Annotated in this window: 52 protein-coding genes, 1 tRNA gene, 1 other RNA gene, 1 pseudogene, 1 riboswitch and 1 other annotated feature (1 of these 57 running past the window's edge); of the genes and pseudogenes, 41 read left to right on the top strand and 14 right to left on the bottom strand. The window is 37.1% G+C overall.

Annotated elements, in window-relative coordinates; genetic code table 11:
- Nucleotides 1-368 carry the 5' portion of an NUDIX hydrolase gene (locus HMPREF3270_RS02705; protein WP_002480347.1) on the bottom strand. It extends 37 nt beyond the left edge of the window, so the window shows 368 of its 405 coding nt (coding positions 1-368); the start codon lies at nucleotides 366-368; its stop codon lies off the left edge, out of view.
- Between the two features lie 163 nt (nucleotides 369-531).
- Between HMPREF3270_RS02705 and HMPREF3270_RS02700 the strand changes: the two genes are divergently transcribed.
- The 10 genes and pseudogenes from HMPREF3270_RS02700 to HMPREF3270_RS02655 all read left to right on the top strand — a co-directional run bounded on the left by HMPREF3270_RS02700 (nucleotide 532) and on the right by HMPREF3270_RS02655 (nucleotide 12,563).
- Nucleotides 532-1,128 carry a complement inhibitor SCIN family protein gene (locus tag HMPREF3270_RS02700; RefSeq protein ID WP_057510328.1) on the top strand — a complete coding sequence of 199 codons (597 nt, stop codon included), beginning with the start codon at nucleotides 532-534 and terminating at the stop codon, nucleotides 1,126-1,128.
- Nucleotides 1,129-1,260: 132 nt separating this feature from the next.
- The gene (locus HMPREF3270_RS02695; RefSeq protein WP_070848110.1) at nucleotides 1,261-3,159 is read left to right on the top strand and encodes a glycosyltransferase family 2 protein; all 1,899 of its coding nucleotides are present in this window, start codon (nucleotides 1,261-1,263) and stop codon (nucleotides 3,157-3,159) included.
- Nucleotides 3,160-3,439: 280 nt separating this feature from the next.
- Nucleotides 3,440-4,165, top strand: a complete 726-nt coding sequence (locus tag HMPREF3270_RS02690) for a phosphoadenylyl-sulfate reductase (protein WP_002480350.1) — start codon at nucleotides 3,440-3,442, stop codon at nucleotides 4,163-4,165.
- Nucleotides 4,166-4,325: 160 nt separating this feature from the next.
- Entirely contained in the window at nucleotides 4,326-6,161 is a 1,836-nt protein-coding gene (locus tag HMPREF3270_RS02685) for an assimilatory sulfite reductase (NADPH) flavoprotein subunit (protein ID WP_070848108.1), read from the top strand.
- Nucleotides 6,162-6,179: 18 nt separating this feature from the next.
- Complete coding sequence (locus tag HMPREF3270_RS02680; protein WP_002480352.1) at nucleotides 6,180-7,886, top strand: NADPH-dependent assimilatory sulfite reductase hemoprotein subunit; 1,707 nt, start codon at nucleotides 6,180-6,182, stop codon at nucleotides 7,884-7,886.
- Nucleotides 7,887-7,988: 102 nt separating this feature from the next.
- Nucleotides 7,989-8,750, top strand: coding sequence for a uroporphyrinogen-III C-methyltransferase (cobA, locus tag HMPREF3270_RS02675; RefSeq protein ID WP_002480353.1), 762 nt, complete (start codon nucleotides 7,989-7,991; stop codon nucleotides 8,748-8,750).
- 158 nt (nucleotides 8,751-8,908) lie between these two features.
- Complete coding sequence (locus tag HMPREF3270_RS02670; protein WP_060804226.1) at nucleotides 8,909-9,823, top strand: sulfite exporter TauE/SafE family protein; 915 nt, start codon at nucleotides 8,909-8,911, stop codon at nucleotides 9,821-9,823.
- Between the two features lie 15 nt (nucleotides 9,824-9,838).
- Entirely contained in the window at nucleotides 9,839-11,038 is a 1,200-nt protein-coding gene (gene sat, locus HMPREF3270_RS02665) for a sulfate adenylyltransferase (RefSeq protein ID WP_070848106.1), read from the top strand.
- 2 nt (nucleotides 11,039-11,040) lie between these two features.
- Nucleotides 11,041-11,640: an adenylyl-sulfate kinase gene (cysC, locus tag HMPREF3270_RS02660; protein WP_070848103.1), complete on the top strand. Its 600-nt coding sequence runs from the start codon at nucleotides 11,041-11,043 to the stop codon at nucleotides 11,638-11,640.
- A 140-nt stretch (nucleotides 11,641-11,780) separates the two neighbouring features.
- A pseudogene (locus HMPREF3270_RS02655) lies at nucleotides 11,781-12,563 on the top strand ((S)-acetoin forming diacetyl reductase).
- A 52-nt stretch (nucleotides 12,564-12,615) separates the two neighbouring features.
- On the opposite strand, the gene HMPREF3270_RS02650 reads toward HMPREF3270_RS02655, so the two are convergent.
- The gene (locus HMPREF3270_RS02650; protein WP_070848101.1) at nucleotides 12,616-13,086 is read right to left on the bottom strand and encodes a thioesterase family protein; all 471 of its coding nucleotides are present in this window, start codon (nucleotides 13,084-13,086) and stop codon (nucleotides 12,616-12,618) included.
- Between the two features lie 390 nt (nucleotides 13,087-13,476).
- Between HMPREF3270_RS02650 and HMPREF3270_RS02645 the strand changes: the two genes are divergently transcribed.
- From HMPREF3270_RS02645 to HMPREF3270_RS02600, 10 genes are all read left to right on the top strand, one after another.
- Entirely contained in the window at nucleotides 13,477-14,109 is a 633-nt protein-coding gene (locus tag HMPREF3270_RS02645) for a DUF5067 domain-containing protein (RefSeq protein ID WP_023014910.1), read from the top strand.
- 122 nt (nucleotides 14,110-14,231) lie between these two features.
- A riboswitch (SAM riboswitch) is annotated at nucleotides 14,232-14,331 on the top strand.
- A 75-nt stretch (nucleotides 14,332-14,406) separates the two neighbouring features.
- On the top strand, nucleotides 14,407-14,589 hold the full coding sequence (locus HMPREF3270_RS02640) for a hypothetical protein (RefSeq protein ID WP_023014911.1): 183 nt from the start codon (nucleotides 14,407-14,409) through the stop codon (nucleotides 14,587-14,589).
- 16 nt (nucleotides 14,590-14,605) lie between these two features.
- A complete protein-coding gene (locus HMPREF3270_RS02635) occupies nucleotides 14,606-15,076 on the top strand; it encodes a 2-thiouracil desulfurase family protein (protein WP_061054948.1) in 471 nt (156 codons plus the stop codon).
- A gap of 70 nt (nucleotides 15,077-15,146) precedes the next feature.
- Nucleotides 15,147-15,381: a binding site (T-box leader), on the top strand.
- Nucleotides 15,382-15,453: 72 nt separating this feature from the next.
- Nucleotides 15,454-16,578 carry a 5-methyltetrahydropteroyltriglutamate--homocysteine S-methyltransferase gene (locus HMPREF3270_RS02630; protein ID WP_002480362.1) on the top strand — a complete coding sequence of 375 codons (1,125 nt, stop codon included), beginning with the start codon at nucleotides 15,454-15,456 and terminating at the stop codon, nucleotides 16,576-16,578.
- Nucleotides 16,579-16,794: 216 nt separating this feature from the next.
- Nucleotides 16,795-17,118 (top strand): PadR family transcriptional regulator, encoded by a 324-nt coding sequence (locus tag HMPREF3270_RS02625; RefSeq protein ID WP_002480363.1) that lies wholly within the window; start codon nucleotides 16,795-16,797, stop codon nucleotides 17,116-17,118.
- A complete protein-coding gene (locus tag HMPREF3270_RS02620) occupies nucleotides 17,111-17,671 on the top strand; it encodes an HAAS signaling domain-containing protein (protein WP_023014914.1) in 561 nt (186 codons plus the stop codon). The genes HMPREF3270_RS02625 and HMPREF3270_RS02620 overlap by 8 nt, the downstream gene beginning before the upstream one ends.
- On the top strand, nucleotides 17,668-18,471 hold the full coding sequence (locus HMPREF3270_RS02615; protein WP_060804222.1) for a DUF4097 family beta strand repeat-containing protein: 804 nt from the start codon (nucleotides 17,668-17,670) through the stop codon (nucleotides 18,469-18,471). The genes HMPREF3270_RS02620 and HMPREF3270_RS02615 overlap by 4 nt, the downstream gene beginning before the upstream one ends.
- A 166-nt stretch (nucleotides 18,472-18,637) precedes the next feature.
- Nucleotides 18,638-19,186, top strand: a complete 549-nt coding sequence (locus tag HMPREF3270_RS02610) for a hypothetical protein (protein WP_002480366.1) — start codon at nucleotides 18,638-18,640, stop codon at nucleotides 19,184-19,186.
- Nucleotides 19,187-19,369: 183 nt separating this feature from the next.
- Nucleotides 19,370-20,359 (top strand): ring-cleaving dioxygenase, encoded by a 990-nt coding sequence (locus HMPREF3270_RS02605; RefSeq protein ID WP_023014916.1) that lies wholly within the window; start codon nucleotides 19,370-19,372, stop codon nucleotides 20,357-20,359.
- Nucleotides 20,360-20,398: 39 nt separating this feature from the next.
- Nucleotides 20,399-20,998, top strand: a complete 600-nt coding sequence (locus tag HMPREF3270_RS02600) for an alpha/beta hydrolase (protein ID WP_031262377.1) — start codon at nucleotides 20,399-20,401, stop codon at nucleotides 20,996-20,998.
- Nucleotides 20,999-21,188: 190 nt separating this feature from the next.
- On the opposite strand, the gene HMPREF3270_RS02595 is transcribed toward HMPREF3270_RS02600, so the two are convergent.
- On the bottom strand, nucleotides 21,189-21,806 hold the full coding sequence (locus HMPREF3270_RS02595) for a LysE/ArgO family amino acid transporter (protein ID WP_070848098.1): 618 nt from the start codon (nucleotides 21,804-21,806) through the stop codon (nucleotides 21,189-21,191).
- A gap of 412 nt (nucleotides 21,807-22,218) precedes the next feature.
- Between HMPREF3270_RS02595 and HMPREF3270_RS02590 the strand changes: the two genes are divergently transcribed.
- The 4 genes from HMPREF3270_RS02590 (at nucleotide 22,219) to HMPREF3270_RS02575 (ending at nucleotide 26,083) form a co-directional block, all read left to right on the top strand.
- Nucleotides 22,219-22,719: an isoprenylcysteine carboxyl methyltransferase family protein gene (locus HMPREF3270_RS02590; RefSeq protein ID WP_070848096.1), complete on the top strand. Its 501-nt coding sequence runs from the start codon at nucleotides 22,219-22,221 to the stop codon at nucleotides 22,717-22,719.
- Between the two features lie 158 nt (nucleotides 22,720-22,877).
- Nucleotides 22,878-23,603 carry an alpha/beta hydrolase gene (locus tag HMPREF3270_RS02585; protein WP_082709473.1) on the top strand — a complete coding sequence of 242 codons (726 nt, stop codon included), beginning with the start codon at nucleotides 22,878-22,880 and terminating at the stop codon, nucleotides 23,601-23,603.
- Between the two features lie 281 nt (nucleotides 23,604-23,884).
- Entirely contained in the window at nucleotides 23,885-24,448 is a 564-nt protein-coding gene (locus HMPREF3270_RS02580) for a TetR/AcrR family transcriptional regulator (protein ID WP_057510339.1), read from the top strand.
- 303 nt (nucleotides 24,449-24,751) lie between these two features.
- The gene (locus HMPREF3270_RS02575; protein WP_002480373.1) at nucleotides 24,752-26,083 is read left to right on the top strand and encodes a sodium-dependent transporter; all 1,332 of its coding nucleotides are present in this window, start codon (nucleotides 24,752-24,754) and stop codon (nucleotides 26,081-26,083) included.
- A gap of 109 nt (nucleotides 26,084-26,192) precedes the next feature.
- Here the strand turns inward: HMPREF3270_RS02575 and HMPREF3270_RS02570 are convergent, their stop codons facing one another.
- The gene (locus HMPREF3270_RS02570; RefSeq protein WP_176746709.1) at nucleotides 26,193-26,981 is read right to left on the bottom strand and encodes a CPBP family intramembrane glutamic endopeptidase; all 789 of its coding nucleotides are present in this window, start codon (nucleotides 26,979-26,981) and stop codon (nucleotides 26,193-26,195) included.
- A 374-nt stretch (nucleotides 26,982-27,355) separates the two neighbouring features.
- Between HMPREF3270_RS02570 and HMPREF3270_RS02565 the strand changes: the two genes are divergently transcribed.
- Entirely contained in the window at nucleotides 27,356-28,255 is a 900-nt protein-coding gene (locus tag HMPREF3270_RS02565) for a PLP-dependent cysteine synthase family protein (protein WP_070848091.1), read from the top strand.
- Between the two features lie 22 nt (nucleotides 28,256-28,277).
- Complete coding sequence (locus tag HMPREF3270_RS02560) at nucleotides 28,278-29,426, top strand: trans-sulfuration enzyme family protein (RefSeq protein ID WP_070867159.1); 1,149 nt, start codon at nucleotides 28,278-28,280, stop codon at nucleotides 29,424-29,426.
- Between the two features lie 72 nt (nucleotides 29,427-29,498).
- On the opposite strand, the gene merB is transcribed toward HMPREF3270_RS02560, so the two are convergent.
- On the bottom strand, nucleotides 29,499-30,098 hold the full coding sequence (gene merB / locus HMPREF3270_RS02555; RefSeq protein ID WP_070848087.1) for an organomercurial lyase: 600 nt from the start codon (nucleotides 30,096-30,098) through the stop codon (nucleotides 29,499-29,501).
- 106 nt (nucleotides 30,099-30,204) lie between these two features.
- Here merB and HMPREF3270_RS02550 point away from each other — a divergent pair, with 106 nt between their 5' ends.
- Nucleotides 30,205-30,984, top strand: coding sequence for an arylamine N-acetyltransferase family protein (locus tag HMPREF3270_RS02550; RefSeq protein WP_002480378.1), 780 nt, complete (start codon nucleotides 30,205-30,207; stop codon nucleotides 30,982-30,984).
- A gap of 90 nt (nucleotides 30,985-31,074) precedes the next feature.
- Here the strand turns inward: HMPREF3270_RS02550 and HMPREF3270_RS02545 are convergent, their stop codons facing one another.
- On the bottom strand, nucleotides 31,075-33,552 hold the full coding sequence (locus HMPREF3270_RS02545) for a 5'-nucleotidase C-terminal domain-containing protein (RefSeq protein WP_070848084.1): 2,478 nt from the start codon (nucleotides 33,550-33,552) through the stop codon (nucleotides 31,075-31,077).
- A gap of 518 nt (nucleotides 33,553-34,070) precedes the next feature.
- Between HMPREF3270_RS02545 and HMPREF3270_RS02540 the strand changes: the two genes are divergently transcribed.
- Nucleotides 34,071-35,078, top strand: a complete 1,008-nt coding sequence (locus HMPREF3270_RS02540) for a LysM peptidoglycan-binding domain-containing protein (RefSeq protein WP_002480380.1) — start codon at nucleotides 34,071-34,073, stop codon at nucleotides 35,076-35,078.
- An 89-nt stretch (nucleotides 35,079-35,167) separates the two neighbouring features.
- Here HMPREF3270_RS02540 and HMPREF3270_RS02535 read toward each other — a convergent pair whose 3' ends face one another.
- From HMPREF3270_RS02535 to gltC, 6 genes are all read right to left on the bottom strand, one after another.
- Nucleotides 35,168-35,464 carry a HesB/YadR/YfhF family protein gene (locus tag HMPREF3270_RS02535; protein WP_002480381.1) on the bottom strand — a complete coding sequence of 99 codons (297 nt, stop codon included), beginning with the start codon at nucleotides 35,462-35,464 and terminating at the stop codon, nucleotides 35,168-35,170.
- A gap of 358 nt (nucleotides 35,465-35,822) precedes the next feature.
- A complete protein-coding gene (locus HMPREF3270_RS02530; protein WP_070848082.1) occupies nucleotides 35,823-36,095 on the bottom strand; it encodes a hypothetical protein in 273 nt (90 codons plus the stop codon).
- An 80-nt stretch (nucleotides 36,096-36,175) separates the two neighbouring features.
- Entirely contained in the window at nucleotides 36,176-36,958 is a 783-nt protein-coding gene (locus HMPREF3270_RS02525; RefSeq protein WP_070848078.1) for a YibE/F family protein, read from the bottom strand.
- Nucleotides 36,955-38,067 (bottom strand): YibE/F family protein, encoded by a 1,113-nt coding sequence (locus tag HMPREF3270_RS02520; RefSeq protein ID WP_002480384.1) that lies wholly within the window; start codon nucleotides 38,065-38,067, stop codon nucleotides 36,955-36,957. The genes HMPREF3270_RS02525 and HMPREF3270_RS02520 overlap by 4 nt, the downstream gene beginning before the upstream one ends.
- Before the next feature lie 95 nt (nucleotides 38,068-38,162).
- A complete protein-coding gene (locus HMPREF3270_RS02515) occupies nucleotides 38,163-38,558 on the bottom strand; it encodes a hypothetical protein (RefSeq protein ID WP_070848076.1) in 396 nt (131 codons plus the stop codon).
- Nucleotides 38,559-38,756: 198 nt separating this feature from the next.
- A complete protein-coding gene (gene gltC, locus HMPREF3270_RS02510; protein ID WP_070848075.1) occupies nucleotides 38,757-39,641 on the bottom strand; it encodes a glutamate biosynthesis transcriptional regulator GltC in 885 nt (294 codons plus the stop codon).
- A gap of 147 nt (nucleotides 39,642-39,788) precedes the next feature.
- Here gltC and gltB point away from each other — a divergent pair, with 147 nt between their 5' ends.
- The 8 genes from gltB to ffs all read left to right on the top strand — a co-directional run bounded on the left by gltB (nucleotide 39,789) and on the right by ffs (nucleotide 51,003).
- On the top strand, nucleotides 39,789-44,279 hold the full coding sequence (gltB, locus tag HMPREF3270_RS02505) for a glutamate synthase large subunit (protein ID WP_070867158.1): 4,491 nt from the start codon (nucleotides 39,789-39,791) through the stop codon (nucleotides 44,277-44,279).
- A 24-nt stretch (nucleotides 44,280-44,303) separates the two neighbouring features.
- Nucleotides 44,304-45,776: a glutamate synthase subunit beta gene (locus HMPREF3270_RS02500; RefSeq protein ID WP_070848072.1), complete on the top strand. Its 1,473-nt coding sequence runs from the start codon at nucleotides 44,304-44,306 to the stop codon at nucleotides 45,774-45,776.
- A 135-nt stretch (nucleotides 45,777-45,911) separates the two neighbouring features.
- A tRNA-Ser gene (locus HMPREF3270_RS02495) sits at nucleotides 45,912-46,004 on the top strand.
- Nucleotides 46,005-46,182: 178 nt separating this feature from the next.
- Complete coding sequence (locus HMPREF3270_RS02490; protein WP_070848070.1) at nucleotides 46,183-46,572, top strand: VOC family protein; 390 nt, start codon at nucleotides 46,183-46,185, stop codon at nucleotides 46,570-46,572.
- Between the two features lie 138 nt (nucleotides 46,573-46,710).
- Entirely contained in the window at nucleotides 46,711-48,138 is a 1,428-nt protein-coding gene (gene treP, locus HMPREF3270_RS02485; RefSeq protein WP_002480390.1) for a PTS system trehalose-specific EIIBC component, read from the top strand.
- A 97-nt stretch (nucleotides 48,139-48,235) separates the two neighbouring features.
- Nucleotides 48,236-49,882, top strand: a complete 1,647-nt coding sequence (gene treC / locus HMPREF3270_RS02480; RefSeq protein WP_070848068.1) for an alpha,alpha-phosphotrehalase — start codon at nucleotides 48,236-48,238, stop codon at nucleotides 49,880-49,882.
- A gap of 42 nt (nucleotides 49,883-49,924) precedes the next feature.
- Nucleotides 49,925-50,647: a trehalose operon repressor gene (treR, locus tag HMPREF3270_RS02475; protein ID WP_371106795.1), complete on the top strand. Its 723-nt coding sequence runs from the start codon at nucleotides 49,925-49,927 to the stop codon at nucleotides 50,645-50,647.
- Between the two features lie 88 nt (nucleotides 50,648-50,735).
- Nucleotides 50,736-51,003, top strand: an RNA gene (gene ffs, locus HMPREF3270_RS02470) — signal recognition particle sRNA large type.
- A gap of 95 nt (nucleotides 51,004-51,098) precedes the next feature.
- Here ffs and HMPREF3270_RS02465 read toward each other — a convergent pair.
- The gene (locus HMPREF3270_RS02465) at nucleotides 51,099-52,007 is read right to left on the bottom strand and encodes a LysR family transcriptional regulator (RefSeq protein ID WP_002480393.1); all 909 of its coding nucleotides are present in this window, start codon (nucleotides 52,005-52,007) and stop codon (nucleotides 51,099-51,101) included.
- Between the two features lie 126 nt (nucleotides 52,008-52,133).
- Between HMPREF3270_RS02465 and HMPREF3270_RS02460 the strand changes: the two genes are divergently transcribed.
- Nucleotides 52,134-53,315, top strand: coding sequence for an MFS transporter (locus tag HMPREF3270_RS02460; RefSeq protein ID WP_002480394.1), 1,182 nt, complete (start codon nucleotides 52,134-52,136; stop codon nucleotides 53,313-53,315).
- Between the two features lie 48 nt (nucleotides 53,316-53,363).
- Here HMPREF3270_RS02460 and HMPREF3270_RS02455 read toward each other — a convergent pair whose 3' ends face one another.
- A complete protein-coding gene (locus HMPREF3270_RS02455) occupies nucleotides 53,364-53,549 on the bottom strand; it encodes a hypothetical protein (protein WP_002480395.1) in 186 nt (61 codons plus the stop codon).
- A 225-nt stretch (nucleotides 53,550-53,774) separates the two neighbouring features.
- Between HMPREF3270_RS02455 and HMPREF3270_RS02450 the strand changes: the two genes are divergently transcribed.
- The 4 genes from HMPREF3270_RS02450 (at nucleotide 53,775) to recR (ending at nucleotide 57,231) form a co-directional block, all read left to right on the top strand.
- Nucleotides 53,775-54,302 (top strand): GNAT family N-acetyltransferase, encoded by a 528-nt coding sequence (locus HMPREF3270_RS02450; RefSeq protein WP_002480396.1) that lies wholly within the window; start codon nucleotides 53,775-53,777, stop codon nucleotides 54,300-54,302.
- A gap of 68 nt (nucleotides 54,303-54,370) precedes the next feature.
- The gene (dnaX, locus tag HMPREF3270_RS02445) at nucleotides 54,371-56,101 is read left to right on the top strand and encodes a DNA polymerase III subunit gamma/tau (protein WP_070867157.1); all 1,731 of its coding nucleotides are present in this window, start codon (nucleotides 54,371-54,373) and stop codon (nucleotides 56,099-56,101) included.
- A gap of 209 nt (nucleotides 56,102-56,310) precedes the next feature.
- Nucleotides 56,311-56,628 (top strand): YbaB/EbfC family nucleoid-associated protein, encoded by a 318-nt coding sequence (locus HMPREF3270_RS02440; protein ID WP_002480398.1) that lies wholly within the window; start codon nucleotides 56,311-56,313, stop codon nucleotides 56,626-56,628.
- A gap of 6 nt (nucleotides 56,629-56,634) precedes the next feature.
- On the top strand, nucleotides 56,635-57,231 hold the full coding sequence (recR, locus tag HMPREF3270_RS02435; RefSeq protein WP_002480399.1) for a recombination mediator RecR: 597 nt from the start codon (nucleotides 56,635-56,637) through the stop codon (nucleotides 57,229-57,231).
- Nucleotides 57,232-57,671 lie beyond the last annotated feature (440 nt).

The raw sequence follows: 57,671 nt of genomic DNA, 5'->3' as shown, positions 1-57,671 counted from the left end.
AAACATAAACGAATGCGTTCTGTGAAATTCCCCCAAGTGACCTTTTGCATGACTTCTTCATAAGTAAAGAATCCAACTTCCAAACTTTCATCGCTAGTCGTAAGTGTGCCGTCAATGTAGATTCCTTTAAATAAATGATTGATGATACTGTGTTCAGTATTTTGAAAGACACCACAGTATGTCGTGAGTTTGATGGTGACGCCGGCTTCTTCTTTCACTTCACGAATGACACCCTCTCGAATGGTTTCACCATTTTCAATTTGCCCGCCAGGAATTTCCCAGCCACGCAAAGGACTTTTGATTAAAAGTATTTTATTCTCATCATTTGTGACCACACATGAAGCGGAAACAATATGTTTTGGGGTCATCTTAATCCTCCTAGAGTTGTGTTATTGAATGATACTCGTTAAAAGTGAACAGCTAGTGTCTAAAAATATGTAAAAAATAATTTATAGTTAATAATTAGTTAATTCAATTGTAGTGTATGTCTGTTTTATAATAAAAGCATGTAAATTAAAGGAGACAACAACGATGAATTTTAAACAATTTTTACTGACAGGCCTCGCAAGTGTATTACTTGGATCAGCAGGTGCACATGTATTTTCATATCAAGCAGAAGCTGCCCAATTCGGCGCACACGAATTTCGTGATTACAGCGTACAACCTAAAGAAAACTTGAAAAACTTATTGAACGCGAGTCACTATTATAAAGACATGGCGAAAGAATCAGGTGCAACATTCTACCAGAATAAATTAAACCAAGCGATTTATTTTGCTAAGAAACAACAAAAGTCTAATAATGATTCACAAGTTGTGACAGCAATTAATCAACTTTCAGCTATCTATAATGAGGTATTTCAATTGCATTTGCAAACTGAAAAAGGCAGTGCCGACATCTTAAGTAAAAAAGCAGAACTACAAAACCTAATTGTAAAGGCAAACCATTTATTAACTGAAAGTCATCTTTCAATGAATCAAGATGAAGCGCAGCTAAAACAAACTGTTGCGCAAGCACAAGCTGTATTAAACCAAACAGCACCAGACTTTGAATTAGTGAATGCGATTAACGCAGTTCAACAACACATTCAAAATGCAGAGTCATATCAGGCATTTGTAGCACATCATTAATAAAGATATAAGCGATAGAACACAGTAATCTCTATAGGGTTGCTGTGTTTTTTATGTTCAGTTTTTTGACTGAGGGGTATATAGGTAAACATAACTACACATATGAGAGACAACATCCAAGGGGGGAATGTTATGTCTAAGGCATTATCGATTATTGTTCCTGTATATAATAAATCTCAGTTTTTACAACAATGTGTATCATCTATTGATGAGTTAAAGTTGAATCATGATGAGATAGAAGCCATCTTTGTTGATGATGTTTCAACAGATGACTCATTGGAACAATTAAAACAATTTGAACAAACGCGTGATTACATGCGTGTTATAGAGTTAGAAGTAAACAGCGGCAGTCCAGCTAAGCCGAGAAATGTGGGGATGGAAGCGGCTGAAGGCACTTATATTACGTTCTTAGATGCAGATGACTGGTTAGATACAGAAGGTTTTCCGAAGTTGCTTGACCAAGCTTTAACTACAGAGAGTGATATAGTGTTCGGTCAAAGTTTAAAACATAAGGACCAGTCTGTGAGCCAAATTGCGCGCTTTAGTGCTTATACAAAAGAAGAAGGACTTGTGCCTTACGAAATTGATAAAATCTTTCGTGCCGTCGGTCCACCTGGAAAAATAATAAAACAATCAGTGATTCAAGATCATCATCTTTATTTTGAAACGATGAAATACGGAGAAGATAAGTTATTCTTTACTGAAGTAATTGCGCACGCTAAAACAGCCGCTATGAATGATATCGTGGTCTATCATGTGAATCGATATGGTGCGAATCAATCATTGGTCAGTGAAACAGATATTTTTGAAAAAACAGCTTTTAATTTAGAAGTGTTAAAGCAGTTATTAGATTTAGACATCCCGGAGACTGCACGCAAACATGCGATCAGTCGAATAGTAGAAATGGATTATTTATCACGCTTATTCATGAATCGTCGCTTCTTAAAAAGCGCAGAGAAAAATAAATTCTATGAAGCTTTTGATCAGTTAGTTTCAACTTTAGACCAACATGACTTAGATATTAAAGATTACTTGACTGAACCGAAATATGAAAAAGTATGTGAATGCTTATTAAATAGCGATAAAGAAAAAGTAGAAGCGTTGATTACTTTATTAAGCGAAGGTATACGAGCACCACATTATATTGCAGACGGATTAGTATATTATCATTTGCCGGAAGACTTGCACACCGTTGAACCCTTATACGAACCCTTCTATGCGGTCTATAGCGGCACACATCTTAAAGATAATCAGTTCTATGAGGTTATTACGCTATATAAAGAGGATTCAACAGAAGTCGACGCAGTGCATTTGGTGAAGCTTTCTGATGAATCCGTTACGCAGGAAGTAACGTTTGAGCAGCAAGACAATCAGCTCTGGATACCTTCAGATGCATTAAACGTAGATTTCGATTTTAATCTGCAAGTTATTTATGATCACTACAAACCATTTTTAGTACACATGATGTTGCCAAGCATTACGGAAAATCATGCTTTAAAACGTCAAGGTCAGAAAGTAGAATTCGTTTCAACACAACAAGAACAAGCATCATCAGCTGAACCTAATGAGGTGGATACTACTAAATATTATGCAGAAAACCCAGGGAAAGTATGGGCGATTAAGAAGTTTAAAGTGTATGGTGATACTGAATTTACACAAGAACAAGCTCAATCTATGGAAGTCGGTGAGGTGTTTAATGTATCAGAGATACAGTATTCTAAAAAAGGGACACCGCGATTAGTATTAGAGGATGGGAACGTGATTACTGCGAATAAAAAGTTTGTCGAACAGTTAGACAGTGATCTGTCTGAACATTATATTGTAGACTGGCCAATCACGATTCAAGTCATTAAAAAGTGTAAAGCTTATGAAGATCGTAACTTTAAAACTGAAGCGGAATTCCAACCGAAGTTAAATGACACGATAGAAATAGATAAAATTGTGTGTTCTTCTAAAGGGACACCGCGCTTAAAAACAAAAGCGGGTTATTTTATCACCGCAAATCGAGATTTTGTGCAGGTTGTAAAGTAAGAAGAAGGGATGAAAATCTCTTCTTCTTTTTTGTTTGGATAACGTGGTAATGCGTTAAAGCATCATTAAATATTTTAAAGAAATCGGTTATGAATAGTATAAAATAACGTATATTGCTAGAAGGTTATTAAGTTTGTGAAATTATTATAAATATTGTTGACAGGGGATAGAGAAAACGGTAAGATTCAATACATAATTATTTTCTGACAATTCGAATATCATTGTATCAATTTGAATTGTAGGGTGCTATATCTATATACTATGAGGGGAGAGTATTTTATTGACTTCTAAAATTACTTATACAGACTTCACCTCAGACCCTTTTGAATCATTAGATGTTTCAGATGAAACAAAAGGTGCGTATCATGTTCTGAAATGGGCATATGATACTTACGGAGATGAAATTGTATATGCTTGCAGTTTCGGAGCAGAGGGCATCGTTCTGATTAACTTAATTTCGCAAGTGAAACCAGACGCACGTATCGTCTTTTTAGACACGGGTCTCCATTTCGATGAAACGTACGATTTAATCGACCGTGTTAAAGCAAAATATCCTAAATTGAACATTGTTATGAAGAAGCCAGATTTAACACTTGATCAACAAGCTCAAGAATATGGCGGTAATCTTTGGCGTAGAGATCCAAACCAATGTTGTTATATCCGTAAAGTTAAACCGCTTGAAGAAGTATTAACTGGCCAAACAGCTTGGGTATCAGGATTGAGACGTGAACAATCTCCAACAAGACGCAACACAAACTTTGTGAATAAAGACGACCGTTTTGAATCTATTAAAGTTTGTCCGTTAATCCATTGGACTTGGGATGATGTATGGGATTATATTAAATCGAATGATTTACCTTATAATGCTTTACATGATCAGAACTATCCAAGCATCGGATGCGCACCATGTACTTCACCTGTTTTTGAAGGCGGCGACTCTAGAGAAGGCAGATGGCAAAACAACATGAAAACTGAATGTGGTTTGCACATCGGACGTAAATCTTAATTTGAAAGTTACAATTAATTTTTTTGTATATAATTCCTAGTGGATATGTTGGAATTTTGAAAGCACAATGACTATACTTGAATTAAGTGTAGATATTTTTTTAGTTTCAATTCCTACTAAAAAACTAAGGATAAAATCTATCATATGGGGGGGAAGACACTTGAATTTATCAGCAACAAATAGTCCGTTCAACGATGAACAGGCACAACTCATTAATCAAGCGTTATCAACATTATCTAATGACCAGAAGCTCTGGCTTAGCGGTTATTTAACGGCACATCTCCAAGATGGCACAGCAACACAAGCACCTGCTTCTAGCGCAGCACCAACGCAGGCGTTAGCAGCACCAACGCAACAACAAGCTGTAGAACCACGCAAAGTCACTGTATTATTTGGTTCTGAATCTGGTAACGCACAGTGGGTGGCAGAATTACTCGAAAGTAAATTAAAAGAAAACGATTTTGATGCCACATTAACTGAAATGGACCAATATAAAACGAAAGATTTAAAAAATGTTGAAGACCTACTTATCGTAACGTCAACACACGGTGAAGGCGATCCACCGGATAACGCATTATCTTTCTATGAATTCTTATACGGACGTAAAGCACCTAAATTAGAAGGCGCACGCTTCTCAGTACTTGCTTTAGGTGACCAATCTTATGAGTTCTTCTGTCAAACGGGTAAAGACTTTGATGCACGTTTAGAAGAATTAGGTGCTGACCGTATTTTACCGCGTGTCGATTGTGATATTGACTTTGAAGAACTCGCAAATGAATGGATTGAAAACATTATTAATGAGTTAGGCGATCAAGAAGTAAAGCAAGTGGTTCAAGAGGCACAAGATGCGCCTGTTGAAGATGCTTCTGGACCCATTTACTCAAGAACATTTCCTTACGAAGCAGAAGTCTTAGAAAATATTAATTTAACTGGTCGTGGTTCTGATAAAGAAGTTCGCCACCTTGAATTATCATTAGAAGGTTATGGCGATGACTACGCACCAGGCGATTCCATTAATATCTTACCGGAAAATGACCCAGAACTTGTGGATGAAATTATCGATATGCAAGATTGGGTGGCAGAAAAAGATATTACTGTGAATACACAAGGTGACAAAATGTCGCTAGAAGAAGCATTGACGTCATACTTTGAAATCACAAAATTAACGAAACCATTAATCGAAAGTGCAGCACAGCTCTTTGATAATGAAGACTTATTAGATAGAGCCTCTGATAGTGAATGGGTGAAAGATTATATCTACGGTCGTGACTTAATAGACTTATTGAATGATTTCCCTACAGAGTCACTACAACCGAACCAATTACATCAAGTCTTAAGAAAAATTCCTGCACGCAGTTACTCTATTTCAAGCAGTCATAAAGCAAATGAAGATGAAGTACACATTACAGTATGTGCAGTACGTTATGAAGCACATAATCGTAAACGCTCAGGTGTCTGCAGTGTACAACTCGCAGAACGTGTAGAGCCGGGCGATAAATTAAAAGTATACTTGAAGAAAAATCCTAACTTTAAATTCCCATTCGATGAGAACACACCAGTCATCATGATTGGACCAGGTACAGGTATCGCTCCATTCCGCAGTGTCTTACAAGAACGAGAAGAATTGGATTTAACAGGCAACACATGGTTGTTCTTTGGTAACCCACACTTTACAACAGACTTCTTATACCAAACCGAAATTCAAGATTGGTTGAAGAGCGGTGTGTTAGAAAAAGTAGATTTAGCCTTTTCACGTGATCAAGAAGAAAAACGTTATGTTCAGCATTTAATCGATGAAAACAGTGCAGAATTTTATGAATGGTTAAGAAATGGCGCAGCAATTTATGTCTGCGGCGATGAAAAACACATGGCGAAAGATGTACATCAAGCCATCATTCATGTATTGGAAAAAGAAGGCGGCTTATCTGAAGAAGAATCAGAAGAGTACCTATCAGAATTGAAAAAAGAAAAACGCTATCAACGTGACGTGTATTAATTTTTGAGGAGGCAAATTATGGCTGAGAATAACAATGATTTATATAAAGGCTTAGATGATTTAGAACGTAATAAAGGCGAAAGCAATTATTTGCGCGGTACCATTGCACAGGGTTTAAAAGACCCTGTGACTGGTGCAATCGCTGATGATGATACCAAGTTATTAAAATTCCACGGCAGCTATATGCAAGATGACCGTGACTTACGTCAAGAACGACGCAAACAAAAATTAGAACCTCTCTACGCATTTATGATTCGTGTACGTATCCCTGGAGGCCGTGTTTCCACGGATCAATGGTTGAAGCTAGATCAATTGGCAGATGATTATGCAGGTGAACAAATTCGTTTAACCACACGTCAAACTGTACAGTATCATGGGATTTTAAAACGCAACTTAAAAAAATCAATGCAAGCGATTAACGCAGCTGTACTTGATTCAATCGCAGCGTGCGGTGACGTCAATCGTAATGTCATGTGCAACCCTAATCCCTACCAATCTGATGTGTATAGTGAAATAAATGATTATGCGGATAAAATCAGCGGACATTTATTACCGAAGACGACAGCGTACCATGAAATTTGGTTAGACGGTGAAAAAATCATCGATTCTAAACAAGAAGATCATGAACCTATGTACGGTAAAACATACTTGCCGCGTAAATTTAAAATCGGTATTGCGTTACCACCTTCTAACGATATTGATGTCTATTCACAAGACATCGGCTTAATCGGTATCGTTGAAAATGATGAATTAACCGGCTTTACAGTAACTGTCGGCGGCGGTATGGGCAGTAAGCATGATGATTTAAGAACACATCCTCAAGTCGGTAAAGTATTAGGTTATATTCCTAAAGAAACAGCACCGGAAGTTTGTGAGAAAATCTTAACGATTCAACGTGATTTCGGTGACCGTGCAGACCGTCAACAAGCGCGTTTCAAATATACAGTGGAACGTAAAGGCGTGGATTGGATTCGTGAAGAATTAAATCGTCGTTTAGGCTGGGAAATCGAAGATGCGAAACCATTTGAATTTGACAGTAACGGTGACCGTTTAGGTTGGGTTGAAGGTTCAGGTAAGTATCACTATACATTATTCATTCAAAATGGTCGTATTAAAGATACAGAAGACTTTAAGTTGAAAACAGCGATTAAGAAATTAGCGCAAACACATAAAGGTGAAATTCGCATGACACCGAACCAAAACCTGATTTTTGCGAATGTTGAGAAAGAAGATAAAGCCGCTATTGATGCGATTATCGAAGAGTATGGTTTAACAGACGGCAAAAATTACAGTGGTTTACGTCGTAACTCTATGGCTTGTGTGGCCTTTCCGACTTGCGGGCTTGCGATGGCAGAGTCAGAACGTTATTTACCTTCTTTAGTGACTAAAATTGAAGACATTTTAGATGAATTTGGTTTACGAGAAGAAGAAATCACGATTCGTATGACAGGTTGCCCGAACGGCTGTGCACGTCCTGCATTAGCTGAAATTGCTTTTATTGGTAAAGCACCTGGTAAATATAATTTCTATTTAGGCGGTAGCTTTATCGGTGAACGTTTGAATAAATTATATAAAGAAAATATCGGAGAAGCGGAAATTTTAGAAAGCTTACGTCCAATTTTAGAACAATACAGTAAAGAGCGTGAAACAGGGGAACACTTCGGTGACTTTGTAGTACGTAAAGGTATTGTAGAAAAAGTTACAGATGGTCGTGACTTCAGATAAGCAGTAAGCATTACCTCAGAAAGTGACGTATCTACGCACTTGGATACGTCCTTTCTCCAGTAATGCCCAACATCTATTTAAATAAAACAAAGAGGTGATCGAATGGGAAAAGTATATATCGTAGGCGCAGGTCCCGGAGATCCGGATTTAATCACAGTAAAAGGTGTCAAAGCTATAGAACAAGCCAATGTGATTCTATATGATCGCCTCGTTAATAAGGCCTTATTGCAATACGCAAAGCCGAATACAAGATTGATTTATTGTGGGAAAGACCCGAGTGGTTTATCAATTCCTCAAGTAGAAATCAATGCATTAATGGTGAGTTTCGCACGTAAAGGTCTTACTGTAACAAGATTAAAAGGCGGAGATCCTTTCTTGTTCGGTAGAGGTGGAGAAGAAGCGGAAGTTCTGGCAGAACATCACATCGCTTTTGAAATTGTACCTGGTATTACCTCAGGTATCGCCGCACCTGCTTATGCAGGTATCCCAGTTACACATCGAGACTATAGTTCTTCTGTCGCATTTGTGACAGGTGTTAATAAAGAAAAAACGTTAAAAGAAGATTATTGGAAACATTTAGCATTAGGTCCTGAAACACTGTGTATTTACATGGGTGTCAGCAGGTTGCCTGAAATCTGTCGTTTGTTAGTGCAACATGGCAGACCGAAAGATACACCTGCCGCATTGGTTTATCAAGGAACAAGCGGAGTTCAACAAACTGCAGTCGGTACTTTAGAAACCATTGTTGATGTCGCAAAAGATTTTAAAAATCCATCGATGATTGTAATCGGTGAAGTCGTACAATTACGTGAGAAAATCAGCTGGTTTGAATCTGTTTCAGCCCAAGCAGCAGCGCATCAATAAATGTGTCATACCGGCAAGGAAGACATATTAAGTTCATTTTTTTAACTTTAATTCCTTGTAAACTGATAAGAATAGTATCGTCTATGTACTACACAACATAAATAATATGAAAATTCTAACAATCAAAACTTGATTATTGAAAGAAAGGAGCAAAGACAATGAAAAAACTATTAATTATTGCCTTCGTAGGGTTTTTTGCACAATTGGTTGATGGTTCCCTCGGCATGGGCTTCGGCGTAACATCATCATCGATTTTGTTATCGCTTGGTTTAGCACCAGCCATTGTATCAGCGACAATCCATTTTTCTGAAATTGCGACAACAGCAGCATCAGGTGTTTCGCACATGTCATTCTCTAACGCAGATAAGCGTTTAATACTGAAATTAGCGGTGCCGGGATCGATGGCAGCTTTCATTGGTGCAGCGGCAGTCAGCCATCTGCATGCAGGTTTAGTTAAGCCTGTCGTTGCTTTGTTCCTGATTACCATCGGTATTTATATTTTAGTTCAATTTGCGTTTAAACGCGGACAAACTAAAAAGCTGACAAGAGGGTCAGAGTTGAGTAATAAATTTATGTTTCCGCTTGGTGCGACTGCTGGATTTTTAACAGCTATCGGTGGAGGCGGCTGGGGACCAGTCAATACTTCTGCATTACTTGCACGTCGTGATATCAATGTTCGTCATGTTATCGGCAGTGTATCTATCAGTGAGTTTTTCGTAACGATTGCAGCGTCTATCAGTTTCTTGATTTTCTTACCCCTTCATTTAATTAATTGGGGATTGGTTCTGGCATTAAGTGTCGGAGGCGTTGCGGCTGCACCATTTGCGGCATGGCTCGTTAAGATCATCCCAGTGAATGTCCTAGGCATTTTTGTGGGTGGTTTGATTATCTTTACCAACAGCAATACTTTGTTGAACGCATTTGGTGCACCGGGTGAAGCGATTGCTTTCGTAAGAATCGCAGTGGTTATCGGTTGGTTTGCATTATTGTTTGTCATTTTGCGCAAAGAAGGTAAATTATCGAACTTTTTTCACAAAAAAGAAGCAAATAAAGTAGGAAGAGTAAAACAATAAGAGGAGATGAGTTAAATGGCTACAACAACACAAATTTTAGAACATACGAACACACCGCATGGTGGTAAGTTAATTAATCGTCAACTTGAAGGAGCAGAACGTGAAGCATTAATTGAAGCAGCAGCTGCTTTTAAAACATTAACGTTAAACGCATGGAGTTTATCTGACTTAGAATTAATCGCAATTGGCGGGTTCAGTCCATTAACAGGATTTATGGGAGAAGCGGACTATCAAAACGTCGTTGAAAACTTACATCTTGCAGATGGAACGTTATGGAGTATTCCAATTACTTTACCAGTTAATGAAGCAGAAGCGGACCAATATGAAATTGGAGAACAGATTGCGCTTTATGGAGAAGATCAACAGTTATACGGTGTCTTAACTTTAGAAGAAAAATATACGTATGATAAAGAAAAAGAAGCACAAAATGTTTATGGAACGACAGAAGAAGCTCATCCAGGCGTCAAAAAAGTATATGACAAAGGTAATGTGTATCTAGCAGGTCCGATTCAATTAGTAAATCGTCCAGACCATAGTGAGTTTGAAGAATTTGAATTAGATCCGATTGAAGTACGTCAAATGTTTCATGATTTGGGCTGGAAAACAGTCGTAGGTTTCCAAACACGTAACCCAGTACATCGTGCACATGAGTATATCCAAAAAAGTGCGTTAGAAACAGTTGATGGTCTCTTATTGAATCCATTAGTAGGCGAAACAAAGTCTGATGATATCCCAGCGGATGTTCGTATGGAAAGTTACCAAGTGATTTTAAAACACTATTATCCAGAAGATCGTGCACGCTTAGCGATTTATCCAGCTGCGATGCGCTATGCAGGACCGCGTGAAGCGATTTTACATGCGATTGTGCGCCAAAACTATGGTTGTACACATTTCATTGTAGGACGTGACCATGCAGGTGTAGGTGACTATTATGGTACATATGAAGCGCAAGAGTTGATTACGAAATATCAAGAAGAGTTGGGCATTCATATTTTAAAATTTGAACATGCTTTCTATTGCACGAAGTGCGGTAATATGGCGACAGCGAAAACGTGCCCGCATGGTGCAGAACATCATGTGCATTTAAGCGGGACAAAAGTCCGTGAAAAATTACGTAATGGAGAATCTTTACCGAAAGAATTCTCACGTCCTGAAGTCGCTGAAGTGTTAATTCGCGGTTTACGCAGACATAGAGAACAAAATGAGGAGGCGTAACGATGACAAAATCTCAAAATATTACATGGCATGATTCAGAAGTAACGAAAACAGAACGTCAAGCTCAAAATGGCCATAAGAGTGTAGTCCTATGGTTCACTGGTTTATCCGGTTCAGGTAAGTCTACCATCAGTGTTGCTTTAGAAAAAGCATTATTCGAACGTCGTATTCATGCGTATCGTTTAGATGGAGATAATATCCGTCATGGTTTAAATAATAACCTCGGTTTCAGTCCGGAAGACCGTAAAGAAAATATCCGTCGTATCGGTGAAGTCAGTAAATTATTAGCAGATGCAGGACTGATTACATTAACGGCGTTCATCTCACCTTATCGTGAAGATCGTGATCGTGTCCGTGAAATTTTAGAAGATGGCGAATTTATCGAGGTATATGCGAAAGCCAGTGTTGAAACGTGTGAGCAGCGTGACCCGAAACAGTTGTATAAAAAAGCACGTGCAGGAGAAATTAAGAACTTTACTGGTATTGATGCGCCATATGAAGCGCCAGAACATGCGGAAATTGTCGTGGATACAGAGACAACTTCTGTGGAAGAAGTGGTTCAGCAGATTCTAAACTATTTAGAAGACAAACAAATTATTTAATATCCCGAGCACACACAAACCTTAAATTGTGTGTGCTTTTTTGGTGGATAATATCACGGTTAAGTTTTGCGATTATTCTGAAATTGAATTAAAATAGAAGTGTACAATAATATATGGAACAACAAGGAGAGTCGAACAACATGGCAGAAGTAAAAGGCAAAGTAGCAATGGTGACAGGCGGCGGACAAGGTATCGGAGAAGCAATTTGTCGCAGACTCGCAAAAGACGGTTTTAAAGTAGGTGTGGCAGATTTTAATGAAACAACTGCAGAAGCGGTTGCACAAAGCTTACGTGATGAAGGTTATGAAGCGCTTGCGGTTAAAGTAGATGTATCAGATCGTGATTAAGTCTTCCAAGCAGTCAATACAGTGAAAGATCACTTCGGAGATTTCAATGTGATTGTTAATAACGCTGGATTAGGACCACAAACACCACTTGATACAATTACGTATGATCAATATCGCAAAGTTTTCGATGTAAACGTCGGCGCAATTTTCTGGGGCATTCAAGCAGCGGTTGAAGCTTTTGAATCATTTGGTCACGGTGGTAAAATTATTAACGCTTCTTCTCAAGCAGGACAAGTCGGAAACCCAGGACTTGCATTATATGGCGCAACTAAATTCGCAATCCGCGGAATTACACAAACTGCAGCGCGTGACTTAGCTGATAAAGGTATTACTGTGAATGCGTATTGCCCAGGTATCGTTAAAACACCGATGATGGAAGATATCGCACAAAAAACAGCTGATGAAGCAGGTAAACCATATGAATGGGGTATGGAACAATTCTCTAAAAATATCGCATTAAAACGTTTATCAGAACCTTCAGATGTTGCAGCATGTGTATCTTATCTTGCAGGACCAGATAGTGATTATATGACTGGCCAAGCTTTAATTATTGATGGCGGTATGGTCTTCAATTAATACAAGACATAAGGAAAGGCAAGTGCACCTAAACAGGACACTTGCCTTCTTTTTATTTTCTAGGAATACCAATCGCATGACCGAGTTGTTTCGGTGTTTCAAATTCCCCTTGTTCCTCATAATATGTTTTGATGTTATCAAAAACAAAATCTGGAAAAGCACTGCTGCGACGTTGTTGGTTATCAATAGCCATCATGATAACCTCATACGTTGCAGTCGGGACTTGATCTTGATTAAACAACTTTAAAAAGAAATGTACACGTTTGTGGTCATAGTCATAAACATAAACTTCTACCGTAAACGTTTCATCTAGCAACATTTCTTTTAAGTAAGTGATATGTGCTTCTAAATTAAAAATTGTTGTGTCATGTTTTTGTCGGTAATCAATCGAGAACCCCATTTTCGCAAAGAAACCGACGACCGCATCACTGAAAATTGAAAAATACTGTGCATCATGTAAATGTTGATTATGATCAATCCAAGAAGGATGCACCTTATCCTCATAAGTATAAATGTACCCCATATTTAATTTTCCCCCTTTAATGCATATAACTGCAGTGTATCATATAAATGAAATCGATAGCTTGGACGTACTTTCTTTAGACTATGATGACATTCGTATGAAGTGACTAAAGCAGGAGAAACGTTCCTGAAATTGAAACAGGGTTAGAATTATTTTATTCGCACATTCTAAAAATGAATTCAAATTATCAATTTAAGTAAGAGATACAATACCAACTATTTTGCTGAAGTGTATTATCAATGAAATTTATCATCGAAAAAGTATAGTAAATGTTAAAGAATGTATAAAGAATAGAACTAAAATATTCTTCTGTATAAAGTTAACTATTTTATGAAATTTGTGTATAATGATTTGTAATAATGCAACACATTAAACAAATGGGGGGATATCATGAAGAGGCTATTATGTTTATTAAGTGCATCAGTATTAATTTTAGCGGCTTGTGGTGACAAAAAAGAGGAGTCGGAGAAAGAGGAGACATCTAGTTTAGATGCGAAACAAGCAAAAACAAAAGAAAAACCTAAAATTAAAGATAACGCAGTTGAAATCAAAGGGGTAAAGGTGAAAATTGTGGGTACAGAAATTGTGCCTAAGGGGACAACCGAATATCAAGATGATGATGTTTTAGTTGTAAAATATGAAGTGACGAATAACAGTAAAGATGACAATGAAGTTAAACCAACTAGGTCTTATTTGAAAGTGTTTGAAGCGTATCAAGATAGTAAAGATTCAGAAAAGCGCTTAGATTACGGTCATGTAAGAGGAGAAACTTATGATAGTGAAAGAGATAAAGGTGAAGATAATATTAAAAAAGGAAGTACAATTTCATCTATTGAAACGTACAAGTTAAATGATTTAGAGTCACCTGTGTTATTAAAAGCGAAAGATCAAGAGAACTACGAGGATCCAAACATCGGTTCAATCAAAATTAATATTAAAGACAAGAAATCATCTGATAATAAATCATCTGATAAGAAGTCATCTGAAGACGATATTAAAAGTGAGGATATGACTGACTTATAAGAAATCAAAACACTGGAATAAACGATATTTCAGTGTTTTATTATGTTGGTTTAAATCAATAAAGTTTATCAAATAAGTTGAAAAAATAAGTTAATACGGTATGATAGTAATAAATAAAATAGTTCTTATTAAGAGTGAGTGGAGGGACTTGGCCCTGTGAAGCTCCAGCAACAACCGCAAGGTGACGTGCTAAATCCAACAAGGTAACTTGAAAGATAAGAAGACGTACGTGAAGCGCTTCTTCTTGCAAGGAGGGCTATTTTATTTATCCAAAATGAGAAAAAGGTGGTAAATAAAATGACAACATTCGCTAAACAACAAATCAAAGAGAAAATGCAAGAGCTGGAACAATGGGAGAATTATGAACCAATGAATATGGCTAGCAGTATGGGAAGAAAAGCCCAAATTCATGATATTGAGGCAACAATCAGACAAATGGTTCCATTGGAAGTGATTAAAGATTGGCTAGAAGAAAAGTAAGAAAGAAGAGAAGTTCATGATCGCAATCAGTGCGTGTTTAATTGGAGAGAATGTACGTTACGACGGCAGTCATAAATTGAATGATACATTACGCCAACTTGTTCAAGAGGATAAAGCGATAGCGCTATGTCCTGAAGTATTAGGCGGTTTGACTACACCGAGACCAGCAGCTGAAATTGTTGGCGGGGATGGCTTTGATGTGTGGTCAGGTCGTGCTAAAGTCATTGCGACGACAGGTGAAGATGTTACGGAGGCATTTAAAGAAGGTGCATTAAAGACATTGGAATTGCTACAAGCACATCAATGTACGGCAATGATTCTAAAGTCGAAAAGTCCTTCTTGTGGAACCTGTGAGATTTATGATGGGACATTCAGTGGAGACTTGAAATCCGGCGAGGGTGTCTGTGCAGCGTTATTAATACGGCACGGAATTACAATTATGAATGAATTAAACTGGAGAGAAAAATTAGATTTCACGTCGATTTAATTTTTAGTGTGAATTTTCTTATTGACAGAATATTCTTTTAACTATAGACTAGGATTAATTCAAATAATATTAATTGATTATGATGAGTAAAGTACATATTGAAGAATTAACAGAGAGCTTTTGGTTGGTGTGAAAAAGTAATTCGACAATATCGAAAATGGACTCTGAATCTGTCAGCTGAATCATTAAGTTGGCACGTGTTAGCAAACGTTACCACTGCTCGAGTATGATAGTACTGTTGAGGAGAAGTATGGACTTCTTGAAACTGGGTGGTACCGCGCAGAATCGAATTCTACGCCCCTGTAAAGCTTTAGATAGGCTTTATGGGGGCTTTTTTATTATTTGAAATAAGAACATAAACATAGGGGGAAGTTAAGATGAGTGAATTATTACGTTATGATATTGTAGGAAGTTTCTTAAGACCAGAGGCATTAAAAGAAGCGCGTGCAGCGTTCGAAAAAGGAGAAATCGATCAAGCTGCCTTAAGAGAAGTAGAAGACCGTGAGATTAAAACATTGATTGAGAAGCAAGTAGAGAATGGTTTGAAATCTATTACAGATGGAGAATTTCGTAGAAGCTGGTGGCATTTAGATTTCTTCTGGGGATTGAATGGTGTAGAAACAGTTAAAGATGAAGGCGGATTTGAGTTCGATGCGGTTCAATCTCGTATTGAAACAGCACGTTTATCAGGCCCGATTTCAGGAGACAATCATCCGTTTGTGGCAGACTTCAAATTCTTATTAGCTCATACACCAGAAGGTATCGAGGCACGTCAAACTGTACCAGCACCTGCCAGACTCTTCTCAGAGCTGACACGAAAAGAAAATATTGAAGCAACACGCAAATATTACGAAACAGATGACGCATTAATTGATGCTATTGCGGATGCATATCAAACAGTGATTGAAGATTTATATGAAGCGGGTCTCAAAACGATTCAATTTGACGATACAACATGGGGGCGTTTAGTCGGAGACCAAACTGAAATTAACGGTAAAAACGGTGACCAACAAGAAAAAGAACGCTTAAAACAATTATTCAAAGACGTGAATAACCGCGCAATTGAACGTTTACCTAAAGACTTGCGTGTTCAAACTCATATTTGTCGTGGTAATTACCGTTCAACATGGTTCGCATCAGGCGCATATGACAGTGTCGCAACACCATTGTTCGACCAAGAAAATGTAGATGCTTATCTTTTAGAATACGATAGTGATCGTTCAGGTGGATTTGAACCGCTTCAATACGTATCAGATGATAAACAAGTCGTATTAGGTCTCATTACTTCTAAAGATGGTGAATTAGAAGATATAGATGAAGTCATAAAACGTATTAAAGAAGCGTCACAATATATCCCGTTAGACCGTTTAGCTTTAAGTACACAATGCGGCTTCGCATCAACAGAAGAAGGTAATAACTTAACTGAAGCACAACAATGGGCTAAAATTCGTTTAGTCAAAAGTATTGCGGAAGAAGTATGGCCTGAAAAAGTAAAAGGTTAAATCATCAATACATTAATGAATGATAGAAGATGAATTTCACTAGAGAAGGTGGAATTCATCTTTTTTTATTCATTTCTTTAAGTTAACTTCACAAAAGTCACCAAGCTGACAAAGATTTTTAATCACTACCTTGTATTATTTAATAGTAAGGGGTATATTATAAGTGAACTACTATTAAACATTAAACAGTACTGAATAATGTGTTGGAGGTTTGCTATGAATATACAATTTAAGAAAGGCGCACTTGAATTTTTAGTCTTGCTTATTATTCAAGGTGAAGATCAGTATGGCTATTCACTTGTACAAAAGATAACACCGCGTATCACAATCGCAGAAGGTACCGTCTATCCTTTAATGCGCCGTTTAGTTAAGGAAGGTTATTTAACAACTTATTTTAAACCGTCGACAGAAGGACCAGCACGCAAGTATTACCGAATTACCGAAGAGGGTCATGAACGTTTAGAAGCACTACTTGAAGAATGGAAGGCCTTTACAGAAGCTGTAGATTTATTTATTGAGGAGAGTGAGAGAGATGAGTAAACAAGAATATTTACAGTTATTAAATCGTTATTTAACGCGCGTTTCACCGGAAGAACGCCAAGATATTTTAAACGAGTATGAAACACACTTCATCAGTGGTAAAGAAGCAGGAAAAACTGAAGAAGAAATTTCCCGGGAATTAGGTAATCCGAAAGACATCGGGCGTGAAATGAGTGCGAATGCGGCGGTAGATAAAGCAGAATCTTCTCGCAATGCCGGCAATGTCACGAATGCTGTGTTAGCGGTTATGGGATTAAGTATTTTAAACTTCTTCGTTATTACCATTGTAATTGCGACATGGTTCGGTGTGCTTTTATCTTTAGGTGTGGCGACGCTTACTTTTCTAGCTGCACCTATATTCTTACTGGTCAAAGGCATGATAGATGGATTTGGAGAAATTATTCCTCTAGATATCTATGTTTCATTTACATGCTTTGGAATCGGATTGATGTTATTTACAGTAACGTACCTTGCTTATAAATGGAGCTTCGTTCTCTTTATGAAATATTTACGTTGGAATATTAAAGTTGTGAAAGGAAGTGCGCAATCATGAAAAAAGCATTGTTGATTATCTTTAGTATAGGCTTAGTGATTACAGTCGGTTTCGGAATTGCGGGCTATGTAGAAGGAAAAAAACAACTTAAAAAAGCTGATAATCCAATTCATTACACAAAAGACTATAAGCATGAAGATGCGAAAATAAAAAACTTGAAAATCAATACGGATACTTCAAACGTCATCATTAAAAAAGGTGACCACTTCCATGTTAAGGGGGAAGGTGGTATTAAAGGAAAAACAAAAATTAACAGTACTATCAAAGGTGATACATTAGCAGTTGAATCAAAACTTCCAAACCCTACGATCAATTTTACATTTGGAAATATTACAAACAGTACTATCACAATTACAGTACCTGAACGTCAATTGTCAGATGTGACAATTTACAATGATACAGGAGACATGACAATTGAAGGTTTAAAAGCGAATCATTTAGAAGCGCAATTGGATACAGGAGAGTTAGTGTTAAAAGCAGCTAATCTTAATAAAGTAGATTTAACAAGTGATACAGGTGATATTGAAATCACGCAAACACTTTTCAAAAATATGAGAATTGGAAATGATACTGGCGATACTGAAGTCAAAGGTATCAAAGGCGATGTGAATCTCCAAGTACAATCAGACACAGGTGATATTGAGGTAGATTATGCAGAACCACCTAAAAATACTAAGGTTATTCATAAAGAAGATGTAGATATGGATATTCATCAACCTGCTTTAAAAGCAAAACGTTATGGCAATGCTTCGCACACAATTGAATTAGAATCAGATACAGGTACAGTAGAAATTAATTAAAGTTATCACTATGAGCACCTAAGCAGAGAAGTTCTGTCTAGGTGCTTCTTTATATTGATAAAATTAATATTTTTAAATTTATTTTCGTATATAAGTTTAATTACTTTTTTCTCGTTTGTGTATACGTTAGAATGTCTTTTGCGAAAATGAAAGAAAGGAGAAATATATGATTAATCTGTTATCAGCCATTGGATCTATCGGGACATTTATTATGGCTTTGTTCTATTTAGTGTCTGTATCGATTCAACTCTATCAACTGCGTATTTCATTTACGCCAGCCATTGGTTTTAATCAAATTTTACTGCAGACAAGTAAAAATGATCGATTGAAGTTATTTAATATCAGCGCAGCAAACCAAGATAGCAATCGCTTTTTAAAGCTGTATAACTTAGGCGGCGGTGCCGCAAAAGAAGTGATAGTCACAATCACACACATGGGTAAAGAAGAAGTACTTCAAAGGAAATATGTCAGTATTTTACCAAGTAAAGAGTATTATCTTGTGCCTATTAATGAAGGTGTCTTTCATGAATTAGAAGAAACGATTCAACAGAATGGCTATGAAGCAGCTTTAAAAGTAGATATAAACTTCAAACACAACTTAAGCCGTAAAACACAGCATATAGAGTTATTCGGTAAAATCGATAGTTTCAATCAATTAGATGAAAATCCAATCTATGAATTGCAGTTTGTTCAAAAATCTGCGATTAACCAATAGTGAATGGGCTCCAAAATATCAAGTTTGGGGTCTTTTTTTATGTATGAGCATAAATACTTGCATTATTCCTAAAGTAGTATTATTATATGAAGTATAATAATTATATCAGAAGAACAACGTCCTCATTATAAGATAGAAAAGAGTAGAAAAGGGAAGTTATTCAAAGATAAGGAGATGAAATAAATGAACAACAACAACTTAAAAGGTATGCACCATGTCACTGCGATTACAAGTGATGCGATTAAAATATATGATTTCTTTACAGACGTATTAGGTCTAAGATTAGTGAAAAAAACAGTAAACCAAGATGATATCCAAACGTATCATTTATTCTTTGCGGATGATGAAGGGAATGCAGGAACAGATGTCACATTCTTCGATTTCCCTGGAATTCCTAAAGGTACACATGGAACAGATGAAATTGCACGTATTACATTACGTGTACCATCAGATGCGGCGATTGAATTTTGGAATGACCGTTTAAGTGAGTTTGACGTGAAACATGAAGCGCCAACAGAACTATTTGGTAAAAAAATCTTACGTTTTGAAGATTTTGATGGCCAACTTTACACATTAATTTCTGATGAATCAGATTCAGCAGACAGTGTAGAACCAGGTGTTGCTTGGAAAAATGCGCCAGTACCAGAAGAATATGCGATTGTCGGTTTAGGACCTATCGAATTAAACGTGAGCCGTTTCGATCCATTCAAACAAATTTTCGAAGAAGTATACGGCTATAAAGAAGTTGAATCCGAAGGCGACTATCATTTATTCGAAACAGGAAAAGGCGGTAACGGCGGACAAGTTATCGTACGTAAACTTGGCGGCAACCCAGGTATGCAAGGTTATGGTACAATCCATCACACTGCGTTCCGTGTGGCTGATAAAGATGAATTAGATGTCTGGATTGACCGTTTGAATAAATATCAAATCGGCAACTCTGGATTTGTAGAACGTTACTTCTTCAAATCACTTTATTCTAAATTCTATCCAGGTATCTTAATTGAAATTGCGACAGATGGTCCAGGTTTCATGGGAGATGAACCATACGAAACAGTAGGTGAAATCTTATCATTACCACCATTCTTGGAACCAAAAAGAGAACAAATCGAAGCACAAGTACGTCATATTGAAACAACGCGCCACAACCAACCAGGCCGTACAAATCAATAATTTATCACTAAGGAGGCAGGTATCATGGCTTTAGATACAATGAAGCACATTTTTAGAAAAGGTCAAAGTTCAGATCAACCTACATTCATCTTATTACACGGAACAGGTGGAGACGAATCTGATTTATTCCCGCTCGCATTACGTTTGAACCCAAACTATAACATGTTAGGTGTGAAAGGAAATGTGGATGAAAATGGTATGACACGTTTCTTCAAACGTCATGGTGAAGGTCAATATGATTGGAAAGACTTAGAAGAACGCGGCACAGAATTATATGAGTTCTTACAAGCAGCCGCAAAAGAATATGACTTTGATTTAGAAAATGCAATCTTAGTTGGTTTCTCAAACGGTACGAACATTGCGATTAACTTACTATTACGTGAGGAAACTAAATTTGCGAAAGCATTATTATTCGCAGGGCTTTATCCAACACACATTGACCATGTGAAAGATTTAAGTGGCACAGACATCTATCTTTCAATGGGTACGCATGACCCTATCGTACCTGTATCTGAAAGTGAACGTTTAATTGATTTATTCCAACGTTCAGGTGCGAATGTTACAACACATTGGACACAATCACACGGCATTACTGAAGAGTCACTTAATGAAGCAGTGAAAGTTGTGAACGAACAATAAACTTAAATAATAGCTTAATAGACACGTGATTGAAGGACCTCCAGACCATTTCAGTCAAACCCCGTAATTAAGCACTCAGGCTTTTTGACTAAAATTCAAAAAGTGCTGAGTGCTTTTTAATATGTGAAAGTATAATAAAAAGCTTCTGCAGACACAGAAGCTAAATTAATACGGATAGATCTTTTTAAATTCAGAGTATTAAAGAGAGAATATTCTTTAATATAATCAACGCGACCAAAAAAACGATAACGCTGGATACTTTGTTAAGAATTAAAATGAATTTGCCAGACTTATCGACAGTGCCGACTATACGTCCTAAAACTGCCAAGAAGATAAACCAAATCCAAGAAATAGAAATGGTGGCGATAGAAAAGGCCAATTTGTCATCCCCTTCATAGATTGAGGCACTTGTCCCAATGACACCGACTGTATCCATAATAGCGTGTGGGTTAAGTAAGGAAACAGAGAGCGCAAATAGAATTTGTTTCTTAGGACTCATCGGTTCAATTTCATCAATATTAGAAGGCTTTTCTTTCCAAAGTGACCAAGCCATATAGATTAAGAATACAAAACCAATGATATAGATCACTAATTGTAACGTCGGCATAGACATTAAAATCAAAGACACACCGAGTATTGCGACTACAATTAAAAATGTGTCACAAAATCCTGCAGTGAGGATGACAGGTAAAGCACGCTTCAATTTTTTCTGATTCGCACCTTGGTTAAACACAAAGACATTTTGTGCGCCTAAAGGCAAAATCAGACCTAACGCTAACAAAACACCATGAAGTATCGCTTGTAACATAAATGACTACCCACTTTCTCTATACAATGTCTCTTTGATTTTGTGATTGGGCTAAGCGTGTACATAAAGAGGGATTGTATGTATGTTAGTTAATTTGTAGTATATACAAAAACTAAACGGTGAACAACGCATAACAAAAAGACAAATAAGATAGTATATAATTCAGTCTCTCATTCGTTTGTAATCTATTTTGTTAACTCGAATTAAGAATTTATTAAACTTTGGTTTATGGTGTATGCAGATACAAAACGCTACACTGAAAATAGGAAATTAAGTAATTATTTTCTATGGATTTTCATTAGTTGACCGCTATATGAAACCAATTATCCTTATTCGTTGGATATCCGGATTTTGGCTATCGTTCAAAATTCGGATTTTTTAATTCTTTGAGAAAAGGCAGGTTACGCTTTTTATGGTTTTAATGATTCTAGGTTTATTCTTTATTATTCGCTTATACTCTTTATCCATCTCTATTCGTCATGAGCGTGAATTGATTGCGCAAGGTGCAGTGCAATATGGCGCAAAGAACTCAAAATATCTTGCGTTATTACATATTTTAATTTATGTGGCCAGCTTTGTTTATGCGACAATCGCTCAACCCGCATTTAATGTAGTATCACAAATTGGCCTCTTATTACTGATCGTCAGTTATGTGATGTTGTTTTGGGTCATTCGTACACTAGGTCCAATTTGGACGTTGAAAATCTACATACTTAAAGAACATCATATTGTAAAATCAGGACTCTTTAAATTCGTTAAACATCCGAATTATTTCTTAAATATTATTCCTGAATTAATCGGTGTGATTTTATTAACACAAGCTTATCCAGTAAGTGTACTGCTTATTCCGTATGCAGTTTCACTATATGTACGCATTCAACAAGAAGAAAGCGCGATGGCACATCTTAAATAAATAACATAACGGTGTAAGACTAAGAACAAATTTTAAACGTTCTTAGTCTTTTTTGTTAAGAGTTTTACAATATTTAATGGCGTTTAATTGAAGGTGGAAATAAGGAGGAAAGAGAACCTATAATAGAATTAATACGAATGTGTTGGAGGTGAGTAAGTATGTTGAAGGTGAAAGCACCGAAACATCTCTTTTTGGAAGGGGGAGATGAAGCGGTGTTGTTGTTGCATTCTTTTACTGGGACTGTACAAGATGTCAAAGAAGTAGCAGAAGCATTACATAAAGAGGATTATACCTGTTATGCGCCTTGTTATAGGGGGCATGGTCTGCCTGTTTCTGAGTTCGTACAATATGATATTAGAGATTGGTGGGAAGATGCAGAAGCGGCTTATGGTTTTCTACATGCAAAAGGATACCGTAAAATCACTGTTCTTGGCGTGTCGTTAGGTGGTATTTTTGCATTAAAAATAGCTGAACAATTTGACGTAGATCGTGTGATTGGGATGTCAGTGCCTTATCATAAATCTGCAGAAGGTGTGTTAAGCAGATTGAACCATTATGGTACACGACTACAATACTATATTGGTTGTACTGAAGAGGAACAAGCAGAAGAAATGGCATATGTGCCTGCTTATCAAGAGGGTGCCGCCCATTTTGAAGCGTTTGTGAATCAAACCATGAATGAGCTTGGCAGAATCAAAGCACCGACACTGTTATTATACGGTGGAAAAGATGATGTTTCGTATAAGGAAAGTGTAGATAGCATCGCTAAAAAGTTGGTTCATGCATCGGATATTGAAACTGGATGTTTTGAGGATTCAGGTCATTTAATGACAAGAAGCACAGAGAAACAAAAAATCATAGAAAAAATCATTAATTTTATGTAAGATTAAAATGAATTTTTGTGAAACCGTTTTACTTAACAACGAAAGTAGCGTAAAATCATACAAGATAATGTTTTTTTCAGAGTGTTCGTATATGATAAGATGGCCATAAGAGTACTTTTACTATTAAATTTTCTACGAACACTCGAACCGTGTGTTGACTGTGATAGTTAAATATAGAGTATTCGATTGTAAATCAACAAGCAAAAACTAATTACCCTGAAAAATAGATATTTCCACCCAAGAAGAAGAGAAAGAGAAAGATGAATTGGAGGGATTTCGTTATGAAAAACGAAATAGTCAACAACGCGATTGAGCTATTTGCGAAAAAAGGATACTATGGTTGTACTTTAGAAGAAATAGCCAACAGTGTATCTATAAAAAAAGCGAGCTTATACTATTATTTCCCAAGCAAAGCTAATATTTATGAAGCATGTTCAAATAGAATTATCCAATATTTTAATAGAATCTTAGACTTACAAGAAAATATATCGCAACGTACTTTAGAAAACTTGCGTCAATTTATCATAGATATGGTTTTTAAACCTAACATCAGTTATTTACGTATGTATATACAATTTAACCAAGCACCAGATGAGTTTAAAGAACAACTGTATCAAGGTATTGCTACACTGCATAGTAAATTGAATCGTATTTTAGAACTTTATTACGAGGTAAATGACATTTCAATGCCTATCAGAGAGTTTAAAGATTTAATGTTAGGTATTATGGAAAGCGGCTTTATTAGAACAACTTTCGTTAATTACTTTGATGAATTAAGTTATCGCAGATATACTATGGAAAAAGATGTTGAAGCAACATTAAACGCTTTACTGGAATTAGAATAAGTGCATATTGATCGTAACTTTAAAGCAAGATGAGATTATCCAAAAGGGTAATCTTTTTTTATGCCATTTTGAGTTGAAAATGAATGCATAAGCAATGTTAAGCAGCTTTAAGAGATACGGGGTAGAAAAAATCGAAAATATATGAGAAAGCCTATGATGACAAGGTTACAACAAGATATTCTGTTTAATTGCTAGTTGAGGGATTGCTATATTTGTGTTATAGTATACTTACTTACATGAACGCTTTAACGCTTTAAAGTAAATTAGTTTTTAGCCTGAAAATAACAGAAAAGGATGAGCAGCGTGTCGAAACAATCACAGTGGAAAACCTCAACCGGTTTTATTTTAGCAAGCGCAGGTTCGGCCATCGGATTAGGGGCCATGTGGAAATTCCCATATATGGCTGGTATCTATGGCGGCGGTGCGTTTCTACTTATGTTTTTAATATTTACAATTTTTATAGGCTTGCCGTTACTCATTATGGAATTTACAATCGGTAAGCTTGGAAGAACTTATACAACCGCTATTTTCGGTAAATTATCAAATAAGAAATGGACAAATGTTATCGGCTGGAGCGGTAACCTCGCTGTCTTTGTCTTATTTGGTTTCTATAGCGTTGTTGGTGGTTGGATTATGATTTATATCGCACAAGTTGCGATGCAGATAATAGGACTAAGAGACGGGACACTTGGCAGTATTCAATTTGAACAAGTCATCTCAAGTCCGCTTTATACCATGTTAGGACAAGGTTCTTTTATCTTAGTGACGATGGTAATTGTTATGTTAGGTGTTGAGCATGGGCTTGAGAAAGCATCTAAAGTTATGATGCCTTTGCTGTTCATCTTTTTAATATTAATTGTGGTACGTTCACTCTCATTGGAAGGTGCTTCTGAAGGTGTACGTTTCTTATTAGAACCACGTATGGAAGAGTTATCTATGGAAGGTATTCTCTTTGCGCTTGGCCAATCATTCTTCGCCCTCTCATTAGGAACGACAGGGATGATTACGTACGCAAGTTATGCCCCTAAAGAAATGACGATTAAAACTTCTGCGTTATCCATTGTAATTATGAATATTATTGTGGCATTACTTGCAGGTTTAGCGATCTTCCCTGCGATCAATGCGTTTGGTTATAAACCAGAAGAAGGTCCTGGCTTACTCTTTAAAGTACTGCCGCATGTATTTGAGAAAATGAGCTTTGGTCCAGGATTTTATTTCATCTTCTTGATTTTATTCTTATTCGCAGCGTTAACATCATCCATTTCATTACTGGAATTGAATGTGTCTAACTTTACTAAGAATGACAACCGTAAACGTGGTAAAGTAGCGTTAATCGGCAGTATATTAGTCTTTATTATCAGTATCCCAGCAACTTTATCATTTAGTACATTAAGTCATGTACACTTTTTAGCGGGTACGATTTTCGACAATATGGACTTTTTAGTTTCTAATATTTTAATGCCTTTAGGCGCACTTGCGACGACTTTATTTGTCGGTCAATTATTGAAAAAAGAAGACCTGAAATCAGTATTTGGTAATGATCGTTTGAAAATCTTTATGCCTTGGTATTACTTAGTTAAATATGTCTTGCCTGTGGTAATACTCTTAGTTTTCGTCATCCAATTCTTTAATTAAAATAAAATGAATCACAAAAGAAAATTCCCGTTGCATCATGCATGCAGCGGGAATTTTTTACTATTTAGCCTCAATATCTAACTTAATTTGAGAATGTATCCAGTAAGTTTTATGGAGTCTCCACCTTATTGAATTTACGCTTTAGCTTTATATATTGGTGATGCTCCCACTTATGACGCAACTGTTTAAAGTCATCAGATTTAAGATAGACAAGTAACCCTATAAGTGCAGTTAAAATTAACAAGATATTAATAACAACATTAATCTGTTCATAGCCATATTCATAGAGGTGAACGCTAGAATTATTAAGTATGTGCAGTAAGATAGTGATTTTGATATCTCTAGTTAATGCAAAAACGATACTGTAAATGAATCCTGGAACTAAATAAGGGAAAACATGCTGGTAATCGCCTGAGACTACCACATGAAGAAAGCCGAAAATGATTGTAGAAAGTGTTACATAAATTGCCATTCTCAAAAACATGGATTTGCGGTTAGTTTCGTTAAACAGAAAAGAAGTGGCGGTTAAAATAATGATAAAAAGCATACCTCTAAATATTACTTCTTCTATGATAGGTGCATTAAAACTAGTACCAAGAAATGAAGAAGGAAAATCAACAGCTTGCTCTTTTAAAATCTTTTGATTCTCTGACTCGCCTGTGTAAACAAGTCTACTTAGAATACTTGTGGAAAAATAGGAAACAGTAATCAAGGAAAATTTGATAGACCAATCTAATTTTGTTGATTGAACGTATTTGGGGTTGAATAAAGAAGGTATATGACATATTTTCAAATAATACTGATAAACGAATAAAACGAGTATCGGAATAATAATATAAAGTACACATAGTGTTATCGGATTTTCAAAGTGGTCAGTCGCAAATAATAAGCTATACATAAAAGCACTCATGAGTAGTATTGATATGATAATCCATTTAATTGCTAGAAAAATAGTTTGTATGAAGTTTTTAAAAGTATTGTGCGTGTGAAGCACGTTGCATCCTCTCCTAGTTTTTAATTTTCACTAATGTATCACATCTTTATATAAATTACATTAGATTCATTAAAAGTTCACTTTATTAATTTTATTTTGATTATTTGTGAATAGACACAATGAAGTTACATCAATATTTTTAAGTTACACTTTAAGAGAAAATTGCATTTACAACTGCATTGCGCTATAATTCATACCAGTACGATAGGAATAATGGGAATGAATGATGGGAAACAGGAGTCGGGCCTGTCATCATGCATTTCACGGGGAGGACATCTATGATTGGATTTGATTTAATCGGCAATACACCTTTGGTTAAATTAGAGTCGTTCAGTGATGATAAAGTATCAATTTATGCAAAACTAGAACAATTCAACCCTGGCGGCAGTGTAAAAGACCGCTTAGGCAAATACTTAATTGAACAAGCAATGGAACGTGGACAAATTAAGCGCGGTGACACAATAGTGGAAGCCTCAGCAGGCAATACGGGTATTGGCTTAGCAATTGCGGCAAACCACTATGGTTTACAATGTGTGATTTATGCGCCGATCGGTTTTGCGGCAGAAAAGATTTCAATTATGGAAGCATTAGGCGCAAAAGTGATTCGTACACCGCAAAATGGCGGTATGTTAGGTGCGCAACAAGCGGCACGTGATTATGCGGCTGAACATGGTGCGTATTATACGAATCAGTTTGAGTCAGAAGATAATCCAGGTGCGTATCGAGATACGATGGCACAAGAAATCTTAAAAGAATTGCCGGAAGTAGATTACTTTGTGGCAGGTGTCGGTTCAGGCGGAACATTTACAGGAACTGCCGAAGTATTAGCACAACACGGTGTTAAAAATGTCATTGTTGAACCTGTCGGGTCAGTGTTAAACGGTGGTAAAAAACGCCTGCATGACACAGAAGGTATCGGTTCTGAAAAATGGCCGGGCTTCTTAGATAAAGGTTTAGCAACGGACATTTTAACTATTACAGATGAAGATGCCTTTCATAATGTAAAACAACTTGCGCTACAAGAAGGACTGTTAGTAGGCAGTTCCTCAGGTGCTGCATTACAAGGTGCATTAGAAATTAAAGCACGTATAGACAAAGGAACGATTGTCACAGTCTTCCCAGACGGCAGTGATCGTTATATGTCTAAATCGATTTTTAATTATTCGGGAAAAAAATAAGGCGTAAAGGAGTTAAAGATTTATGAATAAGAAAACACAAATGGTACATGGCGGCCATACAACAGATGATTATACAGGTGCGGTAACGACACCGATTTATCAAACAAGCACTTATTTACAAGATGATATCGGGGATTTGCGTGAGGGTTATGAATATTCACGTAGTGGTAATCCAACACGTGCTGCCCTAGAAAGTGCGATTGCAGATATAGAATATGGACGTTTTGGTTTCGCATTCGGCTCAGGTGTAGCCGCGATGTCTGCAGTTATCATGTTATTAGATAAAGGTGATCACATCGTTGTGAATTCTGATGTCTACGGCGGTACATTCCGAGTGTTGACAAAAGTGTTCAATCGCTTCGGTATTGATGCGGACTTTGTAGATACAACAGAAGTTGAAAAAATTGAAGCGGCGATTAAACCAGAAACAAAAATGTTAATGGTTGAAACACCATCTAACCCATTATTACGTGTGACGGATATTAAAGCTTCAGCAGAAATTGCGAAAAAGCATGATTTAATTTCTGTAGTGGATAATACATTCATGTCTCCTTATTTCCAAAATCCATTAAAATTAGGTACAGACATTGTCTTACATTCTGCTTCTAAATATATCGGTGGCCACAGTGATGTTATCGGTGGTTTACTCGCAACAAGCGATGAAGATTTAGCTGATCGTCTTAGCTTCATTCAAAACTCAACAGGCGGTGTGCTTGGACCACAAGACAGTTATTTATTAATTCGTGGTATTAAAACATTAGGTTTACGTATGGAACAAGTCAGCCGTAGTGCAGTGGCAGTTGCGAAAATGCTTGCGGAACATCCTAATGTTCAAAAAGTATATCATCCAAGCTTAGAAAGTCATCCAAATCACGATGTACATGAAAGCCAAGCATCAGGTCATACAGGTGTTGTGTCATTTGTAGTTTCTGATATTGATGCCGCAAAGGCAGTGATTCGTGAAACAGAATACTTCACATTAGCTGAAAGCTTAGGTGCAGTGGAAAGTTTAATTTCAGTACCCGCTCTAATGACACAGGCTTCTATTCCAAAAGAAGTACGTGAAAAAGAAGGTATTGAAGACGGTTTAATCCGTTTATCTGTTGGTATTGAAGATACAGAAGACTTAGTCGCTGATTTAAAACAAGCTTTAGACCAATTACAAAAATAATTTCATATAAAGATGTATAGAATAAAGGTGCCTTCCAAGTCGGAAAGGCACCTTTATTATTTAAGTAATTTGCTATTCATTGATTTCGCGAATTTCGAAAATCTCTTTAGCAACCGTATCGGCTTCAGTAAGTGGTAAAGCGTGATAAGTTGTATGATTTTCGACCGCAATATTTTGATTGATATGTGTGTGATAGTATTGATCTAATGCGTTTTTATTGATGAAAAATTGAATTTCAGGACAACAACTGTCTGCACACTGTGTTTCTGAACATAAATTTTTAAATAATACATAGATAGCTGGATTCTCAGTGTTAAGTTGACCGTTTTTAAGTGAGATTTGAATCGGTTCTTTCGTTTCTGCGCATTGTGCTTCTATATGAATCGGTTCATTCAAGGCATAATGAATGCCTAATGCATCAATCGCACACATCGCATAGACAGTGGTATGATTTGAAAGCTGAACTTTAAATGAAGTTGGATGTGTCGCAAAAGGATAGAGACAAGTGATAAGGTGGTCTTGTACAACAATCACATGTTTATCAAGTAATGTTTGATAAGCGTCTGTAAATGCAGGGGGAGTAGTCGGTTGTTTAACAATCTCTCGAATTAAAGATTGTCTTTGTTGATGTTCATGCGGTGTAAGTAACGCATCAAAATTAAAGTAATGCATCTAAAACGACTCCTTTCTCTTTAATCGTAATCATTTCGATTTAATTCTACGCCTATTAAACATATTAAACAAATAAAACAAAATATATAGAAAAGGAAGATAAAGTATGGTGGATTTTGCAAGACTAGAACAATATTTAGAAATAGATACTGATCAATACCATGATACAAGTTTAGAAACATTAAATGCCTATATCAGACAATATGCGCTGCATGTACCCTTTGAGAATATCAATGTACAAAATGGCTGGCCGCTTGCGTTAACAGATGAAGCGATGATGCATAAAGTTGTTGATGAACAACGTGGAGGCTTTTGTTATGAAATGAATTATTTCTTTAAACATTATCTGGAATATAAAGGTTTTGAAGTGAAGGCATTATCTGCAACTGTGTTAAGTCCAAAAGGGTGGGCGCGTGAAGGTTCGCATATGTCACTTCAAGTCGTAATTGAAGGTGTACCGTATGTTGTAGATGTCGGTTTTGGAGATATGCCGAAGTTTGCGTTGCCGATGGATGAAACGAGTATGCAGGACGTGACAGGCAGTTATCGTGTGCATCACGTCGATGAGACACATTATGATATTGAAAAATGGTCTAATGATAATCATCAATGGCAGACTAGTTATCGTGTATTAAATGAGCCGAAACAATTAGATGATTTTAAAGATGGCATTGAATTTAACCAATCCAGTCCAGATTCTATCTTTGTGCAAGGTTTATTGATCACAATAGCAACCGAAGTCGGACGTAATACGTTGACTGAAAATCATTTAACATTATTGGTCAATGGTGAGAAGACTGTTCAAGATACAACGCCTGATAATTATCAAGCATTCTTAGAAAAGTACTTTGGAATTCCTGAAATGACGATTCAGACATTTGAATAGTCATACGGTTATGAGATGAAAACAGTAAAATCATAAGTGAGAAAAAGAAACAGCACAACCTCTGAAAAATCAGAAGTTGTGCTGTGTTTTTTATGCCGCATGATCTCGTTTGCGTGAGATATATGCCACACCTAAACCTGTCAGTACTAAACCGATTGGCCATACTGGAAGATCATTGCTTCCTGTATCCGGTAAAGTCTGTTCAGTGTTTGAGTCATTTTTCGTAGTTGAAGCTGTTTTAGCTTGTTGTTGTGCATGATTGGCATGCAATGGGTAAACATTTGAAGATTTTGTTGTTAGATGAGACTGAATTGTCTCTAGGTTTGTCACAGTTGAGTTAACCTGTGCTGTAGTTGTTTGATGTGCTGTCATTGATGCGCTGTTTTGTGACGCATTAACTTGTGATGTACCTGCTTGTGCTGTTGTTGTAGCTGCAGGGAACGGAATTACATTTGAAGTTGAAGCTGTTGATTGCGTTGTTTGTGTGCTTGCGACAGGTTGTAATGCTGGTTGTGTCGGTACTGCAGGTGTTGTTGTATTTGGTGCTGGTTGTGCAGTATCGCCAGTCGCTGGTTGTGTTTCTGTATCTGCTTGTTCCTCTGTTTGTGCCACAGGTGGTTGACCGTTGATAATACGGCTGATTTTGTCAGTGTCGTATTGTGATAAGTCTGCTTCTCTCAAGTAATCTGAGAAGACTTTATCTAAAGAGCCGCCTTCTTCACGTAAACCGCCTAACATGTCGTAACCGTCGCCGCCTGAAGCGGTAAAGTCATTTGTAGTCATGTAGTAAATACGGTTAGGATCTAACGCTTCAAATTGTTGCGTCTGTTTGTTTAATACTTCGATTTTTAACACGCGTTCGCCAGGTGCTTTATTAATATCGTAATAAACACGAATTGATTTAGAAATATGCAAGAACGCGCCGTTAGCGCCTAATTGTCCATTTTCAACAGGTGCGCTCAAACTATGTTCAAACATTTTTGCGACATCTGTCCCTTTGACTTGGATTTGTGAAATCGTGTTGCCGAAAGGTAAGACAGTAATGATATCGCCTAGTGTAACATCTTGGTTTTTGTCGATAGAAGCACGGATTCCGCCTCCATTTGTGACTGCGAAATCAGCAGGATGGGAAAAGCCGTTTTGGCTGTATGCTTCCATACTGTCCGCAATTGCGTTACCTAAGTTTGTTTCGTGTCTGCGCACGTCATCACGTTCACCTTGGAATTGAATTGTATTATTAGGAATAATTACTTCTGAAACTTGAGCTTCGAATTTCGCTTTAGCTTCATCAAGTTGTTGTTGTAAAGCAGGGTCTGGTGTAACATCTGCTGTATCTTTAACGTTGATTAATGAAGCATTCAAGTTAGAGATAGTCCCATTTTGATAATCGAATTCAACTTTACCGATATTAGCGAGTGCTGTTCCTGTTTGTGCTAGTAAAGTATTACGATTAATTTTGCCATTTTCAATAACTGAGTGAGAATGACCGTCTAATACGATAATTTCTTTGTCATAGAAACGACGGTCACGTGCGAGGGTATCCGCAAGTGTATCTCCGCGCCACTCTGCTTTAGTCGAAGGATCAATGCCTAGGTGGGATAAAATAACAAAGATATCTGTTTGAGCTTTAATTTGATTCATGATGTTTTGGACAGCAGGAATCGGTTCTGTAAATGTGACACCTTTAATGTTATCTGGGTGTGTTTTGACAGCTGTTTCTGGTGTCGTCACACCGATAATGCCGTAGTTAATCCCATTTTTGTTCACGATTGTGTAAGGGTCAAACATAAGCTTCCCATCTTTATATGTATTTGCGGAAAGAATAGGGAAGTTTAATTGTTCTTTGTACTTTTGTGCTTGTTCAACACCGAAGTCAAATTCATGGTTACCGACTGCCATTGCGTCGTAACCTACTTCGTTCATAGCATTTGCCATGTCTGCACCTTTCGTATTGTTTGAAATTGGTAAGCCTTGGAAAGCATCACCAGAATCTAACATTAAATCAGGATTTTCTTGTTGTTTGACTGTTTTTAATTTAGCCATCCCGATGACACGTCCGTCTTCTTCTAAGATACGTCCATGCATATCGTTCGTGTGAAGAATTTTCGTGTGTTGTGTCGTTGTAGGTGTCGGTTCAGCTGCTTTAGGTTCAGATACAGCTGGTGTTGTATCTGGAGTAGCTTCAGTTGAAGGTGCTGTCTTTTGCGCTGGTTCATTTGATTGAACAGTTGCTTCTGTTTTAGGTTCAACCGTCTGTGTTTGTGTTGCCGGTGGTGTTGTTTTATCTGTAGGTGCCTGTTCTGTTGTCACTGCCGGTTCATTTGAATCAGTCTTTGACGCAACATCTTCTGCAGGTTGTTCTGGTGAAGCTGATGATTGAACAGGTTCAGGTATTGCTTGTGTTGACTGCGTTGTTGTGTCAGATGCAGGTGTCGGTGCCGGCTGTTCGACTTTTACATCTGTTGTATTAGTTTCAGGTTGCATTGTTTCTGCTGCGAAACTTGTGAAACTGAATACCATGAACAACATCGCAACTAAGAAGCAGGTTCTGATAAGTAGCTTGTGCATGAGGAGCCTCCTTTTCTATATCTCGTATGAAGTTATATATGCATGTCATGCATACAACACTATCTTATCAATGAAAGTTGTAGAGGGGTATTGTCTTTTTGTTAATTTTGTAAATTATTTAATCAAATTGTGTGATTAATATGATGAAGCTTTGTATTGGATAATAAAGGATAGAAAGTCTTCTAGAAAAGTAGGTTTTTGAATACATTATGAGGCTGTAACCTTTCAAAAATGTATTAAATAGAAGAGATACGAATAGTATGAGATTCAGGATTATTAGGTCTACACAAAGCTATTATATCAATAAGTTAAGCGCTTACATTACTATTTAAAAAAGTTAAAAGAATCTTTTGTAATACAAATGTCATCTAATAATAATATAGCCTTGCTCAATGATGTGTATAATAATTAAGTGTATAGGTGGAAAAGAGAGAAAACGGTTATTGAACTTCTGTTGGGGCAGAACAGAAGATTCAAGACTGAAAGAGAGAATATACTATTGTCAGGAGGCATTTCCATTGCAAAAGAAAATTATTGCTGCTGTTGTAGGAACAAGTGCGGTTTCCGCTATCGCAACAGCTGGAGCTGCAGATGCAGCTACGACTTATAGAGTCCAAGCTGGTGACTCTTTATGGTCAATTGCTCAACGTCATAATACGTCAATTGCGAACATTAAATCATTAAACAACTTAAGTTCAAACTTAATCTTCCCGAACCAGGTCTTAAAAGTAGCTGGTTCTGCTAATACAAGCAGTCAACGTACTTCAGGTGGATCATCAGTTTCAGGTGGTTCAACTTATACAGTACAACCGGGTGATTCATTGTCATTAATCGCGTCTAAATACGGTACAACTTACCAAAATATTATGCGATTAAATGGTTTAAACGGTTTCTTAATTCATCCAGGACAAGTATTGAAGGTGTCAGGTACAGCATCTAACAGTACGACAACTTCTAATACGACACGTGTTTCAGGTGGTTCAGTATATACAGTGCAACCAGGTGATTCATTATCATTGATCGCATCTAAATACGGTACAACTTACCAAAACATTATGAGTTTAAATGGTTTGAATAACTTCTTTATTTATCCAGGCCAAAAATTAAAAGTGACAGGTACAACTGCAGCGAATACAAATTCGCCATCACCAGGTGTATCAACATCAACAGGTGGATACTATTCACCAGTTTTCAATCACTCTAATTTATACGACTGGGGTCAATGTACATGGCATACGTTTAACCGTCGTGCCCAAATCGGCAAACCAATCAGTACTTACTGGTGGCATGCATACAATTGGGACAATGCAGCACGTGCAGATGGTTACACAGTAGACCGTAACCCGACAGTAGGATCAATCTTACAATCAGATGCAGGTTACTTCGGCCATGTTGCTTTCGTAGAACGTATTAATGGTGACGGCAGTGTATTGGTGTCTGAAATGAACTTTACAGGCAACCCAGGTTACACAACTTACCGTACAATTCCAGCAAGCCAAGTCGGCTATTATAATTTCATTCATTAATTTGGATGTTAAACCCAGAGGTGGATAGGCCTCTGGGTTTTTAATATGAAAAACGAGAGGAACTGGTTATACCAATACCTCTCGTTATTTTATAGTTTTGTGCTTTTGTATTCAATTTCATCTGTTTCAGAGTTGTAATCTACTAATAAGTCTAGTCCTTTGAAGAACCATTCATCAGAATCGTTGATATAGAATGTGATGCGGTCGACTGTAACTGATACAGATGCGTTTTTGTCATGCGGTTCAATCTTGAATGCAGTTGTAAAATGTTCATGTAAACCAGTGTGTACATAAGCTTGTACGTAGAAGTTGACCTTATCTCCTGGCTCTAAGTCTAATTCGTTTCTAAACCATTTCAATGCTTCGTCAGTGATTTGAAGTTTCATGTTGTTACCTCCTAGGTGTTGCTGCATACTAAACTGTGTCGATAGGCAGAAGTACTATTGAAATATATCTCTATTTACCACCGATTATAGCAGTCTTTTGAAGAAAAGTCTTGCACAATCTGTATTTAAAGCTATTAAAAAATGAATTGATAATCAGTTGTAATAGATTGGACAAATTAGTTGAATGAAAGTGAAACTTTGTGTGTTAAGTTGGATGAATAGGTTGTCATAACTACCAAAGACAGCGATTTAATTCAGTGGAACTTCAAATAGAATAAGTGGAATAAGTTGTATCATCGAAAAAATGAAGGATCTATTTTATATCCAAGTGACATAAAATAGAGCCTTCATTTTAAATTTATTTTGATTTTAATGATTTGAAGCGGTTATAAGAAGTGACAACGACTGTTGCTAAGTTAGCGAATGAGAATGCTTTTGTAAGGAAGCGTCCTGATTTTAATGCTGTATAGAAATCAAGAATGCCTCCTGTGACGTTAATCGCTAAACCGATGCTTGATAATTTACGATTTTTAGAATTATAGGCATAAGCATTATAAGCTTCAATACCATAACCGACAATATTTAACGTATTAGATAAACGGCGTAATTTTGATTTAGGTTGTTTTGCCATGAAAAATAAACCTCCTATCCTGATTAGATACCTACACATTATAACATTGCGCAAAATGTATGACGATAGATTGACTCACCTTAGTTTTGTGTAGTCTGAACGACTTTAGCTTTTGTTTGACGTTTGAGTAGCCAAGCAGTTATCCAGGCGGTAATCGGTATACTCATCGCAACTGCGATGCCTCCAAATAGGATAGAAACAAATTCTTGTGCGAATATTTTAGAGTTAATGATATGGCCGAAAGAGTAATTCAATTTAAAGAACCAAAAGAATAATGTTAATTGGCCGCCAAAGTATGCTAAGTAAATGGTATTTGCGGAAGTAGCTAAAATTTCTCTGCCTATGCGCATGCCTGACTTAAACAATTCTCGTCGATTTAATTCAGGGTTCGTTTCGCTTAATTCATACATTGGTGAACTGATTGTTATGGCAAGGTCTACCACTGCCGCAATGACCGCAAGCAAGGTGGTGAAGACCATAAACTGAACCATGTTAATACCGATATTCATAGAGTAAACGTAGGTTTCGTCTTGTTGTTCGGCCGCAAACCCTTGTAAATGACCGAATGCCACGGCTAGATATATTGCGCTTAATAAAACAAGTGTCGTAATACAAGTACTATAAAAGGCAGCTTGTGTTTTAACATTATTGCCATTTAAACCAAATAAGTTCAAACTTGCGACTACTATGCAGAAGATTAAAGCGATAATCGGAATGGGTAACTGCAATACAATCGCAATCAAAGCAAGCAATACACAGACAAAGTTCAGAAATAACATGGCGTAAGAAATGGCGCCTTTCTTACCACCGAAGATGATCATTAAAATCAAAAGAATTAAGGCTAAAATAACTACCGCATTCATGTTTGCTCACCCCTTACTTTCACCCAGAGTTCCATTAATAAAATCGTGACAGGTATCGTTAACACAATACCAATTCCGCCAATGAGCGCACGTGCAATTTCTAATGACCAGTTCATAGAAATAGTGTAGGTAATCGTATTGGCGTTTCTTAAATAGATCAACATCATCGGTAAGCTGCCTGCTAAATAAGAGAAGAGTAAGATGTTAGTCATCGTACCCATAATATCTTGGCCGATATGTCGGCCGGCTAGTGCCCATCTTTTTAAATCAATCGCAGGTGTACGTTCTTTGATTTCATACATACCGCTTGCGATAGTAATTGCTACATCCATCACAGCGCCTAATGTACCGACAATTACTGAAGCCATAAAGACTTCTTTAGGCGGTAATGTCAGTAAATCCATCGTTTCATATTTAATACCAGAACCTCCTGTAGCTTGAATCACCAACTCTGCAATACCGACACAAATAAAGGTGCCGAATAGAGTGCTGATAACGGTAATGAGTGTCCGCCAATGCCAACCTGTGACTAATAGTAATGTAATGACAGTTGCTAGTATCACTGCCAAACTCATTAACCAAAAGAGGCTGACTGAGGGTACCGCATTGTGAATCGCAATGGCGCCTAAGATAGCGCCACTATTAATAATCAGCGATAAAATTGATTGTATGCCGACTTTGCGGCCAACCCATAATACTATCAGTAAGAAGATACCAGTGATGGCTACCACTAATGTATCGCGTTTCTTTTCTATAATCGTCGCATCATTCGGATGCTTATTAATATGTAACAGCACCTTATTATGCACATGAAACTTTTCAGAGTCCACTTGTGATTGATAATAAGTGTGCTTAATGGTTCCGGTTTGACCTTCGAACTTTCCATTTAATACTTTGAAGTTAAGCTGTTCCGTATATTTTGTATCTTGATTATGATGTTCATCCGTTACATCAACCGACTTTTGGTGATGAATTTTTGTAATTTCACCAATAGGCATGTGGTAAAAACGGGCATTAAATAATGTGAATAGCAGACTTGCGATAAAAATAACCGCAAAGCTGATCAACACCCAAGAAAACGGCTGATGCAGTCTTTGTTTGAATGACATAACCGTCACCCTTTCTAAGATTCTCAATCAAATATTAACAACGTGATTATAAGCTTAATGGAAGCAGAATGCCAATGATTTCAAATATATTATTTTTACAAAAACTTTCCGTCTTTATAAATAACGCGTTCTTTTTGTCCGTCAATGAACTTATTATAATGCGCTTGTTGGAAGTCCGTGAGCAACATTCGAGATGTACTATATTTCACGATTTCATCGCCGACCTTCACAAACATTTTTCTATACAGCAAACCATCTTTCAAATAAATTTCATCAATGCTTGTCTTTTCTACGAGTGCTATTTCAAGGAAATCAAAAGTGAAGAAATCAACCGTCACCACCGCGAAAAAATCTTCTTCTCCTAAATAGTAAATTTCTAAATTGTTACGTTTGTTTTGACCGACGAGTAAGCGACCCTCTTTGAATTCATGTTCTGGATGATGAAGTTTCAAACATTCTAATAAATCTTTTTCTTTAAGTTTGTAACGCATTGAAAAGTTCCTTTCTATCTTTTATTTGTATTATAACTTTAAATCTATAATAAAGTAGTCATTTTTGGAAGCGTTTGTTTAATAGAAATTCAAATGATTTAAGAGTCAAAATTAACAAACAAAGAAACCTCTACGGTGCGCCGAATTATATCGACATGTCGTAGAGGTTTTAATAAGAACAGAATATTATTGTTCATTTTAATGATAAACCGAAGTATGAGAAAGCAGGGTAGTAATTTCTTTGAGTAAAGCAGTCAGTTCTGGTTTATGATTATCTTTTCTGACGATTGCGCATAACGTTCGTTTGAGTTCTGTGTGCGCTAGGCTTAAACGTACAAACTGTTCGCTTTCTGGTAAAGCAATATATTGTGGTGTAATGACATAACCGCGATTATGTCTCAATAAATAGTTTGCTAAACGTTCAGTTGAAATACGATATGTAGTACATTTCGCTGTGTTTTCAAGAAGATGTATCAGTGGCTGAGGTAAATCTGCCATTAAAAATATCGGTTGTGTATTCAGTTGTTTTAAAGGCGGATTGACTGTCGCAGTTAATGGATCTTGTTTTGGCACATATAATTGATAGTTATCTTCGAATAACGGTATGATTTCAATTTCATTATATTTCTTTAATGAAGAAGTTAAATCAACAAATGCTACATCTAAATCACGATTCAGAGTTGATTTTAATAATGTTTCATTTGATTGCCTCATAGGGAGGAGTGTTGTTGTATGTTCTTTTTCAAATTTTTGTATGAGTAAAGTTAAGAGTTGTGAGACATAGCTTTCGACATAACCGATTTTAATACGTTTAGCTTCAGCTTCTTGTTCGTGTCGAAACATATTTAAAGTTTGTTCAGTTTGTTCGACAATTTTCGTTGCTTGGGTCATAAAGCGTTGACCAGCTTCGGTTAAATAAATATTTCTGCCTTCTCTTCTGAATAATTTTGTATTTAATTCTTCTTCTAATTGTGAAATTTGGCGACTGATGGCTGATTGCGCAATGTTCAGTTCTAAAGCAGCTTCAGATAAATGTTCTCTTTTAGCAACTTCAATGAAGTATTTAAGTTGTTTAAATTCCATGATTTTCTGCACCACACTTATTGTTCTAATTATTAGAATGATATCATCTAATTTTTGAATTGAACAGAAGAATACCCTCCTATATTATAATAGTTATCGATAATAATCTGAAAATTCATACAACGCATATTTAAAGGAGGAGCAAGCATGGTAAATGAGCAGAATCAAGGTTTGTACGATGCAAGAAACGAACATGATGCTTGCGGCATAGGATTTTATGCAAACATGGACAATTTACGATCGCATGATATTGTCATTAAGTCACTAGAAATGCTGCGCCGTTTGGATCACCGTGGGGGAATAGGTGCTGACGGGATGACTGGTGATGGAGCAGGAATTATGACTGAAATTCCATTTAAATTTTTCAAAGAACAGACAGACTTAGACTTACCTGAAGAAGGTAACTACGCTGTCGGTTTCTTTTTCGCTAATGAACGCATTGCAGGTTCAAGACACGAAACAATCTTTAAAGCCTATTTTGAAACTGAAGGTCTTCGCGTGATCGGGTATCGCGATGTGCCTGTGGATGTTTCAGCTGTTGCACCACATGTTGCTGAAACAATGCCGGTCATTCAACAGGTCTTTATCGATTTAAATCATAGTGCAGATGCGGCGAAACGCTTATATCTCGCACGTAAACAAATTGAATTTTACGGTGATGAACAAGAGTTGGAACTATACTTCACAAGTTTATCTCCGAAAACAATTGTATATAAAGGTTGGTTACGTTCTGACCAAATTAAAGGATTATATGAAGATTTAAATCATCCTGATTATGAATCTAAATTAGGTTTAGTACACTCTCGTTTCAGTACGAATACATTTCCTAGTTGGAAACGTGCCCATCCTAACCGTTTGTTGATGCATAATGGTGAAATCAATACGATTCGAGGCAATGTCAACTGGATGCGTGCACGTCAGAAACGTTTAGTTGAAACCATTTTTGATGAAAATGATCGACCAAAAGTACATGCTGTATTAGATGTAGACGGCAGTGACTCTGCAATTGTCGACAATGCGCTTGAGTTTTTATCGCTTGCGATGGAACCTGAGAAAGCTGCGATGTTATTAGTGCCTGAACCATGGCAATACAGCAAAGCTAACCAAAGTGCTGTCCGTGCTTTTTATGAGTACTACAGTTATATGATGGAACCATGGGATGGCCCAACGATGATTGCTTTCTGTAATGGTGACAAAATCGGTGCTTTGACTGACCGTAACGGTTTACGTCCAGGTCGTTATACAGTTACGAAAGACAACTATATTATCTTCTCTTCTGAAGTCGGTGTAATCGATGTAGAGGAAGAAGATGTTGCGTTTAAAGGTCGCTTGAATCCAGGTCGTTTATTACTTGTTGATTTTGATAAACGCGAAGTGGTACATAACCATATGTTGAAAGCAGAAATCGCAAGCGAGTTGCCTTATGAAACATGGTTGGAAAAACATAAAGTCGATTTAGATTTGGAAGTGCCGTTTGAATCAAAAGGTTGGGATTTTGAAACGGTTGAACGTTTACAAAAACAATTCGGTTATACACGTGAAGAAATTCATAAATATATGGCTGAATTAGTACGTGGTAAGAAAGATCCAATCGGTGCGATGGGTTATGATGCCCCGCTTGCGGTATTGAATGAACGTCCTGAATCATTATTCAATTACTTCAAACAATTATTCGCACAAGTTACGAATCCGCCAATTGATGCGTATCGTGAAAAAATCGTAACTAGTGAATTGTCATACTTGGGTAAAGAAGGTAACTTGCTTGTACCTGATACAGATGCGTTGAATCGTCTTCAATTGAAACATCCTGTTTTAACAGAAGCGCAATTAAAAGTAGCAGAGAACGGACCATTCCGTGCGAAACATTTATCTACAGTATATAGCGGTAGCTTAGAAGATGCGCTAGAAGTGTTGAGAGAGAAAGCGGTTGAAGCGGTTAAAGCGGGTTATGACATTTTAGTCTTAGATGACAGCAGTTTACGTGATGAACCTGGCTACGCGATTCCGATTTTACTTGCAGTCAGCTACTTGCATCAGGCGTTGATTACTGAAGATTTACGCCAAGAAACAAGTTTAGTTGCGAAAGGTGGAGAAATCCGCGAAGTCCACCATGTCGATTGTTTATTAGGTTATGGTGCTAACGCAGTTGTACCTTATTTAGCACAAGAAACAATTGCGGCATTGGTAGAACAAGGTGAATTATCCGGACCTGTTGAAGCACAAGTGAAAACTTATACAGACGTGTTAGCTGAAGGGGTTATTAAAGTCATGTCTAAAATGGGTATTTCAACGGTTCAAAGTTATCAAGGTGCACAAATCTTTGAAGCAGTCGGTTTATCACATGACGTCATCGATAAATACTTTACAGGTACTCAATCTAAGTTATCTGGTTTAACGATTGATTTGATTGATGAAGAAAATAAAAAACGTCAAGGTCGTAAAGAAGAACATCTTGAATCAGGCAGTACGTTCCAATGGCGTCAACAAGGTCAATATCACGCTTTCAACCCAACTACCATTAGGTTGCTGCAACATGCATGTCGTGAAAATGACTATGACATGTTCAAAGAGTATTCAAAAACAGTGAATCACCAACGTACTGATCGTATTCGTCATTTAATGAAATTCAAATCACGTACACCGATCAGTATTGATGCGGTTGAACCGATTGAAGATATTGTGCACCGATTCAATACAGGTGCTATGAGTTATGGTTCAATTTCTGCCGAAGCACATAAAACTTTAGCGGAAGCGATGAACTTAATTGGCGGTAAGAGTAACAGCGGTGAAGGTGGAGAGGACCCTGAACGTTATGTGAAAGGTCCAGAAGGTGAAGATTATACAAGTACAATTAAACAAGTTGCATCAGGTCGTTTCGGTGTAACAAGTGATTATTTACAACATGCGACTGAAATTCAAATTAAAGTCGCACAAGGTGCTAAACCAGGGGAAGGCGGACAGTTGCCAGGTACGAAAGTTTATCCTTGGATTGCTGAAGTACGTGGTTCAACGCCAGGTATCGGCTTGATTTCACCACTACCTCATCATGATATTTACTCAATTGAAGACTTAGCGCAATTGATTCATGACTTGAAGAATGCGAACCCTCAAGCGAATATCGCTGTGAAATTAGTATCTAAGAGTGGTGTCGGTACAATTGCGGCAGGTGTTGCCAAAGCCTTTGCTGACAAAATCGTCATCAGCGGTTATGACGGCGGTACAGGTGCTTCACCTAAAACAAGTATTCAACATGCTGGATTGCCTTGGGAAATCGGTCTAGCAGAAACGCATCAAACATTAATGATGAACGATTTACGTTCACGTATCCGTTTAGAAACAGACGGTAAGTTATTAACTGGACATGACGTAGCTTATGCTTGTGCATTGGGTGCTGAAGAGTTTGGTTTTGCGACAGCACCGTTAGTTGTTTTAGGTTGTGTCATGATGCGTGTGTGCCATAAAGATACATGTCCTGTCGGCGTGGCTACACAAAACGAAGATTTACGTCAACTCTTTAACGGTCGCGCACATCACGTTGTTAACTTTATGCACTTTATTGCACAAGAATTACGTGAAGTACTCGCTGAACTTGGTTTACGTTCTGTTGAAGAATTGATTGGCCGAACTGATTTATTAGAAGCAAATCATTCGGTAGCTAATGAAAAAGCACGTTCACTTGATGTGGCACCGTTGCTTTATCAAAATGAAGGACCGACATTCAAACAAATTGAGCAACAGCATCACTTAGAAAAAGGTTTCGATCAAACAGAATTGATTCCGGATGCTGAAGCAGCAATTCAAGACGGTACTTCATTTAGAGGGACATATAAGTTGTGCAATGAGCAGCGTGATGTAGGCGTAACTGCCGGCAGCTTGATTACTCGTGCACATGGAGCGGAAGGTTTACCCGAAGATACAATCTATGTTGAAACTACAGGCCATGCAGGCCAAAGTGTCGGCGCATTTACACCTTCAGGATTAACAATTCATCATACAGGTGATGCCAATGACTATGTTGGTAAAGGTTTATCCGGAGGTAAGATTATCATTAATGCGCCAAATGAAGAACGTGAAGAAAATATTATTGTCGGTAATGTATGCTTCTATGGCGCTACAAGCGGTAAAGCCTTTATTAACGGTTATGCCGGTGAGCGTTTCTGTATCAGAAACAGTGGTGTTCATGCAGTTGTAGAAGGTATCGGAAATCATGGTTTAGAGTATATGACTGGCGGTCGTGTCATCGTATTAGGTAATGTCGGTGACAACTTCGGTCAAGGTATGAGTGGCGGTGTCGCTTACATCTTCCCTGATGATGTGGAACACTTCAAATCGTACAATGCATTGCCAACACTTGATTTCGATACCATTACTGAACCAGAAGAATTTTCAATTATTAAAGACATGTTAGAAGAACATGTTCAATACACAGACAGCAAAAAAGCCAAAGCAGTATTAGCTGATTTTGATCATGTGGCTCAAAAAGTTGTCAAAGTTATTCCAAAAGACTACAAATTAATGATGCATAAAATTGAAGATCAAGAACGTAAAGCAGACAATTCTAAAGCAGCAATTTTGAATGCCTTCTACGATACACGTAAAGCAACAGACTTAGAAGGACCATTCTCAGTTGTTTATTAACGAAATAAGAAGGAGTGTTTAGATATGGGTGAATTCAAAGGTTTTATGAAATATGACAAACAAGCACTGCCGGAACTTTCGTTAGCAGAGCGTTTAACGAACTATCTTCAATTCCAGCAGCGTTTCACTAAAGAAGATGCACAGCGTCAAGGTGCGCGTTGTATGGATTGTGGTACACCGTTTTGTCAAACAGGTCAAAGTTTAGGACGACAAACAATCGGTTGTCCAATCGGTAACTATATTCCAGAATGGAACGATTTAGTTTATCACGGTGATTTCAGAGAGGCTTATGAACGTCTCTCTGAAACTAATAACTTCCCTGACTTTACAGGACGTGTCTGTCCAGCACCTTGTGAACAAGCGTGTGTGATGAAAATTAATCGAGAGTCGATCGCAATCAAGGGGATTGAGAGAACGATTATTGATGAAGCATTTGAAAATGGATGGGTACAACCGCGCGTACCAGAGAAACGCTTAGGACAATCCGTTGCGATTGTCGGAAGTGGGCCTGCTGGTTTAACAGCTGCGGATGAATTGAATGCGAAGGGGTATGATGTGACAGTTTATGAACGTGCCCATGAACCAGGCGGCTTATTAATGTACGGTATTCCAAATATGAAATTGGATAAAGCAGTTGTTCGTCGCAGAGTTCATTTGATGGAAGAAGCGGGTGTGAAATTTGTTACTGATACTGAAATTGGTGTCGATATTTCCCGGGAAACGTTAGATGAACAATTTGATGCGATTATCGTTTGTACTGGATCACATCAAGCGAGAGATTTACCGCTTGAAGGCCGTATGGGACAAGGTATCCATTTTGCCTTAGATTATTTAACAGAACAAACACAAATCTTAAATGGTGAATTGAAACCAGAAGATGCGACAATCAGTGCAGAAGGTAAAAATGTGATTGTAATCGGTGCCGGTGATACAGGTGCCGACTGTGTCGCAACAGCTTTACGTGAAAACTGTAAATCTATTGTACAGTTCAACCAGTTCACAAGATTACCAGAGCGTTATGAAATAGAAGGTAATCCATATTGGCCGATGTCTATGCCAGTCTTTAAAATGGATTATGCGCATAGTGAATACGAAGAAAAATTCGGTTTTGAACCACGTGCATATGGTGAAAACTCTATGCGTTACGACGTTGATAAGCTTGGTAATGTACGTGGTGTGTATACGCAAACATTGCGACAACTACCAGATGGTTCAACAGAAATGAATGATACTTTACGTCATTGGCCAGCTGACTTAGTCTTGTTAGCAATTGGCTTTATCGGTACTGAAAATACCGTACCGAATGACTTTAACTTAAAAACAGAACGTAACAGTATCGTTGCGAATGATAAAGATTATGCGACAAGTCAACCGCATATCTTTGCGGCAGGTGACGCGAGACGTGGTCAAAGTTTAGTCGTTTGGGCGATTAAAGAAGGACGCGGTGTTGCGAAAGCTGTACACAAATATCTACAAAAACAAACTGTATTCAGTTAATAATACAACACACAGCTATAATCAAATGGCTGTGTGTTTTAATTTTGCGTCATTCTCACAAAACTTAACATTAATTTTTTAAGCAATGTTGACTTCTTTTTATAAATATCATATAATAGTTCTTGTGCTTATTTTGGAGGAATACCCAAGTCCGGCTGAAGGGATCGGTCTTGAAAACCGACAGGGGCTTAACGGCTCGCGGGGGTTCGAATCCCTCTTCCTCCGCCATTATTTTTAAATCCAAGACTAATAGATATAAAAAGGCAATCACTCAACTGTTACGTTGAATGATTGCCTTTTTAGTTTCTGTTATAACTTCAACGTTATAGGGTTTGGTTCAACTATAGGTTTAAATTGTGCAAAATTAAGGAATGAAAGAGTGACGAAACAACGGAGGTACACTCATATGGAAATTAAAGTTTCAAGTGTTTTTGTGGAAGATCAAGACCATGCATTAAAATTTTATACTGAAGTATTAGGATTTCAAAAACATGCAGACGAACCTGCGGGAGAATACAGATGGCTGACAGTTGTATCACCAGAGAATCCTGAAGGCACTGAATTATTATTAGAACCTAATCAACATCCTGTCGCAAAGGCTTATCAAGATGGTCTGAAGCAAGAAGGGATTCCTTGCACGATGTTTGATGTAGAGGATGTACAAGCAACTTATCAAAATTTAAAAGAACAAGGTGTAGGGTTCACTATGGCACCTATGGATATGGGAAATGGTGTAAAGTTTGCGGTGTTTGATGATACTTGCGGTAATTTAATTCAAATTATAGAGCGTCCATAGTGATGGTGTTTTAGCGAAGAAGCGGTAATCTTTTTGTAGGATTATCGCTTTTTTAAAAATATTTCTGATGAAAGCCTTTACATAACTTGTCTAGACAAGTACAATAGATTCAAAGATAAAATAAAGGGAGTGAGTCAGATGGCTGTAAAAGATAAAGATGTTAAACAGATTGTGGAAGCAATCGGGGGAGCTGAAAACTTAGAGACAGCGACGCACTGTGTCACGAGATTACGTTTAGTATTAAAAGATGATGATAAAGTAAATAAGGATGAATTAAGTGAGAATCCGCTCGTTAAAGGACAATTTAAAGCGGATAATCAATATCAAATTGTCATTGGTCCAGGGACAGTCGATGAAGTATATAAACGTTTTATGAATGAAGTCGGTAAAGAAGGGGCTTCTAAAGATGAAGTAAAAGCAGCGGCTGCGAAAAAAGGTAATCCGTTGCAGAGACTCGTAAAATTATTAGGGGATATCTTCATCCCAATCTTACCAGCTATCGTAACTGCCGGTTTATTAATGGGGATTTATAACCTTTTAACAATGGAGGACTTATTCGGTCCGCAACCATTAGTGAAACAATTCCCGCAAATTCATGACTTCGCAGATATTGTGAACGTGATTGCGACAACCGCTTTTATCTTCTTGCCAGCGTTGATTGGTTGGAGTAGTATGCGTGTATTCGGTGGTAACCCAGTACTTGGTTTAGTATTAGGACTTGTCTTAATGCATCCGCAATTGGTATCGCAATATGCTTTAAATGAAGGATCTAAGATTCCTGTTTGGCATATCTTCGGATTAGATGTAAAACAGTTAAACTATCAAGGACAAGTATTACCCGTATTATTAGCTTCTTATGTTTTAGCACAAATTGAAAAAGGCTTAAACAAAGTCGTTCATGACTCAATTAAGATGTTAGTTGTAGGCCCTATCGCATTATTAGTAACAGGGTTCCTTGCATTCTTAGTTATTGGACCGATTGCTTTATGGATTGGTACAGGTATTACAGATGTCGTTACATTCTTATTCAACCGCGCAGGTTGGTTAGGCGGCGCGATTTACGGTTTATTCTACGCACCGCTTGTAATTACAGGTTTACACCACATGTTCCTAGCTGTGGACTTCCAATTAATGGGTAGCTCATTAAAAGGGACATACTTATGGCCGATTCTTGCGATTTCAAATATCTGTCAAGGTTCAGCAGCGCTTGGTGCTTGGTACGTCTACAAACGTCGTAAGATGGTAAAAGAACAAGGTTTAGCAATTACATCAAGTGTGTCTGGTTTACTAGGTGTTACAGAACCTGCAATGTTCGGGGTAAACATTCCATTAAAATATCCATTTGTTGCGGCAATTTTAACATCAGGTGTGCTTGGTGCTTTCATCGGTGCCAGCAAAGTATTAGGTAACGTTGGTGTCGGCGGTGTGCCTGCAATCATTTCTATCCAAAAAGAATACTGGGTAGTCTATGCGATTTGTACAGTTATTGCGGTGATTGTACCTGCCATTCTAACAGTCATCTTCTCAAAATTTGCGAAAACAAAAGCAAAAGAAATGGTAGATTAAGTTATTATAGATATATAAAACGTACGTTTAAAAAACAGAACATCATATAAAAGGTGTTCTGTTTTTTTATAAAGAGAGAGGAAAAGGTGATCATACTATGAAACATAACGATTGGAGAAAGTCTGTTGTTTATCAAATTTATCCAAAATCATTTAACGACACGACAGGAAATGGTGTAGGAGATTTAAACGGGATTATTGAAAAGATGGATTATCTAGAGTATTTAGGTGTCGATTACCTTTGGTTAACACCAGTGTATCAATCACCGATGAGTGACAATGGTTATGATATCAGTGATTACTATAATATTAATGAAGACTTCGGAACGAAAGAAGAATTAAGACGTTTACTAGATGAAGCGCATGCGCATAATTTAAAAGTGATGATGGATATCGTCATCAATCACACGTCAACAGAACATGAGTGGTTTAAATCAGCGATTTCATCAAAAGAAAATCCATATCGTGATTATTACTTCTTCCGTAAGCCCGCAAAAGAAGGTACGCCTCCGACAAACTGGGAGTCAAAATTTGGGGGTAATGCATGGAAGTATGATGAAAAAACCGATGAATATTACTTACATCTTTTTGACGTGACGCAAGCAGATTTAAACTGGGAAAATCCTGAAGTGAGAGCAGCATTATACGACATGATCAATTATTGGATTGATTTCGGTGTAGATGGTTTCCGCTTTGACGTTATCAATTTAATTTCCAAAGATGAATTCAAAGATTCTGAAGCGATTGGGAAAGAGTTCTATACAGATGGTCCACGTGTACATGAATTCATTCATGAAATGAATCGAGAAACATTCGGAGGCAAAGACTTAATGACAGTCGGAGAAATGTCTTCAACTACGATTGAAAATTGTATTAAGTACACAAAACCAGAGCGTGAAGAATTAAATAGTGTGTTTAACTTCCATCATTTAAAAGTAGATTATGAGAATGGTGAAAAATGGACGTATGCAGATTATGATTTCTTAGCACTTAAACGCATTTTGATGGAATGGCAAATGGGTATTCATGAAGGCGGCGGTTGGAACGCAATCTTCTGGTGCAATCACGATCAGCCCCGTGTTGTTTCTCGTTTTGGAGATGATTCAACAGAGGAATTACGTCAAAAGAGTGCGAAAATGTTAGCTGTAGCACTGCATATGCTGCAAGGGACACCTTATATTTATCAAGGTGAAGAAATCGGAATGACTAATCCGCATTTCACAAGTATTGATCAATATCGCGATGTTGAATCGTTGAATGCGTATCGTAATTTAAAAGAACAAGGTGTAGAAGAAGCACGTATTATGCAGATTCTTGCGCAAAAATCTCGTGATAATTCACGTACACCAATGCAGTGGACACCGGCTGAAAATGCTGGCTTTACAAGTGGCACACCTTGGATTGATATTCCAGACAACGCACGTTATATTAATGTTGAAGATGAAATTGAAAATGAACATTCTGTTTTACAAACATACCGTGAATTAATCCGCTTACGTCATGAACATGATATTATAACGTATGGAGATATAACGCCGTTATATATGGATGATAAGCAATTAATGATTTATCGTCGTACGTATCAAAATCAACAATGGTTGGTAATCGCAAACTTTAGTAAAGAAGTGGCTTTATTACCAGAAGATCTTGAAACAACAGGAGAGGTTGTTTTAGAGCGCGGTACGATTGTAGATGGAGAAATTGAAGGTTATGGTGCGATTGTCATTGCACAAGAGGATAACTAGGCACTATAACGATTAAGACGAATGAAGGATAGAGTGAGAACGATGATGACGAAACCGAAGAAATTCACCAAGATTTATGATGATTTAAGAACGCAAATTGTAAATGAAAAGTTGGAATATGGGGCACAACTGCCTTCTGAACATGATTTGGTCACAATGTATCACGCTTCTCGTGAAACAGTACGTCGTGCACTGAATTTATTGGTCAGTGAAGGTATGATTCAAAAAATCAGAGGCAAAGGCTCAATTGTGATTTATCAAGGTGTTAAAGAATTTCCGTTTTCTAAGCTGACAAGTTTCAAAGAGGTCCAACAAAATTTAGGGATTACTTTAGAAACAGAAGTGAAATTATTAGAAACTGTACGAGCACAAGAAGTTCCTGCTGTCCAAGAAGCACTAGATTTAACTAACAATGCCGTGTTGTGGCATCTTGTGCGTTATCGTAAAATGGATGGCAGAGTCAAAATTATAGATGAAGATTACTTGGTGGAAGCTGCCGTTCCAGGTTTAACTGAAACGATTGTGAAAAATTCGCTTTATGAATATATTGAGCAACAACTTAAACAAGAGATTAGTTATTCTAGTAAGGCCATTACGTTTGAGGCGTTTGGAGAAGCGGAATATGAAGCTTTCGGACAAGTAAATCCACCTTACACTGCCACCGTCAGAGGTGTCGTGCATTTAAAAGATACAACGAAATTCCAATACAATATCGCAAAACATATTGCGACTGAATTCAGATTTGTGGATTTCTCAAGAAGATAAGGAAGAAAATGAAGCACTTATTAAGAGGAAGATTTACAAATCATTAATACTTGCATTACCTGCTTAATATATAGTAAGATATAACTTGCCGTGCTAGGTGGGGAGGTAGCGGTTCCCTATTCTCGAAATCCGCTTATGCGAGACTGAATACTTTGCCTAGGGTGTGTACTTGTGAAGTCTGCCCAAAGCACGAGGTGTTTGAAGATTTCGGTCCTATGCAATATGAACCCATGAATCATGTCAGGTCCTGACGGAAGCAGCATTAAGTGGATTATCATATGTGCCGTAGGGTAGCCGAGATTTAGCTGTCGACTTTGGTAACGTTCATGATACACATTCAAAGCAAAGTTGCGCGGTTTTTTTATGTCTATAATGAACGAATATATAAAGAAGTGCTTTCATAAGGTAGGTTGAAACTTATCTTATGAAAGCACTTTTTAATTTGGATTATTTAATGGTTGTCATGGGCAGCTTTAACTAAATACTTCGTGAACTCTGAAATCTGTTTTTGTTTCTCGGAATCTTCCATATAAAGGACTCCGTATTCTATCATTTGATTAAATGGTGCACCTACAGAAACTGTAGTAATCATATCGCGTTGATAATAAGGTGTGCTTTCTACCATTAAATCCGACAGAATACTGATACCTAAGCCTTCCGCAACAGAATTGAATAATACACCGACGTTTTCAGTGGAAAATAATAGGTTGATTGAACCATTCTTTTCTTCGAAATTTTGGATGTTCTTTTTATAGAAGTTGCGATCATATAGAATGAAGGGGAAGCCTTTGATATCTTCTAGTGAAAGTTGTTTATAGTAAGCAAGTTTAGAGTCACTTGGGACAATAGCGGTAAAACCGCTAGAGAATAATGGCGCATAACGTGCACCACGTACGTCTAAGTCTTCTTCTTTTAAGATAGTATATAAACCGATGTCAGCTTCTCCGCTGACAACTAAACGTTGAACTTCATCATTTTCAGCTTCAGTAATTTGTACATCAATATTGGGGTTGTCTCTTTTAAATGTAGACATTACACTTGGGACGATAGTCATAAATAAACTTGGAACTGTAGCGATTGAAAGGGTCCCTTTCATTTCTGAATTCAAAGTTTCAATTTTCTCGTAAAGTGTGGATTCTTGTTCTAACAGATCTAAGATGAAGGGATATATTTCTTTGCCTTGCGGTGTTAAAGTCGTACCGCTTTTTTGACGTTGAAACAGCTTTAAATTTAACTCGTCTTCTAAATGAGAGATAGACTGACTTAACGCGGATTGCGTGATATGTAATAAGGTTGCTGCTTTTGTAATTGAACCTGTTTCAGTGATTGTTTTAACATAATATAACTGTGTGAAATTCATAACTATACCTCTTATTCATTAGTTCTGCTTATGAAAACATTAATAAATTCCATTATACATTAGTGTTATTTATGATTATAATAGTTTCATTGAAAATTTTGTGACGTATAGAGGGAGTGTACAAATATGTATCGTCATTTGTGGACGAAAGATTTTATATTTATTACATTGATTAACTTCTTAATGTATATCATTCATTACGCCTTAATCGTAACTGTAACTTCTTTTACAATAGATACTTTCCATGCGGGAGAAGGTATGGGTGGCTTAGCTGCTGGTATCTTTATTATTGGAATGTTATTCGGGCGTTTATTTACTGGGAAATATATTGATCAGCTTAATTTGAAAAAGACACTTTTAGCAAGTTTGGTCTTTTCATTTGTGGCCATAGCGTTGTATTTCCTTATTCATAGCTTATTAGTTTTAATCATTGTGCGTTTAATCCATGGTATCGCATTTGGGATGGCTTCTACAACAACAGGAACGTATTCATCTACGATTGTGCCAGAAGATCGAAAAGGTGAAGGTATCGGCTATTACGCACTAAGTACAACAGTAGCTTCAGCGATTGGTCCTTTCTTAGGTATTTTAATCAACCAACGCTTCAGTTTTGAAAGTAACTTCATTGTATGTTTAATCTGTATCTTACTTGCTGGGGTTTTATCACTCTTTATCTCTAATATTAGACAACCTATGGTAGATGCAGAGAATAAAGAAGTGAATTCAGCTAAAGGCATCGGCCAATTTCTACAAAAACAGGCCATACCGATTTCTATTGTCATTGTCTTTGTAGGGATTGCATATTCAAGCGTACTCGCATTCTTAGATTCGTATGCCAGTCACATTGGTTTAGCGGCTGCCGCAAGTTTCTTCTTTGTGGTTTACGCATTTAGTACGTTCGTTGTCAGACCGATTACAGGTAAAGTGTTCGATAATTATGGTGCGAATAAAGTTGTTTATCCTGTGTTAGTACTATTCGTCATTGGCTTAGTGTTATTAAGTGTGACGCATAGCAGCTGGATGTTATTATTCTCAGCTATATTCATCGGTATTGGTTATGGTACATTAATTCCATCTTTCCAAACGATTGCGATTCAAGCCTCACCACCTGAAAAGATTGGACTTGCGACTTCAACATTCTATATCTTTGCGGATTTAGGTGCTGGTGCTGGTCCAACGTTACTCGGCATTTTAATTGGTAGCGTAGGCTATCGAAACCTTTATATGTTAATGGCATTATTACTAGTTGGTGTAATTGCGCTTTATTATTTCATGCATGGTCGTAAACATAAAACAATGGAATATTAATCAAAAATGCGGTGTACCTGTAAAGAGGTATACCGCATTGTTCTTAGTTCAAAGTGTTTTTTCTTTTAAAATTTCTTCTGCGCTTTTGAATTGAATACCATAGCGTAAAAAGACGATGCCACAAATCAAGCCTGGCAGAACTGCCCATATATTATACAAAACAACAAAATTGGCTAGACACAATACAATAAACACGATGCCTAAAAGGGTATAAGCTTTATTTTTCATTACCATGTGTGTCGCCCCCCTTAATGGATTTTGACAATGCTGACTTAGTTAACTCATATCTTATCACATAATTTACATTAATTTTACAAATATTATATAATTTCTTCAAAAAAGGAGCGTCATGGGTTTTTAGCGATTGACGAAAATGCATAAACCCATATTAATAAGAGAAAAAAGTAAGTTACGTTATAATGTACTTATTACTTTTTACTGAATAACGGAGGGGAACGTATGCAGATATTTCTAGGTACAGTAACAGAAAACGATTATCCAGTGATTGCACACTTAAAAGACAAAAAAGACAGTGAAGGGCTCTTCGAAGGGGAATATTACGAAGATAGTTTGCGTGAATTAAGACGCTTGCCTAACTATAATCATGATTTTGAAATGATTGCGCGTACTGATGATAATGAAATCGTCGGTCATATTTTGATGATGCAAGAGTTGATTCGAAATGAAGAAGATATACAGCGCCCTTTAATGATACGTTCATTATCTGTGAAAGAGGATTATAGAGAATATGGAATCGGCAAGGCTTTGGTAGAAGCAGTAGAAAGCCGAGCAAAAGAGGCTGGCTATAATGAAATTATTGTAGAGGGTGAACCAGATTATTTTAGATCGCTCGGTTTTATCCCTTTAAGTAATTTCAGTGTAGAAGTTCCAGAGGGTGAAGATATAGATCAATATAGTGTTTATCTATTGTGGGATACTTTAGATGCGCATCCACAAGGACAGTTAATCTTTGAAAATGAAGTTTGATTTCTATCATCGCATTGCATCCTGTCTGCGTGCTATAATAATGATGATTTGTATTCGGAGGTGCGAAAGTGAATTATCAAGCTTTATATAGAATGTATCGACCACAAAGTTTCAGTGATGTGGTTGGACAAGAGCATGTAACTAAGACGCTCCGTAACGCGATTGCTAAAGGTAAACAATCGCATGCTTATATTTTCAGCGGTCCTAGAGGGACTGGGAAAACGAGTATTGCGAAAGTATTTGCGAAAGCAATCAACTGTCCTAACAGCGTTGACGGAGAACCCTGTAATGAATGCGACATTTGTAAGAGTATTACGCAAGGCTCTAATTCAGATGTCATTGAAATTGACGCAGCAAGTAATAATGGTGTCGATGAAATCAGAAACATACGAGATAAAGTGAAATACGCACCATCACAATCAAAATATAAAGTCTATATTATCGATGAAGTGCATATGCTGACAACGGGTGCATTTAATGCGTTGTTAAAAACGTTAGAAGAACCGCCAGCACATGCTATTTTTATTCTGGCGACAACGGAACCGCATAAAATTCCGCCTACTATTATTTCACGTGCGCAACGCTTTGATTTCAAAGCTATCAGTTTAGATCAAATTATTGATCGTTTGCGTTATGTTGCAAAATCTCAACATATTGAATTCGATGAAGAAGCGATTGCGTTTATTGCGAAAGCATCAGAAGGTGGTATGCGTGATGCATTGAGTATCATGGACCAAGCGATTGCATTCGGTGATGAACACTTAACATTGCAAGATGCGTTGAATGTAACTGGTAGTGTAGATGAAGCTTCTCTGAATGCTTTATTAAATGATGTCGCAAATGGAGAAATGAAAGCAGCTTTTGCACGCTATCATCAATTTATAGAAGACGGTAAGGAAGTCAATCGTTTAATTAATGATCTGATTTACTTTGTACGTGATACGATTATGAATAAAACAGCCCAAAATCAAACAGAATATGATGCTTTGATGGGCTTTGACTTTGATACCTTATATAAAATGATTGATTTAATTAATGATACATTAGTATCTGTGCGTTTTAGTGTAAATCAAAACGTACACTTTGAAGTATTATTAGTTAAATTGGCGGAATTGATTAAAGCGGGTGGAGCTTCTAAAACATCAGAGCCTCAAACTTCAATGAATCAACCGCAAGCAACGCAAACAGCAGGTGCCAATGATGTTAATAGTGCTTTATTACAACGTTTAGAACACCTTGAGCAAGAATTGCACGCTTTAAAACAACAAGGTGTTCCACAAGTGAACACACCACCTAAGCAACATACAGCCCCTAGAGGGCGTCGTAAGAGTAAGAATAGTTACTCTATGACGCAAATTGCGAAGGTACTAGATAATGCGAATAAAGAAGATATTCAATTATTAAAAGAGCATTGGCAAGAAGTAATTGATCATGCGAAAAATCACAATCAAAAAGCGTTGGTGAGTTTATTGCAAAACTCTATTCCAGTCGCAGCGAGTGAAAAAAGCGTCTTGGTTCAATTTGAAGCAGAGATTCATTGTGAAATCGTAAATGACGATGATGAGAAACGTAAAAACTTAGAAGAAGTTGTACGCAGTATTATCAACAAAGATGTTGCAGTTGTCGGTGTACCTGCAGACCAATGGATGCAAGTACGCTCTGAATATCTTCAAAATCGAAAACGTAATCAACAAGCAAACCAAACAAAAACGAAACAAGAAGCGCCTCAAGATGATATTGTTCAAAAAGCCAAAGACATGTTTGGTGAAGACACTGTTCATGTCATGGATGAAGAATAAAGAAAATACAGCACACAGCCTTTCAGATACCATCATTGTCGAAAGACCTGTGTGCTTTGTGTTATAATTTGCATATCAATAGAAGAGATAGGAGAGTAAATAATGGGTTTCTTCCATTATAAGTAAAAAAATCGATTGAATACGATTGAACTCTTGTATCTTAGACTTATGTTGAATAATAAAGCTAGAATCTAAGGAGGAACTATATTATGCGCGGTGGCGGAAATATGCAACAAATGATGAAACAAATGCAGAAAATGCAAAAGAAAATGGCTGAAGAGCAAGAAAAATTAAAAGACGAAAGAGTTAAAGGTACAGCAGGCGGCGGTATGGTGACTGTAACTGTAACAGGTCATAAAGAAGTCGTGGATGTTGAAATCAATGAAGAAGCAGTCGACCCAGATGATGTTGAAATGCTTCAAGATTTAGTGTTAGCTGCTACAAATGAAGCGATGAATAAAGCAGATGAATTAACATCAGAACGCTTAGGCAAACACACTAAAGGCTTGAACATTCCTGGAATGTGATAAGCCATGCATTATCCAGAACCAATTTCGAAACTTATTGATAGTTTCATGAAATTGCCAGGCATTGGGCCGAAAACGGCACAACGTCTGGCATTTCATGTCTTAGATATGAAAGAAGATGACGTCGTTCAATTCGCAAAAGCGCTTGTAGATGTCAAACGTGAATTAACATATTGCAGTACATGTGGTCATATTACTGAAGAAGACCCTTGTTATATTTGCCAAGATAAACAGAGAGATCGTTCTGTCATTTGTGTGGTTGAAGACGACAAGGATGTTATTGCAATGGAAAAAATGAGGGAGTATAAAGGGTTATATCATGTATTGCATGGTGCAATCTCTCCAATGGATGGTATCGGGCCGGAGGATATTAATATTCCTTCATTAATAGAACGATTAAAAGATGAAGAAGTAAAAGAATTGATTCTTGCGATGAATCCTAACTTAGAGGGTGAATCGACAGCAATGTATATTTCTCGACTTGTGAAACCAATCGGTATTAAAGTAACAAGATTGGCGCAAGGTCTTTCTGTAGGCGGAGACTTAGAATATGCAGATGAAGTGACTTTGTCACGCGCAATTGCTGGCAGAACAGAGATGTAAAATCAGTGCAGAAGTGTCATAATACTAGAGGTTCAACCTCTTATTATGCCCTTCTGCACTTTTTTAAAACTTTTTTAGAAAAAATAAAGTTTGGTTTTTGTGAGGAATGTTAAGAGATTGTGAAGGGTTATAGAAATGTAAGGGGATATTTAACGAACATTACAAGTTTCATCAGAATAAAAGTACGGAAAATAGCGTCATCGAGTAGTTTAAGAGCGAAAAAAGATGGGTTTTAAGGGTTGCAAAAAAACGCAGAAGCTAGTATAGTTAATACCTGTTGAACGAACGAAACAAATAACTTCAACAATCACATAGAAAAAACTTCTTAAAAAAACTTTTAAAAAAGTGTTGACTTTGAAGTTTTAAGAGAGTATAATTGATTCTTGTGAGTCGGAAAAATAAACCGAATGAACATTGAAAACTGAATGACAATATGTCAA

The sequence above is a fragment of the Staphylococcus sp. HMSC65H10 genome, assembly GCF_001839185.1.
GTDB lineage: Bacteria > Bacillota > Bacilli > Staphylococcales > Staphylococcaceae > Staphylococcus > Staphylococcus simulans.
This window is presented reverse-complemented; position numbering and strand designations above follow the sequence as displayed.

Coding starts and splice junctions, on each gene's coding strand:
- HMPREF3270_RS02700 (WP_057510328.1), top strand. CDS start 532: ATGAATTTTAAACAATTTTTACTGACAGGCCTCGCAAGTGTATTACTT.
- HMPREF3270_RS02695 (WP_070848110.1), top strand. CDS start 1,261: ATGTCTAAGGCATTATCGATTATTGTTCCTGTATATAATAAATCTCAG.
- HMPREF3270_RS02680 (WP_002480352.1), top strand. CDS start 6,180: ATGGCTGAGAATAACAATGATTTATATAAAGGCTTAGATGATTTAGAA.
- cobA (WP_002480353.1), top strand. CDS start 7,989: ATGGGAAAAGTATATATCGTAGGCGCAGGTCCCGGAGATCCGGATTTA.
- HMPREF3270_RS02670 (WP_060804226.1), top strand. CDS start 8,909: ATGAAAAAACTATTAATTATTGCCTTCGTAGGGTTTTTTGCACAATTG.
- sat (WP_070848106.1), top strand. CDS start 9,839: ATGGCTACAACAACACAAATTTTAGAACATACGAACACACCGCATGGT.
- cysC (WP_070848103.1), top strand. CDS start 11,041: ATGACAAAATCTCAAAATATTACATGGCATGATTCAGAAGTAACGAAA.
- HMPREF3270_RS02650 (WP_070848101.1), bottom strand. CDS start 13,086: ATGGGGTACATTTATACTTATGAGGATAAGGTGCATCCTTCTTGGATT.
- HMPREF3270_RS02645 (WP_023014910.1), top strand. CDS start 13,477: ATGAAGAGGCTATTATGTTTATTAAGTGCATCAGTATTAATTTTAGCG.
- HMPREF3270_RS02640 (WP_023014911.1), top strand. CDS start 14,407: ATGACAACATTCGCTAAACAACAAATCAAAGAGAAAATGCAAGAGCTG.
- HMPREF3270_RS02635 (WP_061054948.1), top strand. CDS start 14,606: ATGATCGCAATCAGTGCGTGTTTAATTGGAGAGAATGTACGTTACGAC.
- HMPREF3270_RS02630 (WP_002480362.1), top strand. CDS start 15,454: ATGAGTGAATTATTACGTTATGATATTGTAGGAAGTTTCTTAAGACCA.
- HMPREF3270_RS02625 (WP_002480363.1), top strand. CDS start 16,795: ATGAATATACAATTTAAGAAAGGCGCACTTGAATTTTTAGTCTTGCTT.
- HMPREF3270_RS02620 (WP_023014914.1), top strand. CDS start 17,111: ATGAGTAAACAAGAATATTTACAGTTATTAAATCGTTATTTAACGCGC.
- HMPREF3270_RS02615 (WP_060804222.1), top strand. CDS start 17,668: ATGAAAAAAGCATTGTTGATTATCTTTAGTATAGGCTTAGTGATTACA.
- HMPREF3270_RS02610 (WP_002480366.1), top strand. CDS start 18,638: ATGATTAATCTGTTATCAGCCATTGGATCTATCGGGACATTTATTATG.
- HMPREF3270_RS02605 (WP_023014916.1), top strand. CDS start 19,370: ATGAACAACAACAACTTAAAAGGTATGCACCATGTCACTGCGATTACA.
- HMPREF3270_RS02600 (WP_031262377.1), top strand. CDS start 20,399: ATGAAGCACATTTTTAGAAAAGGTCAAAGTTCAGATCAACCTACATTC.
- HMPREF3270_RS02595 (WP_070848098.1), bottom strand. CDS start 21,806: ATGTTACAAGCGATACTTCATGGTGTTTTGTTAGCGTTAGGTCTGATT.
- HMPREF3270_RS02590 (WP_070848096.1), top strand. CDS start 22,219: ATGGTTTTAATGATTCTAGGTTTATTCTTTATTATTCGCTTATACTCT.
- HMPREF3270_RS02585 (WP_082709473.1), top strand. CDS start 22,878: ATGTTGAAGGTGAAAGCACCGAAACATCTCTTTTTGGAAGGGGGAGAT.
- HMPREF3270_RS02580 (WP_057510339.1), top strand. CDS start 23,885: ATGAAAAACGAAATAGTCAACAACGCGATTGAGCTATTTGCGAAAAAA.
- HMPREF3270_RS02570 (WP_176746709.1), bottom strand. CDS start 26,981: ATGTATAGCTTATTATTTGCGACTGACCACTTTGAAAATCCGATAACA.
- HMPREF3270_RS02565 (WP_070848091.1), top strand. CDS start 27,356: ATGATTGGATTTGATTTAATCGGCAATACACCTTTGGTTAAATTAGAG.
- HMPREF3270_RS02560 (WP_070867159.1), top strand. CDS start 28,278: ATGAATAAGAAAACACAAATGGTACATGGCGGCCATACAACAGATGAT.
- merB (WP_070848087.1), bottom strand. CDS start 30,098: ATGCATTACTTTAATTTTGATGCGTTACTTACACCGCATGAACATCAA.
- HMPREF3270_RS02550 (WP_002480378.1), top strand. CDS start 30,205: ATGGTGGATTTTGCAAGACTAGAACAATATTTAGAAATAGATACTGAT.
- HMPREF3270_RS02545 (WP_070848084.1), bottom strand. CDS start 33,552: ATGCACAAGCTACTTATCAGAACCTGCTTCTTAGTTGCGATGTTGTTC.
- HMPREF3270_RS02535 (WP_002480381.1), bottom strand. CDS start 35,464: ATGAAACTTCAAATCACTGACGAAGCATTGAAATGGTTTAGAAACGAA.
- HMPREF3270_RS02530 (WP_070848082.1), bottom strand. CDS start 36,095: ATGGCAAAACAACCTAAATCAAAATTACGCCGTTTATCTAATACGTTA.
- HMPREF3270_RS02525 (WP_070848078.1), bottom strand. CDS start 36,958: ATGAATGCGGTAGTTATTTTAGCCTTAATTCTTTTGATTTTAATGATC.
- HMPREF3270_RS02520 (WP_002480384.1), bottom strand. CDS start 38,067: ATGTCATTCAAACAAAGACTGCATCAGCCGTTTTCTTGGGTGTTGATC.
- HMPREF3270_RS02515 (WP_070848076.1), bottom strand. CDS start 38,558: ATGCGTTACAAACTTAAAGAAAAAGATTTATTAGAATGTTTGAAACTT.
- gltC (WP_070848075.1), bottom strand. CDS start 39,641: ATGGAATTTAAACAACTTAAATACTTCATTGAAGTTGCTAAAAGAGAA.
- gltB (WP_070867158.1), top strand. CDS start 39,789: ATGGTAAATGAGCAGAATCAAGGTTTGTACGATGCAAGAAACGAACAT.
- HMPREF3270_RS02500 (WP_070848072.1), top strand. CDS start 44,304: ATGGGTGAATTCAAAGGTTTTATGAAATATGACAAACAAGCACTGCCG.
- HMPREF3270_RS02490 (WP_070848070.1), top strand. CDS start 46,183: ATGGAAATTAAAGTTTCAAGTGTTTTTGTGGAAGATCAAGACCATGCA.
- treP (WP_002480390.1), top strand. CDS start 46,711: ATGGCTGTAAAAGATAAAGATGTTAAACAGATTGTGGAAGCAATCGGG.
- treC (WP_070848068.1), top strand. CDS start 48,236: ATGAAACATAACGATTGGAGAAAGTCTGTTGTTTATCAAATTTATCCA.
- treR (WP_371106795.1), top strand. CDS start 49,925: ATGATGACGAAACCGAAGAAATTCACCAAGATTTATGATGATTTAAGA.
- HMPREF3270_RS02465 (WP_002480393.1), bottom strand. CDS start 52,007: ATGAATTTCACACAGTTATATTATGTTAAAACAATCACTGAAACAGGT.
- HMPREF3270_RS02460 (WP_002480394.1), top strand. CDS start 52,134: ATGTATCGTCATTTGTGGACGAAAGATTTTATATTTATTACATTGATT.
- HMPREF3270_RS02455 (WP_002480395.1), bottom strand. CDS start 53,549: ATGGTAATGAAAAATAAAGCTTATACCCTTTTAGGCATCGTGTTTATT.
- HMPREF3270_RS02450 (WP_002480396.1), top strand. CDS start 53,775: ATGCAGATATTTCTAGGTACAGTAACAGAAAACGATTATCCAGTGATT.
- HMPREF3270_RS02440 (WP_002480398.1), top strand. CDS start 56,311: ATGCGCGGTGGCGGAAATATGCAACAAATGATGAAACAAATGCAGAAA.
- recR (WP_002480399.1), top strand. CDS start 56,635: ATGCATTATCCAGAACCAATTTCGAAACTTATTGATAGTTTCATGAAA.